53 protein-coding genes, 1 tRNA gene and 1 pseudogene (1 of these 55 cut by a window edge) are annotated in these 56,752 nt (G+C 60.0%); 22 read left to right on the top strand and 33 right to left on the bottom strand.

What is annotated here, in order from left to right:
- The 4 genes in view from ACMV18_RS08945 to ACMV18_RS08930 are tightly spaced (at most 42 nt apart) and all read right to left on the bottom strand, a layout consistent with a single transcriptional unit that may run on beyond the window.
- A protein-coding gene (locus tag ACMV18_RS08945) for a 2-isopropylmalate synthase (RefSeq protein ID WP_420817556.1) crosses the window boundary here: on the bottom strand, positions 1-494 show its 5' end (the start). The gene continues 1,048 nt to the left of window position 1, outside the view; the window shows 494 of its 1,542 coding nt (coding positions 1-494); it begins with the start codon at positions 492-494; the stop codon falls past the left edge of the window.
- 42 nt (positions 495-536) lie between these two features.
- Complete coding sequence (gene pssA, locus ACMV18_RS08940) at positions 537-1,388, bottom strand: CDP-diacylglycerol--serine O-phosphatidyltransferase (RefSeq protein WP_420817555.1); 852 nt, start codon at positions 1,386-1,388, stop codon at positions 537-539.
- A 33-nt stretch (positions 1,389-1,421) separates the two neighbouring features.
- Positions 1,422-2,744, bottom strand: a complete 1,323-nt coding sequence (locus ACMV18_RS08935) for a mechanosensitive ion channel family protein (protein WP_374258025.1) — start codon at positions 2,742-2,744, stop codon at positions 1,422-1,424.
- A complete protein-coding gene (locus ACMV18_RS08930) occupies positions 2,744-3,679 on the bottom strand; it encodes a histone deacetylase family protein (protein ID WP_374258026.1) in 936 nt (311 codons plus the stop codon). The genes ACMV18_RS08935 and ACMV18_RS08930 overlap by 1 nt, the downstream gene beginning before the upstream one ends.
- A gap of 49 nt (positions 3,680-3,728) precedes the next feature.
- Between ACMV18_RS08930 and ACMV18_RS08925 the strand changes: the two genes are divergently transcribed.
- From ACMV18_RS08925 to ACMV18_RS08905, 5 genes are all read left to right on the top strand, one after another.
- Complete coding sequence (locus ACMV18_RS08925) at positions 3,729-4,700, top strand: AAA family ATPase (protein ID WP_420817554.1); 972 nt, start codon at positions 3,729-3,731, stop codon at positions 4,698-4,700.
- Positions 4,697-5,761, top strand: coding sequence for a DUF58 domain-containing protein (locus ACMV18_RS08920; RefSeq protein WP_420817553.1), 1,065 nt, complete (start codon positions 4,697-4,699; stop codon positions 5,759-5,761). The genes ACMV18_RS08925 and ACMV18_RS08920 overlap by 4 nt, the downstream gene beginning before the upstream one ends.
- On the top strand, positions 5,758-7,917 hold the full coding sequence (locus tag ACMV18_RS08915) for a transglutaminaseTgpA domain-containing protein (protein ID WP_420817552.1): 2,160 nt from the start codon (positions 5,758-5,760) through the stop codon (positions 7,915-7,917). Before ACMV18_RS08920 ends, ACMV18_RS08915 begins: the two co-directional genes overlap by 4 nt.
- A gap of 49 nt (positions 7,918-7,966) precedes the next feature.
- Positions 7,967-9,130, top strand: a complete 1,164-nt coding sequence (mltB, locus tag ACMV18_RS08910) for a lytic murein transglycosylase B (RefSeq protein WP_420817551.1) — start codon at positions 7,967-7,969, stop codon at positions 9,128-9,130.
- Positions 9,131-9,333: 203 nt separating this feature from the next.
- A complete protein-coding gene (locus tag ACMV18_RS08905; RefSeq protein ID WP_374259286.1) occupies positions 9,334-9,666 on the top strand; it encodes an H-NS family nucleoid-associated regulatory protein in 333 nt (110 codons plus the stop codon).
- 66 nt (positions 9,667-9,732) lie between these two features.
- Here ACMV18_RS08905 and ACMV18_RS08900 read toward each other — a convergent pair whose 3' ends face one another.
- Positions 9,733-12,504, bottom strand: a complete 2,772-nt coding sequence (locus ACMV18_RS08900; protein WP_420817550.1) for a M16 family metallopeptidase — start codon at positions 12,502-12,504, stop codon at positions 9,733-9,735.
- 182 nt (positions 12,505-12,686) lie between these two features.
- Here ACMV18_RS08900 and ACMV18_RS08895 point away from each other — a divergent pair, with 182 nt between their 5' ends.
- Genes ACMV18_RS08895 through ACMV18_RS08885 form a run of 3 tightly spaced genes read left to right on the top strand, consistent with a single transcriptional unit; the run spans position 12,687 to position 17,694 of the window.
- Entirely contained in the window at positions 12,687-13,799 is a 1,113-nt protein-coding gene (locus ACMV18_RS08895) for an HlyD family secretion protein (protein ID WP_420817549.1), read from the top strand.
- Positions 13,796-16,555 (top strand): ribosome-associated ATPase/putative transporter RbbA, encoded by a 2,760-nt coding sequence (gene rbbA / locus ACMV18_RS08890; protein WP_420817548.1) that lies wholly within the window; start codon positions 13,796-13,798, stop codon positions 16,553-16,555. The genes ACMV18_RS08895 and rbbA overlap by 4 nt, the downstream gene beginning before the upstream one ends.
- A complete protein-coding gene (locus ACMV18_RS08885; RefSeq protein WP_420817547.1) occupies positions 16,552-17,694 on the top strand; it encodes an ABC transporter permease in 1,143 nt (380 codons plus the stop codon). Before rbbA ends, ACMV18_RS08885 begins: the two co-directional genes overlap by 4 nt.
- 5 nt (positions 17,695-17,699) lie before the next feature.
- On the opposite strand, the gene ACMV18_RS08880 is transcribed toward ACMV18_RS08885, so the two are convergent.
- From ACMV18_RS08880 to ACMV18_RS08845, 8 genes are all read right to left on the bottom strand, one after another.
- Entirely contained in the window at positions 17,700-18,188 is a 489-nt protein-coding gene (locus ACMV18_RS08880; protein ID WP_374259264.1) for a hypothetical protein, read from the bottom strand.
- 101 nt (positions 18,189-18,289) lie between these two features.
- Entirely contained in the window at positions 18,290-19,834 is a 1,545-nt protein-coding gene (gene ntrC / locus ACMV18_RS08875) for a nitrogen regulation protein NR(I) (protein ID WP_420817546.1), read from the bottom strand.
- 52 nt (positions 19,835-19,886) lie between these two features.
- On the bottom strand, positions 19,887-20,972 hold the full coding sequence (gene glnL / locus ACMV18_RS08870; RefSeq protein WP_420817564.1) for a nitrogen regulation protein NR(II): 1,086 nt from the start codon (positions 20,970-20,972) through the stop codon (positions 19,887-19,889).
- A gap of 67 nt (positions 20,973-21,039) precedes the next feature.
- The gene (locus tag ACMV18_RS08865; RefSeq protein WP_420817545.1) at positions 21,040-21,558 is read right to left on the bottom strand and encodes a hypothetical protein; all 519 of its coding nucleotides are present in this window, start codon (positions 21,556-21,558) and stop codon (positions 21,040-21,042) included.
- 167 nt (positions 21,559-21,725) lie between these two features.
- A complete protein-coding gene (gene glnA / locus ACMV18_RS08860) occupies positions 21,726-23,144 on the bottom strand; it encodes a type I glutamate--ammonia ligase (protein WP_420817544.1) in 1,419 nt (472 codons plus the stop codon).
- Positions 23,145-23,347: 203 nt separating this feature from the next.
- Positions 23,348-24,133, bottom strand: coding sequence for a competence/damage-inducible protein A (locus ACMV18_RS08855; RefSeq protein ID WP_420817543.1), 786 nt, complete (start codon positions 24,131-24,133; stop codon positions 23,348-23,350).
- The gene (locus tag ACMV18_RS08850; protein ID WP_374256429.1) at positions 24,130-24,993 is read right to left on the bottom strand and encodes an EI24 domain-containing protein; all 864 of its coding nucleotides are present in this window, start codon (positions 24,991-24,993) and stop codon (positions 24,130-24,132) included. Before ACMV18_RS08850 ends, ACMV18_RS08855 begins: the two co-directional genes overlap by 4 nt.
- A gap of 10 nt (positions 24,994-25,003) precedes the next feature.
- Positions 25,004-25,819 carry a TIGR00266 family protein gene (locus tag ACMV18_RS08845; protein WP_420817542.1) on the bottom strand — a complete coding sequence of 272 codons (816 nt, stop codon included), beginning with the start codon at positions 25,817-25,819 and terminating at the stop codon, positions 25,004-25,006.
- A gap of 169 nt (positions 25,820-25,988) precedes the next feature.
- On the opposite strand from ACMV18_RS08845, the gene ACMV18_RS08840 reads away from it, so the two are divergent.
- Entirely contained in the window at positions 25,989-27,278 is a 1,290-nt protein-coding gene (locus ACMV18_RS08840; protein WP_420817541.1) for an NAD(P)/FAD-dependent oxidoreductase, read from the top strand.
- Between the two features lie 19 nt (positions 27,279-27,297).
- The gene (gene ubiE / locus ACMV18_RS08835) at positions 27,298-28,029 is read left to right on the top strand and encodes a bifunctional demethylmenaquinone methyltransferase/2-methoxy-6-polyprenyl-1,4-benzoquinol methylase UbiE (protein ID WP_420817540.1); all 732 of its coding nucleotides are present in this window, start codon (positions 27,298-27,300) and stop codon (positions 28,027-28,029) included.
- Positions 28,030-28,111: 82 nt separating this feature from the next.
- Here ubiE and ACMV18_RS08830 read toward each other — a convergent pair whose 3' ends face one another.
- Positions 28,112-28,693, bottom strand: a complete 582-nt coding sequence (locus ACMV18_RS08830; RefSeq protein ID WP_420817539.1) for a chalcone isomerase family protein — start codon at positions 28,691-28,693, stop codon at positions 28,112-28,114.
- A gap of 14 nt (positions 28,694-28,707) precedes the next feature.
- Positions 28,708-30,393: a long-chain-fatty-acid--CoA ligase gene (locus ACMV18_RS08825; protein WP_420817538.1), complete on the bottom strand. Its 1,686-nt coding sequence runs from the start codon at positions 30,391-30,393 to the stop codon at positions 28,708-28,710.
- Positions 30,394-30,513: 120 nt separating this feature from the next.
- On the opposite strand from ACMV18_RS08825, the gene ACMV18_RS08820 reads away from it, so the two are divergent.
- The gene (locus ACMV18_RS08820) at positions 30,514-31,329 is read left to right on the top strand and encodes a MerR family transcriptional regulator (RefSeq protein WP_374256439.1); all 816 of its coding nucleotides are present in this window, start codon (positions 30,514-30,516) and stop codon (positions 31,327-31,329) included.
- Positions 31,330-31,350: 21 nt separating this feature from the next.
- Here the strand turns inward: ACMV18_RS08820 and ACMV18_RS08815 are convergent, their stop codons facing one another.
- Positions 31,351-31,866, bottom strand: coding sequence for a flavin reductase family protein (locus ACMV18_RS08815; protein WP_420817537.1), 516 nt, complete (start codon positions 31,864-31,866; stop codon positions 31,351-31,353).
- A gap of 151 nt (positions 31,867-32,017) precedes the next feature.
- On the opposite strand from ACMV18_RS08815, the gene istA reads away from it, so the two are divergent.
- Both istA and istB read left to right on the top strand, forming a co-directional pair.
- Entirely contained in the window at positions 32,018-33,550 is a 1,533-nt protein-coding gene (istA, locus tag ACMV18_RS08810; RefSeq protein WP_420817536.1) for an IS21 family transposase, read from the top strand.
- Positions 33,507-34,205: pseudogene (gene istB / locus ACMV18_RS08805) on the top strand (IS21-like element ISAav1 family helper ATPase IstB); the annotation flags it as partial. The gene istA and the pseudogene istB, both read left to right, overlap by 44 nt.
- Here istB and ACMV18_RS08800 read toward each other — a convergent pair.
- Positions 34,191-34,322, bottom strand: coding sequence for a GlyGly-CTERM sorting domain-containing protein (locus ACMV18_RS08800; RefSeq protein ID WP_420817563.1), 132 nt, complete (start codon positions 34,320-34,322; stop codon positions 34,191-34,193). The pseudogene istB and the gene ACMV18_RS08800 overlap by 15 nt on opposite strands.
- Before the next feature lie 76 nt (positions 34,323-34,398).
- The gene (locus ACMV18_RS08795; protein WP_420817535.1) at positions 34,399-35,298 is read right to left on the bottom strand and encodes a helix-turn-helix transcriptional regulator; all 900 of its coding nucleotides are present in this window, start codon (positions 35,296-35,298) and stop codon (positions 34,399-34,401) included.
- Positions 35,299-35,308: 10 nt separating this feature from the next.
- Here ACMV18_RS08795 and ACMV18_RS08790 point away from each other — a divergent pair, with 10 nt between their 5' ends.
- Entirely contained in the window at positions 35,309-35,716 is a 408-nt protein-coding gene (locus ACMV18_RS08790) for a hypothetical protein (protein WP_420817534.1), read from the top strand.
- A 3-nt stretch (positions 35,717-35,719) separates the two neighbouring features.
- On the top strand, positions 35,720-36,112 hold the full coding sequence (locus tag ACMV18_RS08785; protein ID WP_420817533.1) for a hypothetical protein: 393 nt from the start codon (positions 35,720-35,722) through the stop codon (positions 36,110-36,112).
- 129 nt (positions 36,113-36,241) lie between these two features.
- Here ACMV18_RS08785 and ACMV18_RS08780 read toward each other — a convergent pair.
- From ACMV18_RS08780 to thrS, 10 genes are all read right to left on the bottom strand, one after another.
- Positions 36,242-36,318, bottom strand: a tRNA-Pro gene (locus tag ACMV18_RS08780).
- 63 nt (positions 36,319-36,381) lie between these two features.
- Positions 36,382-36,921: a MerR family transcriptional regulator gene (locus ACMV18_RS08775; protein ID WP_420817532.1), complete on the bottom strand. Its 540-nt coding sequence runs from the start codon at positions 36,919-36,921 to the stop codon at positions 36,382-36,384.
- Positions 36,922-37,051: 130 nt separating this feature from the next.
- The gene (locus ACMV18_RS08770) at positions 37,052-37,411 is read right to left on the bottom strand and encodes an integration host factor subunit alpha (RefSeq protein WP_374256456.1); all 360 of its coding nucleotides are present in this window, start codon (positions 37,409-37,411) and stop codon (positions 37,052-37,054) included.
- Positions 37,412-37,434: 23 nt separating this feature from the next.
- Positions 37,435-39,864, bottom strand: coding sequence for a phenylalanine--tRNA ligase subunit beta (pheT, locus tag ACMV18_RS08765; RefSeq protein ID WP_420817531.1), 2,430 nt, complete (start codon positions 39,862-39,864; stop codon positions 37,435-37,437).
- A 45-nt stretch (positions 39,865-39,909) separates the two neighbouring features.
- Positions 39,910-40,941 (bottom strand): NADPH-dependent aldehyde reductase Ahr, encoded by a 1,032-nt coding sequence (gene ahr / locus ACMV18_RS08760; protein ID WP_420817529.1) that lies wholly within the window; start codon positions 40,939-40,941, stop codon positions 39,910-39,912.
- Between the two features lie 32 nt (positions 40,942-40,973).
- Positions 40,974-42,011 carry a phenylalanine--tRNA ligase subunit alpha gene (gene pheS, locus ACMV18_RS08755; protein ID WP_374256461.1) on the bottom strand — a complete coding sequence of 346 codons (1,038 nt, stop codon included), beginning with the start codon at positions 42,009-42,011 and terminating at the stop codon, positions 40,974-40,976.
- A gap of 115 nt (positions 42,012-42,126) precedes the next feature.
- The gene (gene rplT, locus ACMV18_RS08750) at positions 42,127-42,486 is read right to left on the bottom strand and encodes a 50S ribosomal protein L20 (protein ID WP_374256462.1); all 360 of its coding nucleotides are present in this window, start codon (positions 42,484-42,486) and stop codon (positions 42,127-42,129) included.
- Positions 42,487-42,552: 66 nt separating this feature from the next.
- On the bottom strand, positions 42,553-42,756 hold the full coding sequence (rpmI, locus tag ACMV18_RS08745; protein ID WP_420817528.1) for a 50S ribosomal protein L35: 204 nt from the start codon (positions 42,754-42,756) through the stop codon (positions 42,553-42,555).
- 152 nt (positions 42,757-42,908) lie between these two features.
- The gene (infC, locus tag ACMV18_RS08740) at positions 42,909-43,457 is read right to left on the bottom strand and encodes a translation initiation factor IF-3 (protein WP_374256505.1); all 549 of its coding nucleotides are present in this window, start codon (positions 43,455-43,457) and stop codon (positions 42,909-42,911) included.
- Between the two features lie 122 nt (positions 43,458-43,579).
- Complete coding sequence (gene thrS, locus ACMV18_RS08735) at positions 43,580-45,499, bottom strand: threonine--tRNA ligase (protein ID WP_420817527.1); 1,920 nt, start codon at positions 45,497-45,499, stop codon at positions 43,580-43,582.
- Positions 45,500-45,854: 355 nt separating this feature from the next.
- Here thrS and ACMV18_RS08730 point away from each other — a divergent pair, with 355 nt between their 5' ends.
- Complete coding sequence (locus ACMV18_RS08730; protein WP_420817526.1) at positions 45,855-46,805, top strand: hypothetical protein; 951 nt, start codon at positions 45,855-45,857, stop codon at positions 46,803-46,805.
- 93 nt (positions 46,806-46,898) lie between these two features.
- On the opposite strand, the gene aceA is transcribed toward ACMV18_RS08730, so the two are convergent.
- Both aceA and ppa read right to left on the bottom strand, forming a co-directional pair.
- Positions 46,899-48,215 (bottom strand): isocitrate lyase, encoded by a 1,317-nt coding sequence (aceA, locus tag ACMV18_RS08725; RefSeq protein ID WP_374256467.1) that lies wholly within the window; start codon positions 48,213-48,215, stop codon positions 46,899-46,901.
- Between the two features lie 225 nt (positions 48,216-48,440).
- Positions 48,441-48,974 carry an inorganic diphosphatase gene (ppa, locus tag ACMV18_RS08720; protein WP_374256469.1) on the bottom strand — a complete coding sequence of 178 codons (534 nt, stop codon included), beginning with the start codon at positions 48,972-48,974 and terminating at the stop codon, positions 48,441-48,443.
- Positions 48,975-49,223: 249 nt separating this feature from the next.
- Here ppa and phaP point away from each other — a divergent pair, with 249 nt between their 5' ends.
- From phaP to ACMV18_RS08705, 3 genes are all read left to right on the top strand, one after another.
- Positions 49,224-49,778: a TIGR01841 family phasin gene (gene phaP, locus ACMV18_RS08715; protein ID WP_374256471.1), complete on the top strand. Its 555-nt coding sequence runs from the start codon at positions 49,224-49,226 to the stop codon at positions 49,776-49,778.
- Positions 49,779-49,998: 220 nt separating this feature from the next.
- Positions 49,999-50,757, top strand: coding sequence for a leucyl/phenylalanyl-tRNA--protein transferase (aat, locus tag ACMV18_RS08710; RefSeq protein ID WP_420817524.1), 759 nt, complete (start codon positions 49,999-50,001; stop codon positions 50,755-50,757).
- Positions 50,754-51,548, top strand: coding sequence for an arginyltransferase (locus ACMV18_RS08705; RefSeq protein WP_420817523.1), 795 nt, complete (start codon positions 50,754-50,756; stop codon positions 51,546-51,548). Before aat ends, ACMV18_RS08705 begins: the two co-directional genes overlap by 4 nt.
- Here the strand turns inward: ACMV18_RS08705 and ACMV18_RS08700 are convergent.
- Positions 51,520-52,251, bottom strand: coding sequence for an SIMPL domain-containing protein (locus tag ACMV18_RS08700; protein ID WP_420817522.1), 732 nt, complete (start codon positions 52,249-52,251; stop codon positions 51,520-51,522). The genes ACMV18_RS08705 and ACMV18_RS08700 overlap by 29 nt on opposite strands.
- 184 nt (positions 52,252-52,435) lie before the next feature.
- Here ACMV18_RS08700 and ompR point away from each other — a divergent pair, with 184 nt between their 5' ends.
- Both ompR and ACMV18_RS08690 read left to right on the top strand, forming a co-directional pair.
- On the top strand, positions 52,436-53,173 hold the full coding sequence (gene ompR, locus ACMV18_RS08695; RefSeq protein WP_420817521.1) for a two-component system response regulator OmpR: 738 nt from the start codon (positions 52,436-52,438) through the stop codon (positions 53,171-53,173).
- Positions 53,174-53,176: 3 nt separating this feature from the next.
- On the top strand, positions 53,177-54,505 hold the full coding sequence (locus ACMV18_RS08690) for an ATP-binding protein (protein ID WP_420817520.1): 1,329 nt from the start codon (positions 53,177-53,179) through the stop codon (positions 54,503-54,505).
- Here the strand turns inward: ACMV18_RS08690 and ispF are convergent.
- Positions 54,483-54,983 (bottom strand): 2-C-methyl-D-erythritol 2,4-cyclodiphosphate synthase, encoded by a 501-nt coding sequence (ispF, locus tag ACMV18_RS08685; RefSeq protein ID WP_420817519.1) that lies wholly within the window; start codon positions 54,981-54,983, stop codon positions 54,483-54,485. The two genes, ACMV18_RS08690 and ispF, sit on opposite strands and share 23 nt — an antisense overlap.
- A gap of 282 nt (positions 54,984-55,265) precedes the next feature.
- Here ispF and ACMV18_RS08680 point away from each other — a divergent pair, with 282 nt between their 5' ends.
- The gene (locus tag ACMV18_RS08680) at positions 55,266-56,468 is read left to right on the top strand and encodes an ammonium transporter (protein ID WP_420817518.1); all 1,203 of its coding nucleotides are present in this window, start codon (positions 55,266-55,268) and stop codon (positions 56,466-56,468) included.
- A 69-nt stretch (positions 56,469-56,537) separates the two neighbouring features.
- Here the strand turns inward: ACMV18_RS08680 and ACMV18_RS08675 are convergent.
- On the bottom strand, positions 56,538-56,752 hold a 215-nt coding region (locus ACMV18_RS08675), incomplete at its 5' end, for a 2-C-methyl-D-erythritol 4-phosphate cytidylyltransferase (protein ID WP_420817517.1).

The raw sequence follows: 56,752 nt of genomic DNA, 5'->3' as shown, positions 1-56,752 counted from the left end.
GTGGTGGCGCCTTCGGCGATCACGGCTTCGCAGACGCGCGCCAGGAAATCGAGTTCAGAGCGGTAACCGTCTTCAGCAGAAAACTCCACGTCCGAGGTCAGGTTGCGGGCGAAACGCACAGCCGACTTGGCCTGCTCCAGCACCTGCTCGGGCGACATGCGGAGTTTTTTCTCCATGTGCAATGGGCTGGTGGCAATGAAGGTGTGAATCCGCCAGGAATTGGCACCCTTCAGGGCCTCGGCCGCACGACTGATGTCGCGGTCGTTGGCGCGTGCCAGCGAGCACACGGTCGAATCCTTGATGACGTCGGCGATGGCCTTGATGGCCTCAAAGTCGCCATTGGACGACGCGGCAAAACCCGCCTCCATGACGTCCACCTTCATGCGCTCGAGCTGGCGTGCGATGCGCAGCTTCTCTTCGCGGGTCATGGACGCGCCGGGCGACTGCTCGCCGTCACGCAAGGTGGTGTCGAAAATGATCAGCTTGTCGGTCATGGTGTGCCTCCAGGGGCAGAATTTCGTTCAGGCTGCTCGCGCTCAGCGATGCAAGCCGGCTTCGTCAGGCTCGTCGGTCGAGGTGGAAATGACGCTGACGGGCTTGCCCTTCATGCGCTTCCAGATGTAGACGCCGTACCCCGACAGGCCGTACACCACGAACACACCAAACAGCACGATGGGCGGATGGATGGTGATGACCGCGATGCCGAGTGCAATGGCCACCACGGCAATGAACGGTACCGTGCGGCGGAAGTTGACGTCCTTGAAACTGTAGAAAGGCACGTTCGTCACCATGGTCAAGCCGGCGTAAAGGGTGAACGCACAAGCCAGCCAGACCATCCAGGGCAAGGAGGTGGCGTTCTCGCCGACGTCGGTCACCACCCAGATCAGGCCCATGACCAACGCGGCGGCTGCAGGGCTGGGCAGACCTTGGAAGAAGCGCTTGTCGACCACAGCGATATTGGTGTTGAAACGCGCCAGACGCAGGGCCGCGCCCGAACAATAGACAAAAGCAGCGATCCAGCCCAGTTTGCCCATGTCCTTGAGCGCCCATTCGTAGACGATCAGCGCCGGTGCGGCGCCAAACGACACCATGTCAGACAGGCTGTCCATTTGCTCGCCAAACGCGCTTTGCGTGTTCGTCATGCGGGCGACACGGCCATCCAGGCTGTCGAGCACCATGGCACAGAACACGCCAATGGCCGCCTGCTCGAACTGGCCATTCATGGCCATGACGATGGCGTAGAACCCGCCAAACAGAGCGGCCAGGGTGAACAGGTTAGGAAGAATGTAGATGCCCTTGCGACGAGGACGAGGTGCGTCGTCCACGTCATCGGCGACGTCCACGACGAGATCGTCGTCAGCCTTGGGCGATTGGGAAGATTGGGTCATGCGGTGGCCAGCCTGCCGAAGCAGGCAGAAAACTCAGGTTGCGCTGGAGGATACCTCATTGGGGTGAGGGATCTGGTGAACGACGCGCTGGGGAAACGGAATCTCGACCCCCAACTCGTTCAGGGTGCGCAAGATCGCCAGATTGACAGCCGACCGGGCTGCCAATTGGCCGTTTTCCGGATCACGAATCCAGAACGTGACGGTTAACTCCAAGCCATCGGCGGCAAAGTTGGAGAGAAACACCGTTGGCGCAGGATCAGGCAGCACGCGATCCACCCGACGGATAGCTTCGAGGAGTTGCGGCATCAGCCAGTCCATGTCCGTGCCGTATGCCACCTGCACGAGGGTCGTCATGGCCATTTTGGTGTCGGCCAGCGACGCGTTTTCCACGCGCTGGGTGATCAACAACTCGTTGGGCACCACCGACTCGCGTCCGTTCGAGGCACGCAGCACGGTGTACCGGGTGTTGATGTCGGTGATGCGGCCCTCAAAGTTGTCCACCCGCACCAAGTCGCCGATGCGCAGACTGCGCTCGGCCAGGATCACGAAACCACTGACGTAGTTGGCCGCCAACTTTTGCAAGCCGAAACCCAGACCCACGCCCACCGCACCACCGAGCACCGACAGCGCCGTCAGGTCGATGCCAGCGGTCGACATGGCCAGGATGAGGCCCACCACCAGCAGCAAGGCCCGGATGGCATTGGCGGCAATCTTGCGCAGCGACAGGTTGTCGGTCGCCCCCTTGAGCAGGCGTGCCTCGATGGCAGACGACAGCGACAAGGACAGGATCAGCACCAGCACGGCGCTGAGCGAACCTTCGACCAGGCTGCGCAGGGTGACCCGAGCCGCACCGATCTTCCAGTGCACGTCCTCCATCTCGTCGAGGATGATGGGCAACACTCCGGTGATCCACATCACAGTGGCCAACCAGGCCAGCCAAGATACGGTCCGCTCGACCACGCGCACGGCCTGAGAGTCGGGGAACACGGCGCGCAACACTTTGACGGTCAATCGGATGACCGTCAGCGACATCAGCACCGGCAGCGCGACCCGGAAGACAACCATGGGCAGGTCGCCCAGGAACAAGCGGCGCGCGCCCAGCGCCAGCAACAGCGCCAGCACCGGAAACAGCACCCCGTCGATGATGCGGCGGCCAAACCAGATGGACTTGGGATCGACGTGACGGCCGCGCCAGAGGCGAACCAGCGCCCAAGACAAGCCCAGGCACCCCAGCAGCACACCCATTTCAGCCCAAGCAGGTGCCTCACCCAATTGACCGATCAGGTGTTCAAGCTCGGTTGCGGTCAGCGGGTGGGTGGCGGTGACGGAACTGGACGGATTCATGAAAACAGACATCAATACTCAAGCAGCGTGCGAACGTGGGTGGCGGCACTGCGCGCCAGCGAGTCCAGGTTGTAGCCCCCCTCCAGGCAGGACACCACGCGGCCCTGGCAGTAACGTTGTGCCAGGTCAAGAATTTTTTGGGTGATCCAGGCGTAGTCGGCCTCGACCAGACCCAAGCCCCCCATTTCGTCTTCACGGTGCGCATCGAAACCAGCCGAGATGAAAATCATGTCGGGCTTGAAGTCTTCGATGCGGTAGAGCCAGTAACTCTCGACCACATCGCGGATGGTGGAACCGTTGCTGCGTGAGGGCACGGGCACGTTCACCATGTTGCCGGCGCGACTCTCGGCCCCGCAGTACGGATAGGCGGGGTGCATGAAGAAGCCGAGCATCAGCACGCGATCGTCGCCTGCGAGGATGTCTTCGGTACCGTTGCCGTGGTGCAGGTCAAAGTCCACGATGGCCACGCGTTGCAGGCCCCGGACGTCCAGCGCATGGCGCGCAGCCACGGCCACGTTGTTGAAGAAGCAAAAACCCATGGTCTGACCACGCAGAGCATGGTGCCCGGGTGGGCGGATGGCACAAAAGGCGTTGTGGACCGCACCATCGATCACAGCGTCGGTCGCGGCGATGGCCGCGCCTGCCGCACGCCAGGCTGCCGACCGGGTGCCGGGGCAGGCCCAGGTGTCCGGGTCCAGTGCGCGGGTGTCACCCGTGGCTTCCAGTTGCTGCAGGAAATCGTCCAGCGTCAGGACGTAATTCATTTCATGGGCCAGCGCCAGGTCGCTGTTGTCCGCCATGGGAACGTCGCGATGGTCGAGGCGGGCATCCAGACCCTCTTCTTTCAGTCGGGCCTCAATGGCTTCGATCCGTTGCGGACACTCCGGGTGCCCCTCCCCCATGTCATGGAACAGACAGTCGGGATGGGAAAAGTAGCCGGTCGTCATGATTCAGTCCTGCTCAGCACGTCAGACGGGTTTCAGGTAATGTGGCGGCATGCTCCGCAACGACAAAACCCCTCTTCAGGCGCACACGGGGGGCGCCAACTCGGCCAGTCCATCGCAGATCACGCAGCTAATCGATCAGGTTAGCACGATCATCGTGGGCAAGCGAGAGCAGGTCACGCTGAGTGTGATCTGTCTGTTGGCTGGCGGCCATCTGCTGATTGAAGACGTCCCCGGTGTGGGCAAGACCACTTTGTCTCAGTCATTGGCGCACTGTCTGGGGTTGACGCACGCCCGCATCCAGTTCACCGCCGATTTGCTGCCCTCAGACCTGATCGGGGTCAGCGTGTACGAGCGGCAAAAGGAGGCGTTTGTCTTCCATCCCGGGCCGGTGTTTGCGCAAGTGCTCCTGGCTGATGAAATCAACCGCGCAGGACCGCGGACCCAGAGCGCACTGCTGGAAGCCATGGAGGAGCGGCAGGTGTCAGCCGATGGTGAGACCCGCCCCCTGCCCTCGCCTTTTTTTGTGATCGCCACGCAAAATCCATCGGATCAGTTGGGCACCCACCCCTTGCCCGAGTCGCAACTGGACCGGTTTGCCATGCGCTTGTCGCTGGGCTATCCCTCTCAGGACGCGGAGCGAGCCCTGCTGACGGGCGCCGATCGGCGCAGCCTTCTGGCCAGCCTGCCGTCCGTGATGCAGCCCGAACAATGGCTGGCGTTGCAACAGGCCATTGAGTCGGTGCATGTTTCAGACGGGTTGCTGGACTATCTGCAAGCGTTGATCAGCGCCACGCGCGATGGGCGCTGGTTTGCATTGGGTCTGAGTCCTCGAGCTGGCCTCTCGTTGCTGCGACTGGCGCGTGCTCGCGCACTGGTTCTGGGGCGGGGACACGTCTCCCCTGAGGACATTCAGGTGCTGTGGGTGCCGGCCGTTGCCCATCGCCTGCAGGTCTTGCCGCAATCCACCCGCAGCAGTGCTGCACAAGCGCGTGCATTGCTGGAAGCGACCCCCGTTCCATGACGGTGCTGCATCGCTGGCGTGACAGCTGGTCGGCTCGTTGGCAAGCTTGGTGGACAGCGCGACTGCCCCGCAAAGACGATCTTCGACTGACGCAGCGCAATGTCTACATCCTGCCCACCCGAGCAGGTTGGGGTTTCGCTGCCGTCATCCTGATCTTGCTGGCGGCGTCCATCAATGAGCAAATCAATCTGGGTTACGCGCTGACATTTCTGCTGGCGGGCACCGGCTTGGCCGTGATGTACCAAACGCACAGCAACCTGCAGGGGCTGAGGTTGAGTTTGCTGGCGCCTCATGGCGTCCATGCGGGCCAAGCCGTGCGACTGACGGTGCTGGCTCACAATGATCAAGGTCGCAAGCATCGGTTAGGCCTGCGACTGGGCTTCAGTACACGGTTCCTGGCTGACAAACAGACCTCGGTGTTGCAAGACCTGACGCCTTTTGAGGTGACGGCGGGCGGCGACACCACCGTTGAGCTCGAAACGCCCGCAACCCGTCGCGGCTGGATGGACATGCCCACGGTGGTCATTGAAACGGGCTTCCCCATGGGCTTTTTCAGAGTCTGGGCTTATTGGCGCCCCCACAGTCGGGTGCTGATTTGGCCCGCGCTGGAGCTTCACCCTCCCGCACTCCCCGAGAGCACCCCAGATCAGAATCAGGCCGTGATGCCCAGTGCAGCGCAGCGGCATGCAGACATTCCGGATGGGTTGCGCGACTACCGCCGAGGCGATCCCTTGCGTTGGATTGCATGGAAAAAGTCCAGCCACGCATTGGCTTCGGGCACGGGCCTGGTGACGCGCGAGCCGGTTCGCGGACGGTCACCTGACCTGTGGCTGGATTTCGATGCCTCGCCAGGCATGCAGGGCTTGGCGTTGGAGTCACGTCTGTCTCGCCTGGCCTCGTGGTTGGTGAGCGCAGAGCAGGTCGCCAGCGACACGGGCAGCCGCTACGGCCTTCGTTTACCCGGTGTGCAAGTGGACTGCGACAGCGGCCCGCATCACCTGAAGGCTTGCCTGGACGCCTTGGCAACGTGGCCCACACCCTCTGCGGAGGGTCACGCATGACCACGTCTCTCCGCCTGCTGTGGTCGACTGCCAAGCTCAGTCGCGAGGGACGTGACACGCTGTGGCTACTCGCTGCGCTGCTGGTGACCGTGGCCCCGCACCTGCCGCGACTGCCCTGGTGGTGCGCCAGTGGCGTGGTGCTGGCCGTGGCCTGGCGAGCCCAACTTGCCTGGCGAGATGCCCCGTTGCCGCCTCGGTGGGTCAACTGGCTTGCGCTGGCGGCGTGCCTGGCGCTCACCTGGCGCACCCATCACTCGCTGATGGGGCGTGAGGCTGGTATCACTCTGGTCACCGTGCTGGCGGCACTGAAAACACTGGAGCTGCGCGCTCGACGCGATGCGTTGGTCATCACCTGTCTGGGTTTTTTCCTGGTCCTGACGCAGTTTCTGTACTCGCAAAGCATCGTCATTGCGGCACTCATGTTGCTGGCCACACTGGCCTGGCTGAGTTCCCTGATCTTGGCGCAGCGGCCGATTGGGCGCCCCTCCATCTGGTCAGCCTGGCGTACGGCATGCCTCAGCATGCTCCTCGGGTTGCCACTGATGGTGATGCTGTTCCTGTTTTTCCCGCGGTTTGGGCCACTGTGGCGCTTGCCCGGCGACGCCGGGCCGAGAACAGGACTGTCAGACGACATGAGGCTCGGACACGTTGCCGAATTGGCGCTGGACGACTCGATTGCCATGCGTGTGCGCTTTGCGCCCGCAGCACCTCCGCCTCAAAAGCTGTATTTCCGCGGGCCGGTGCTCGAACAGTTTGATGGCCAGACTTGGACACAAGCGCCGCGCGACAACACCCGGATGGATACATTCCCAACCGAGCCTGAGCCCCCCCCAAACCCGTCGCAGTTGCGTGACAGCGTGAGCTATCAAGCCTCCATCGAACCCTCCCGCTTGCGCAGCATGGCCTTGCTGGACGGGACCTTCCAGGCCAGCCCTACACCACCCCTGCGTGAGCCCAAATTGGTCCGAATGGGCCGCAACTGGTTGGCAGCACAGCCGCTGTCCGAACGGGCACAGATCGATGCCAAAGCGAATTGGATGGCGTCTGAGGGGAATGTGAACCTGTCGGATGCAGATCGCCACCGGCTCCTCGCCCTGCCCTTGGGATTCAACCCCCGCACGATGGGTTGGACGCGAGATTTTTCTGCACAGTCCGACTTGGTCTCAGCCAGTGCGGACCAGAAGGTTCTGGCCGTATTGCGCTACATCCGCCAGGAAAACTTTCGCTACACCTTATCCCCTGACGCCGATTTGCCACCGGGGACACCCCCATCTCCGCACCAGATCGATCGATTCTGGTTGGATCAGCGCGCAGGGTTTTGCGAGCACTTCGCCAGTGCCGTGGTGGTGGTCCTGCGCAACATGGGGGTGCCCGCACGCATCGTGACGGGCTACCAAGGGGCAGAGAAAAATCCCTTTGACGACTGGCTGGTGGTCCGCAACAGCGATGCACATGCTTGGGCCGAATACTGGTCTGACGAGCGCGGCTGGGTTCGCGTCGACCCGACTGCCGCCGTGGCCCCTGAACGCATCGAACGCCCCCGACGCTTTGACACACGGGCACGCAATGTCGATGGCGCCCTGCCCGGCCTCGATGCAGCCTACTGGCATACCGCAAGAGCCTATCTGGAGGCAGCCAACCACCGTTGGAACATGTGGGTGCAGAGCTATTCACGTCAACAGCAATTGGCTTTGCTCGAAGGCTGGGGCGTGAGCGAGCCAGACTGGCAAGATCTGTTGCGACTCAGTGCCGCTGGCTTGGTGCTGAGCAGCGTTGTGGGTGGCATGTGGCTGTGGTGGCAACGCCCTGTCAGACGCCAATCGCCATGGCAGAAGCGGATGTGGCAGTTGCACAAGACGCTGCTTCCGCTGACCGGAGATCCGCCCCCACAAATGCCCCTGCCTGCGCCGGCACTCGCTTGGGCTCGATACATCGAAGGCCAAAGAATGGCCCCGAGCACGCTGGGGCTTCAGCGCGAGTTGATCGCACGGCTGCATGAACTGGACCGCCTCCGATACGCCCACGCGCCCCACCTGTCCGAGCACCAATCGCAGAAGGCCGCACAAGCCGAAATCCGATCCATCTACAAACTGGTCAAGTCGTGGCGAGCGCACGCCAATGCTGTCCCGTCACGCCGCGCAGATCAGGCACACTGACGACCAATCCGGGTCCCGCCGGCGTCGCGAGTCTTTCGAGTTCCGTCTCATGTTTCGTTTTGTTCAGCGTGCAACCATGCGCGCCTTCATGTGTTCTGCCCTGGCCGGCCTGGTCTTGCATCAGTTAAGTGGCTGCTCGACCCCACCCGCTCCGCAAGCGTCAGTCGCTCCAGTATCACCAACGCCTGCGGCCCCACAGCAGGCTTCGACCGACACGCTTCAGCAGCCACAGAGCAGCCTGATGCTCAACAGCGCAGCGCCAGCTGACAGTTATGCCCGACGCAGCGATGCGCGTGAGTTGGCGTGGACCCTCGCTGCGGAATATCAGCTTGACCCTCAATGGGTTTGGGCCGCCTTGTCTGAAGCACGCCAGAAAGAAAGCGTGGCCAAGCTGATGATGCCGCCGCCGGCCGCCACCGGCAAAAACTGGGCGCTTTATCGAAGCCGCTTTGTCGAGCCCATCCGAATCAAAGCCGGTGTGAGCTTCTGGCGTCAACACGCGACGACCTTGCAGCGTGCCGAACAGCTCTACGGTGTGCCGGCACACATCATCGCGGGCGTCCTGGGTGTTGAAACCATTTATGGCCGTCAGATGGGTAATTTCCGGGTACTGGATGCCCTGACCACCTTGAGCCTCGATTTTCCGAAGGGGCGCAGTGATCGCAGCGCCTTCTTCCGTTCCGAGTTGGGGCAATTCTTGACCCTCTGCCACGAGCAAAATGTGGCGCCTGCCAGCGTGCTGGGGTCTTACGCGGGCGCCATCGGCCTGCCTCAGTTCATGCCTAGCTCCATCCGGAAGTGGGGCGTCGACTTCGATGGCGATGGCAAGGTCGATTTGCGTAACAGCCCGGTCGATGCCATCGGCAGCGTTGCACATTACCTGGCCGAGCACGGCTGGCGTGCCGAGTGGCCCAGCTATTTCGATATCACCCCACCGGAAGACACCTGGGCGCTGAACAAACTGCTGGCACCAGATATCCGCCCCAGCTTCTCTGCTGAAGATATGCAAGCGCTCGGTGCGACCTTGGCTGAGGCTGCCCTGAATCACCCTGGCAAGCTGGCCTTGGTGAAATTGGAGAACGGCGGCGCAACGGCCACACTGATCGCGGGCACCGCCAATTTCTACGCGATTACTCGATACAACCAGTCCAGCTATTACGCACTCGCCGTCATCAAGCTGGGTGAGGCCGTCAAACGAGACGCGTCGCGCTAAATGCAGGCAAGGCCCGTTCCGCATGCAATATCACCGATGTTAAATTGGCCTAAATCACCTGATTTGCACGGTTAATTATTTCGTGTTTAGAATTCGTTCCCTGACCGAATGACCCATCATTCGGCTGTTATGCCTTAACGCTGCCGACCTGGCAGAAACGTGATAATTATTAAGCCCTCACAACCGGGCCACAAAGGAACGCCATGAGCAATCTGCAAGAACTCCTCGCTCAACAATCTGCCCTTGCCAAGCAAGCCGCTGAACTGGAAAAACAAGTTGCTGAAGCCCGCCGTGCCGAGCGCGCCAACGTGATCGCCCAGATCAAGACTCTGCTGGCTGAAAACGGTCTGACCGTGGCAGACCTAGGCGTGAAGGCTGGTGGCAAGACGGGCGGCAGCAGCGCTGCAGGTCAAAAGGTTGCCCCCAAGTACCGTAACGCCGCCACGGGCGAAACCTGGACCGGTCGCGGCCTGAAGCCAAAGTGGATTCAAGCAGCCATCGCTGCCGGCAAGACCTTGGAAGACTTTGCCATCTGATCGCTTTCGATCCAATGAAAAACCGACGCACGCTGCGTCGGTTTTTTTATGGCCGTTACCCCTCGGTCATTTGCTGGCTTTGAAATCCCCCGCCACGCCCATCACAAACTGATCCGGCTTCAAATAGCGGCGCAAAGCGTCATTGACCTGTTGCAAGGTCAGCTTCTCAAGCGCGGCATCTACTTGCGCCGAGAGTGCATAGGTTCTATCAAGGAACAGATTGTTGACCCAACCGGCAGCCAGCCTTGCATCCTGTGCACGACCGAGCCTGCGGAAATTCAGCAAACCGCGCCGGCCAGCCTCAAACTCCGCCTGCGTAAATCCTTTCTCCAAAGCCCGTTGGACTTCTTCCTTGAATGCTGCCAGCACCCGGTCTTTGTTTTGAGGCGCAAAGATGGCCCCCGCCGACCACACAGAATGTGCCTCGTGCGGATTCCACTGCACTGCGCTGAAGACGTTATAGGACAAGCCTTCCTTCTCACGGATGCGATTCCACAAGCGCGAATCCCCGCCAGAGCCCAACAGGTGATTGGCCAGCATGAGCGCAGGGTAATCAGGATCCTGGTCATTCAACGCCAAAGGCTGCACGACCGACAGGGTCGCATTTTGCTTGTCGGGCGTGATCAACTGAATCTGAGCAGGAGGTACCGACACGAAAGGCGAAGGGACCCGCTCATAGGCCGCTGCGCTGCGCCATGAACCAAACCTTTTCTCCAGTACTTTTTGCGTCGAGGCACGGTCAACGTCACCCACGAGCGCCAACTGCCCGTGCTCACTCCCCAAGAATTGCTGGTGATAGGCCCGAACGCGATCAAGCTGGACGGCCTTCAGGTCTGCCTCAGACTCGTCAAAGGTCTCTGCATAGCGGACATCCCCCTTGGGATACGGATTGCCATGACGCGACATGGCCTCCGCCAGCACGGCCTCAGGCTCCTTGCGTTGCTCGTCCAAACCCGCCAGCGCTTGTCGTCGCACCTCTTCCAGCGCATCAGCGGGAAATGCCGGCTGCTGCAACATGTCTGCCAGCAACTCCAGGACGGCATTCACATGTGCCCGACGCGTGGTGAACTGGGCCGTGAGGGTACCCGCCCCCGATGAGAAGGCGACCTCGGCTTGCAAAGCGTCCAGCTTGTCTTGCACCTGCTGACGAGACAAGGTGGGGGTTCCCTTGTCCAGTAGTGCCGCCATCATGCCGGGGACACTGCCCCAATTGGCCAAACTTTGGACATTGCCAAAGTGCAGGGTCAAAGCGCCCTTCACGGCTTCGCCGCGTGTCGGCTTGCTCAGCAAGGCCACCTGCATGCCCGAGGACAACTTAAACCGCTCAGTCGAGGCATCAATGTTGGCAGGGCTGGCATCAAAAGCCGCAACTTTGCTCTGCGCACGCTGAGGTTGAAAGTCCTTCAAGGCCTCCGACACATTCACGCGCGCCGGCGCATCTGCCCGCACGGGTGCAGCGGTCGGCACGTACTCCCCGGTCGTGCGATTGGAGGCCAGCAACACGTGTTCAGCCACTCTCTGCACATCAGACAAGGCAATGGCCTTGACACGATCGCGGGTCAGGAAAAACAGCCGCCAATCACCCAAGGCCACGGCCTCGGACAAAGCCACCCCGACGTGCTGAGGATCAGAGAAGCCTTGCTCCCAAGCATTGAGCCATTTGGCTTTGGCCCGATCCAGCTCTTCTGCCGTGATGGGTTGACGTGCGATCGACTCCGCTGCATCCAGCATGGCCTTCTTTGCGGCAGCCGCATCCTGCCCGGACCCCAGCTGAGCCCCCATCAGCAAGAAACCCGGATCGGCCAACCCGGGTGCAAATGCAAACACCGAGGCGGCCAACTGCTTTTCCGTCAACTGCTTATGCAAACGCCCTGATGGGGCATCGCCCAAAATGATGGAGAGCAACTCCACCGCTGCGAAATCGCGATGGGCGCCAGGCATCACGTGATAGCCGGCATACAGAAGCGGCACGCCCCCAACGCGACGAAGGGTGACGCTGCGCTCACCGTCCTGCACCGGGTCCAGCGTGTACAACGGTGGCAGCGCGCGTTTGGGCTTGGGCAAGACACCAAAGTAGCGTTGCACCCAGGCAAGCACCTTGGCTTCATCAAACTTGCCTGACACGATCAGGGTCGCGTTATCAGGCTGGTAATAGCGTTTGTAAAAAGCCTGCAGGTGACTGATGTCCACGCCCTCTACATCCGCGCGTGCGCCAATGGTGGATTTGCCATAGTTGTGCCACTGGTACATGGCAGCCAAAGTCTTGTCCATCAAGATGCGATCGGGGCTGTTCTCACCCATCTCCATCTCATTGCGGACCACCGTCATCTCGCTATCAAGGTCCTTGCGCGCAATGAAGCTATTGACCATGGCATCGGCCTGCCACGCCAGATACCAGCGGAGGTTCTCCTCGTTGGCCGCAAAACTCGCAAAGTAGTTGGTGCGGTCATACCAAGTGCTGCCATTGGCACTGAAACCACGCTTGTTGAAGTCAGCCCATACCTGTGGATGACGGGGCGTGCCCTTGAACAGCATGTGCTCCAGCAAGTGCGCCATGCCCGTTTCGCCATAACTTTCGTGGCGCGATCCCACGCGATAGGTCATGTTGACCGTCGTCGTGGGCTTGGCATCGTCTGGAATCAACAGAACCTGCAAACCATTGGGCAACCGGTACTCGTGAATGCCCTCGACGTCGGCGTGCATCGACAGCGCGGTCGTGGCGACCTGCCGGGGGCCTGGTTGACCACCCGAGGGCGTTGCCGCCCAAACAGGCACGCAAAACGCCGAAGCCACCAAAAACGAGACAACGGAGCGAGAGAAACGTTGAGATGAACGCATGAATGACTCAGTAGGTTCCACGGAACACGCCGCCATCATCGGGCAGCAACCGATGCGATTGAGTGTCTGGCGCAACAAAAAAGGTTCCCCATCGCACCAGTGGCTTTACCTTGATCAACGCACAAGTACCCCCATGAGCAACGTGGTACAAACACCAAGACGCTGTTGTGACCAAGGACGCCATGAGCACTCCCACCCCAAACACAGGTTTTCAGACTCGCCGGACTTTGGTGTGGGGGCTCTGCGCCGCGGTGGTCATCGGAGCGGTCGTTGCCTGGAACCAGCTCAAGCCGCAAGGCCTGCCCAGCAGCATCAGCAGTGGCAACGGCCGACTGGAAGCCACGGACATTGACGTGGCGACCAAATCGGGCGGTCGCATCAAGGCCATTCTGGTCAAAGAGGGTGACGACGTACAGCAAGATCAGGTGGTCGCCATCATGGACACCGCCACGCTGGATGCGGATCTGTTTCGGGCTCAGGCTCAGACACGGCAGGCTCAGCAAGCACGCCATACGGTGGACGCCCTGCTGGTACAAAGGCATCAAGCCGTGAGCACCGCCTCCGCCTTGGTCGCTCAACGCCAAGCCGAACTGGCGCTGTCCCAAAAGCAGTATCAGCGCACCGATGAACTGGTCATCAAAGGCTTCCTCCCACCCCAAAAACTGGATGAGGCCCAAGCGCAGCTTCAAAGTGTGAAGGCCGGCCTGAGCGCAGCGCAGTCTCAAGTGGCAGAAGCTCGCGCTGCCATCACAGCCGCAGAATCTCAACGCATCGAGGCGCAATCCGCCATTGAGACCGCAGAAGCGTCCGTCAAACGCATCCAGGCTGACATCAGCGACGCGACGCTGCACGCCCCCCGATCCGGACGGGTGCAATTGCGTGCCGCACAACCTGGCGAAGTGCTGGGTGGCGGCGGCCGGGTGCTGTCCTTGGTGGATCTCAGCGATGTCTACATGACCTTCTTCCTGCCCGAAGCGTCAGCCGGCCGGGTTGCCATCGGCACCGAGGCTCGACTGGTGCTGGACGCGGCCCCTCAGTTCGTGATTCCGGCCAAAGTGTCCTACGTGGCCGATGTTGCGCAATTCACGCCCAAAACGGTTGAAACCACCGCAGAGCGACAAAAGCTGGTCTTCAAAGTTCGCGCTCAAGTTGACCCGGCGCTGCTCGCCAAATACCGCAGCCATGTGAAGACCGGCATGCCTGGCATGGCATACGTCAAAACAGACGCCGCCGCGCCTTGGCCCGACAAGCTGCAAGTGAAACTGCCAGCATCCCCAGCAGCCTCTCAGCCGTGACAGACTCAGTCATCCACATCCGTTCGCTGAGTCACCGCTACAAGCGCGTGACAGCGCTGGATGACGTCTCGCTGGACATACCCCAAGGCGGCATGGTCGGGCTCATTGGCCCCGACGGCGTGGGCAAGTCCACCCTGCTGGCATTGATCTCAGGGGCAAGGCGTCTCCAGACCGGGCAACTGGAAGTCCTGGGCGGAGACATGCGATCGGCAGCGCATCGCAGGCAGGTCTGCCCTCGCATTGCCTACATGCCCCAAGGACTGGGCAAGAACCTCTACGCCACGCTGTCCGTCTGGGAAAACGTCGATTTCTTTGGTCGTTTGTTCGGCCACAGCGAGGCAGAGCGTCAACAGCGCATCGCCGAGTTGTTGCACAGCACCGGGCTGTCCCGCTTTGCCGATCGCCCGGCGGGCAAGCTCTCCGGCGGCATGAAGCAAAAACTGGGGTTGTGCTGTGCACTCATCCACGACCCTGACTTATTGATCCTGGATGAGCCCACCACCGGCGTGGATCCGTTGTCACGCCGCCAGTTCTGGGAGCTGATCGACCACATCCGCACCCGACGCCCGGGCATGAGCGTGCTGGTCGCGACCGCTTACATGGAAGAAGCCGAGCGGTTCGAACACCTGGTGGCCATGGATGATGGACGTGTACTGGCCACCGGGAGCCCGCAGATGCTCCGCCAGCAAACGGGCTGCAACACATTGGAAGCCGCTTTCATCGCGCTCTTGCCCGAACAACGCCGCGTCGGACACCAGGCACTGGTCGTTCCTCCCCGCACCACCGGGGATGACGTCGTTGCCATCGAGGCCCAAGATCTGACCTGCCGGTTTGGTGAGTTCACTGCGGTGGATCACGTCAACCTGTCCATTCGGCGTGGCGAAATCTTTGGTTTCCTGGGCTCCAACGGTTGCGGCAAAACCACCACCATGAAGATGTTGACCGGCTTGCTGCCGCCCACCGAAGGGCAAGCCTCGCTGTTCGGCAGCCCGGTCGATGCGCAAGACCTGAGCGTACGCAAACGCGTGGGCTACATGTCGCAAGGCTTCTCGCTGTATGGCGAACTCACCGTGCGACAAAACCTGGAGTTGCACGCCAAGATCTTCCACGTCGCAGCCGAGCGCATTCCGGCGCGTGTGCACGACATGCTGCAGCGCTTCGACCTGCTCGGCGTCGAGCACGAACTGCCCGACAAACTCCCCTTGGGTGTGCGACAACGCCTGTCGCTGGCCGTGGCCGTCGTGCATGGGCCCGACATGCTGATCCTCGACGAACCCACCTCGGGCGTGGATCCGATTGCACGCGACCGGTTCTGGGAATTGATGATCGAGCTGTCACGCAAAGACGGTGTGACCCTGTTCATCTCGACCCACTTCATGAACGAGGCACAACGTTGTGATCGCATCTCGCTGATGCACGCAGGCCGCGTGCTGGACAGCGACACCCCGGATCGCCTGATGCAACGCCATGGCCACACCAGCCTGGAAGACACATTCATTGCCCTGCTGGAAGCGGCGCAGCAAGACAGCGACGCACCCTCCTCTGTGCCCACCGCCACACCAGAGGTTGCAACAGAAACGCGCTCCCACGCCACACCCCGCGCCCCCCAGCCCTCGCCTCGCCAGGTCCATTCGCGCTTCAGCTGGTCGCGCCTGCTCAGCTACGCACACCGCGAATCGCTGGAATTGCGGCGCGACCCCATCCGCCTGACGCTGGCCCTCATCGGGACGGCCCTGCTCATGATCATCATGGGCTATGGCATCAGCATGGACGTACAAGACCTGCGCTTTGCCGTGCTCGACCGCGACCAAAGCAGTGTCAGCCGCGACTACGTACTCAACATCTCAGGCTCACCGTATTTCCTCGAACAAGCGCCCATCCAGAGCGAAGCCGAGATGGACCGCCGACTGCGCAATGGCGATGTCAGCGTGGCCCTGGAAATCCCCCCGAACTTTGCAGCCGACCTGCGCCGAGGCCGCCCCACCACCATTGGCGTGTGGGTCGACGGCGCCATGCCACAGCGGGCCGAGACCATCTCCGGCTACATCCAGGGCTTGCACGCCACGTACCTGCAAGAACAATTCGCACGGCTTGGCATGGCCCCCCCATCCCCTGCCACGGTGGAAATCCGTTACCGCTACAACCCGGACGTCAAAAGCCTGAACGCCATGGTGCCCGCAGTGATCCCCATCCTGCTGATCTTCATCCCCGCCATGCTCACGGCCCTGGGCGTGGTGCGTGAAAAGGAGTTGGGCTCCATCATCAACCTGTACGTCACGCCCGTCACCAAGCTGGAGTTTCTGCTCGGCAAGCAGTTGCCCTACATCGGCACGGCCATGATCAACTATGCCTTGATGACCGTGATGGCCATCTGGCTGTTTGGCGTCCCCCTCAAGGGCAGTTTCCTGACGCTCACGCTGGGCGCCCTGGCCTACTCGGCCGCATCGACGGCACTGGGACTGCTGATGTCCACCTTCGTGTCCAGCCAGATTGCAGCCATCTTCGGCACCTCGCTGGCCACCATGCTGCCAGCCATTCAGTTCTCCGGGATCATCAACCCGGTCTCCTCGCTCGAAGGGCCTGCAGCACTGATTGGCCGCATCTACCCCACCGGCCCTTTCCTGCTCATCAGCCGAGGCACCTACTCCAAAGCCTTGGGGATGGCCGACCTGTGGCCTTACTTCATTCCGCTGCTGCTCATCATTCCGGTGCTGACCCTGCTGTGTGTGGCCCTTCTGAAAAAGCAAGACACATGAAGCGCCACAGCCTTCCCTCCATCAGCCAAGTCTGGACGCTGGGCATCAAAGAGTTGCGCAGCCTGTGGCGTGACCGCTTGCTGCTGCTTTTCGTCATCTGGGCGTTTTCGGGGGCGCTCTACACCGCCGCCAAAGGGGCTCCCGACCGCCTGCACCGTGCACCCATTGCCGTGGTGGACGAAGACCAGTCCATGCTGTCGCAGCGGATCGTCAGCGCCTTCTACCCCCCTACGTTCAAACTGCCAGACGCCATCAGTCTGACCGATGTCGACCCGGCCATGGATGCCGGGCGCTACACCTTCGTGATGAACATCCCGCCGGACTTCCAGCGCGATGTCCTGGCCGGCAAATCCCCCGCCATCCAGCTGAACGTCGATGCCACACAACTCAGCCAGGCCTTTCTGGGATCGGGCTACGTGCAAAGCATGGCACTGGGCGAAGTCAACGAATTTCTGCAGCGAGAACGCATCAACACCACGATGCCCATCGAATTGGCGATGCGCATGCGCTTCAACCCATCGCTGGACAACACCTGGTTCATGGGCGTGATGGAGTTGATCAACAACGTCACCATGCTCTCCATCGTGTTGACGGGGGCAGCGCTGATCCGCGAACGTGAGCACGGCACCATCGAACATTTGCTGGTGCTGCCCCTCAAACCCTCGGAGATCATGCTAGCCAAGATTTGGTCCATGGGGGCCGTGGTGATGCTGGCCACCGCACTGGCCTTGCAATTTGTGTTGCGAGACGCCCTGGCCATGCCGGTGACAGGCTCGGTCGGCCTGTTCTTGGTGGGGTGCGCACTGCACCTGTTTGCCACCACATCGATGGGCATCTACATGGGCACGGCGGCGCGCTCCATGCCGCAACTGGGCTTGCTGATGATTCTGGTGCTGCTGCCCCTGAACATCCTGTCAGGCGGCATGACCCCACGCGAAAGCATGCCCGACATCGTGCGCTTTGTGATGAACGCAGCACCCACCACACACTTTGTGAGCTTTGCTCAGGCCATCCTCTACCGAGGCGCCGACCTGAGCATCGTGTGGCCACAGTTTGCAGCCATTGCCGTCATTGGCGTGGCGTTTTACGCCGGCGCCCTTCGACACTTCCGGGCCGCCGTCAACACCATGCAAGCCTGATCACATCAGGGCTTGGTCACCTTCGGGGCCAACATCACGCGGGTCTTGCCGCCAGTGGTCACCAAAATCACAGCGTCACCGGGGTTGAGGGTTTCATTGCCCTTGGCCTGAACGATGGCTCGCCGCTCACCGTTCGGCAGTTGCAGCAGGATTTCAACGGCGTCTTCACGCGTGCCGAAACGCTCCACGGCATTCCCCACCACCGCACCGACCACGGCACCGGCCACACCGGCCATGGCTGAGCCGCGGCTGTTACCCGTTGAACCGGCCCCGGCGATGCCTCCGATGACCGCACCCGTGGCACCACCCGCACCGCTCTGGCTACCTTCGACCACCACAGGCCGCACATTCAGCACCACCGCATCCTGAACTTGGGACATGCGCTGTGCATCACCCGGCTTGATGACGTCAGGACTGGTGGTTGAGCACGCGGCCAACACACACAAAGACAGGACGGTCAGCCCCTTGGCTGCCATTTGCATCGCTTGCTTCATTCTCAAAAACCTCTTGCTGAAGGCTCACCACCACCTCACCCATGAAGTGGTGGCTGTCATCTTTGACACTTTAGCCCAGAGCCAAGTTCCCTGAAGCGCTTTTACTCATCTATACCGAGTTCCTGGATCTTGCGGGTAATCGTGTTGCGGCCAATGCCCAGCTTCTGAGCCGCTTCGATACGACGACCACGCGTCAAATCCAGTGCTGTGTGAATCAGGCTGGCTTCGAACTGTCGAGTCAGCGCGTCCCACACATCCGTCTGTCCGGCTTCCAGTCGGCTGCGAGCCTCACGCTCCAGGTCCTGCAACCAGGACGCCGCCGCCCCATCCGCAACGACGGATGCTGTCGACGCATCATGCTGCGCACCATTCAAACCTGCAAAAACAGGTTGTGAAACGGGTGCGGAGACGTCAGGGGCATGCGCTGGCTCGGGCTCAGCATGGGCCACCACAGGCGCCGCCTCAGGTGCACCGTAGGAAGTCACCGCCACCTTGCCTTCCAGCAACTCAGGCGGCAAGTCCTTGCTCTCGATCACCTGCGCAGGCGCCATCACGGTCAGCCAGTGGCAGATGTTTTCAAGCTGGCGAACGTTGCCCGGGAAGTCAAACAGGGTCAACTTGGCCAACGCCGGATCCGAAATCCGCTTGGCCTCCACCCCCAACTCCTTGGCACTCTTCTGCAAGAAGAACTTGGCCAGGGTCGGAATGTCTTCACGGCGCTCGCGCAACGGTGGCAAGCGCAGACGGATCACGTTCAAGCGGTGGAACAAGTCCTCACGGAAGCCACCCAAACGCACCCGCTCTTCCAGATTCTGGTGCGTCGCGGCAATCACGCGCACATTGCTCTTGATGGGGTGATGACCGCCGACCCGATAGAACTGTCCATCGCTGAGCACACGCAGCAAGCGCGTCTGCAAATCGAACGGCATGTCGCCAATTTCATCAAGGAACAAGGTGCCGCCATCGGCCTGCTCGAAGCGCCCCCGGCGCATGGTCTGCGCACCCGTGAACGCCCCGCGCTCGTGACCAAACAACTCCGATTCCAGCAAATCCTTGGGGATCGCCGCCGTGTTGATCGCCACAAACGGACCATTGCCTCGTGGACTGTGCTTGTGCAGCGCGCGCGCCACCAACTCCTTGCCCGCCCCCGACTCACCGGTGATCAACACCGTGACGTTGCTCTGGCTCAGTCGCCCAATGGCGCGGAACACGTCCTGCATGGCAGGCGCCTGCCCCAACATCTCGGGCATCTGCGTCACGCGCTCGTCGTTGACCTCCTCGCGCACGCTCTCTTCGACCGCGCGGCGGATCAACTCGACCGCCTTGGGCAAATCGAATGGCTTGGGCAGGTATTCGAACGCGCCGCCCTGGAAGGCCGACACGGCGCTGTCCAAGTCAGAGTACGCCGTCATGATGATGACGGGCAAACCAGGCAGGCGCGCCTTGACCTTGCTGAGCAAGTCAATGCCGGAGCCACCGGGCATGCGAATGTCGGAAACAAGCACCTGAGGTTCGTCCTCATCCAACGCCGCCAGCACATCGCGGGGATTGGTGAAGCTGCGAACCGGCAGGTTCTCGCGTGCCAGTGCCTTTTCAAGCACAAAGCGGATGGATTGGTCGTCGTCAACGATCCAGATGGGTTTCATGCTGGCCTACTGTGTGTGGCACCCCATCCGTCTGCGCCGCGCGACCTCGCCTTCACAGCAGGGGCAGCAGGATCCTGAAGACCGTCCGCCCCGGTTCGCTTTCGCATTCGATGGTGCCTTGGTGCTGTTGAACGAAAGTTTGCGCCAAAGTCAGACCCAGACCAGAGCCACCGTCCCGCCCCGACACCAGCGGGTAAAAAATGCGATCACGGATGGACTCCGGGATCCCCGGGCCGTTGTCCTCAATATGCAAGACCAGTGCCAACCTGTGCAACTGGCGGTTGATCGTGACGCGTCGGGCCACCCGTGTTCGGAAAATCAACAAAGCATCACCCGACGCCATGCGATCCACCAACGCCTGCGCCGCGTTGTGCGCGATATTCAACACCGTCTGAATCAGTTGCTCACGATCACCCCGGAAGTCAGGCAGCGACGTGTCGTAGTCACGCTGAACACGAATACCCTTGGGAAACTCCGCCAGAATCAGCGAGCGCACACGCTCACACACCTCGTGGATGTTCACATCACTGACCACATGCGGCCGTCGATGCGGCGCCAGCAGACGATCCACCAGCAACTGCAACCGATCCGCCTCATGGATGATGACCTGGGTATATTCCGTCAGGCTGGGCGACTCCAAGTCCATTTCCAGCAACTGTGCCGCACCACGAATCCCCCCCAGAGGATTCTTGATTTCATGGGCCAAGTTGCGAATCAACTCCTTGTTGGCCTGCGCCTGATCCAGCACACGCTCTTCCCGCTCTTGACGCGTCTGTTGCTCGACTTCGACCAACTCCACCAAGATCAGGTCACCGTGATTCAAATGGGTCACGATGACCTGAACCGGCAAGGGGTCGCCCGCCGTCACATGGGGATGCCGCTTCAACTCAGCATGCACACGGCTTGTGGCGTAAGCCTTTTGCATCACACCCGCCACGACATCTCGCATGGTGGGCCGATCCACAAACCAGTCATACAAGGACACCCCCTGCACTGACCGACGAGAGGCGCCAACAACCTCTTCAAATGCGGCATTGGCGAAGCGGCAACGACCCACTTCGTCCACCACCAGCACCATGGTGCCCAAGTAATCGAACGCGTCGATGCCCGGCGGCAAGCCATCGCGGCCATCACTCATCTCGATTTCAGCGTTCGAAGCTTTCACAGCGCTCATATTGGGTACTACCTGTGTCGCGAGTGTGAAATCAAGGGGCCACACCAAACTTCGCCAACTCTCGCTTCAAGGCGGCCACATCGGCCTCCTTGCGCGTCACGGACGCCTTCATGGCCTCCACTCGCTCTTGGTATTTTTGGTAGTTGCGCTCATCGCCCTTGCGCTCAGGCTGTCCGTTGTTGTATTCCTTCTTGAGGGCCGCCAAGGCTTCTTCTTCCTTGCGCAACTCCGCTTCCAGAATGCGACGAGCATCGGCGTCACGCGCTTTCTGATCTTCCGACTGCACCTTGGATTCGCTGCCAGCCCCGGAGGCCTTTGCAGGCGCCGTCCCGCGCGGAACCACAGACTGAATCACCGTGATGGGCGCACCATCCAATGTCTTGCAGCCTTTCGCCGAGGCCTCTTTGGGAGACAGTGCATCGGTATACAGGTTGCCAGGACACCGGTACACCTGCTTGTCTTGCTGCGCATGGACAGGCACAACAACCAGACAAGCCAGTGCGCACGCGGCTTGAATACCCCAACGAAGAGACTTCTTCGACGACTTCATTTTGATGCGTTCCTGTACTGCACGAATGCAGCGTCTACTGACGGTTTTGGCAGTATGCCCCACCCCTTGCGGGCACATGAGGCGAGAAACAAACGACAACAAAAAAAGGGCGACTCGCGTCGCCCTTTTGTGAGTTCGAATGAACCCGATCTGAAACCCAAGAAGGATTACAGAGCGTAGTACATGTCGAATTCGACGGGGTGAGTCGCCATACGGAAGCGAGTCACTTCTTGCATCTTCAGATCGATGTAAGCGTCGATGTATTCGTTGGTGAACACGCCACCCTTGGTCAGGAACGCACGGTCCTTGTCCAGGTATTCCAGAGCCTGATCCAGGCTGTGGCAGACGGTTGGCACCAGTGCATCTTCCTCGGGAGGCAGATGGTACAGGTCCTTCGTAGCAGCTTCGCCCGGATGGATCTTGTTTTCCACGCCGTCCAGACCAGCCATCATCAGTGCAGCGAAGGCCAGGTAGGGGTTAGCGGAAGGATCGGGGAAGCGCGCTTCGATACGACGGCCCTTGGGGTTAGCCACGTAAGGAATACGGATCGAGGCCGAGCGGTTCTTGGCCGAGTAAGCCAGCTTCACAGGCGCTTCGAAGCCAGGCACCAGACGCTTGTACGAGTTCGTACCAGGGTTGGTGATGGCGTTCAGAGCACGAGCGTGCTTGATGATACCGCCGATGTAGTACAGAGCGAATTCGCTCAGACCAGCGTAGCCGTCGCCAGCGAACAGGTTCTTGCCGTCTTTCCAGATGGACTGGTGAACGTGCATACCGGAACCGTTGTCGCCCACGATAGGCTTAGGCATGAAGGTCGCAGTCTTGCCGTAAGCGTGAGCCACGTTGGTGATCACGTACTTTTGCAGCTGCAGCCAGTCAGCGCGCTCGGTCAGCGTGCTGAACTTGGTGCCGATTTCCATTTGGCCAGCGTTGGCCACTTCGTGGTGGTGCACTTCAACTGGGATGCCCAGGCTTTCCAGGATCAGGCACATTTCCGAGCGCATGTCTTGGCCGGAATCAACGGGAGGAACGGGGAAGTAGCCACCCTTGACGGTAGGACGGTAACCGGAGTTGCCGTGCTCGTACTTGGTGCCAGTGTTCCAAGCGCCTTCTTCAGAGTCGATCTTGAAGAAGCTGCCCGACATTTCGTTGCCCCAACGGACGGAGTCGAACACGAAGAATTCGGGTTCTGGACCGAAGTAAGCGGTGTCGCCCAGACCGGAAGCCTTCAGGTAGGCTTCAGCGCGCTTGGCCAGCGAGCGAGGATCGCGCTCGTAAGGCTTGCCATCATGGGGATCGATGACGTCGCAAGTCAGGATCAGGGTCGGCTCTTCGAAGAAGGGGTCGATGTTGGCGGTATTGGGATCCGGCATCAGCAGCATGTCGGATGCTTCGATACCCTTCCAGCCTGCGATGGACGAACCGTCGAAGGCGTGGCCCGAAGTGAACTTGTCTTCGTCGAAGTGGGAAACGGGCACGGAAACGTGCTGCTCTTTGCCACGGGTGTCGGTGAAGCGGAAATCAACGAACTTGACTTCGTTGTCCTTCACCAGCTTCATCACGTCGGCGACGGTCTTGTTGGCCATCAGTTGCTCCTAGCCAGAGGCTTAATGGTGTAAGTGCAAAAAAATGTCTGTTTCCAGATCAGAAACAGCCGACAGTTTACTAGCAGAAAGCGTGCCGCCCACCGATGTCAGGTCAATGTCGCTGCAGGAAACCGAAATAAAGACATTCAAACAGTTGTGCGCACAAGCATGGTGCACGAAACGCTTGAGAAAACATTGCGCACTCACTTGGTGCGGATACGTGCACCGATTTTGTTCAAGCCTTCGATCAGTGCCGCAAAGGCGTGCTCCACCTCATTCGCCGCACCTTTGACCCCCAGATCGATGTGTCGCCCAAGCTCCGGGTGATCCACGCTGGGCAGGCTGAAGACCTTCACTGGTGCGTAGCGAGCCTCAATCTCGAGCATCAACGGCGTAAGGTGCGACTCCATGGCCCCCTGAACGATCACAGAACGCTCTTCCAATCGACCTTGGCCATGCAACGCGGCATGCCAGTGATCCAACACCCAGGCCATCATGGGCCAGGCCATCACAGGGAAACCGGGCAGAAAGTGAACGCGCCCAGCCAAGCTGAAGCCAGGAATCTGGTTGTAGGGGTTGGGGATGATGTCGGCGCCAACCGGAATCACCCCCATCTCCAGACGACGCAACGTGTCTGCGGCGGCCGGATCAAATTCGACACCCTCTTCTCGGGCGATGGCCTGACAACGCCCAAGAATGAGTTCCTTGGCTTGCGGATGCAACGCCAGCTCAACACCCGCTGCACGTCCGGCGCATGCGCGCGTATGGTCGTCTGGCGTCGCGCCAATGCCCCCGAACGAAAACACCACATCACCACTCGCGAGTGCCGCACTCAACTCCGCCGTGATGCGATCCGGGTCGTCCCCCACATACCTCGCCCAACTCAAGGCCATTCCCCGCTCGGACAACAACTCAATGGCCTTCACGAGATGCTTGTCCTGACGACGTCCACTGAGGATTTCATCGCCAATGATGATGAGTCCAATCATGTTTCTACCTTTGAGTAATCAAGATCCGCGCGCGCAGCCGATACCGCGACACCATCGCGGCGAACCACATCCAGCGCCGACAACAAATAGTGGGCAAACCAAGCTGCACCCAACGCAAAAACCAAGGTGTAAAGCCAAATGGAGACCAGCATCAAAAAAGGCGCAAACACCACAGCCAACGCGCCAATGGCCCACAACGCCCCCGGCACCGCCCCCAGCGCACCACATGCCACCCCCATGATCAACAGCACCCGACCGTGCTCCGAGAGAATTTGCTGACGCTCGCCGTCTGCAGCCCAATCTGCCAGAACATCAAACGCCATCACCCGATATGTCAGCCATCCCCATATCAACGGAGGCAACAGCAAGGCGAGCATTGGCACCAACCAAAGCGGCAGCGTGAGGACCAGCGCGAGACAGGCGATCAGCGTGGCCTTGGCAGACCAGAGCACACTTTGCCAGACCGTCACCTCGTGCTGCGCTTGCAGGTGAGGAAACCGTCGATCCCGGACCAAGGCTGTGATCGCGGGGACCATGAAGGCCGATACCAGCAGCATGCACACCATGACCACCACCGGGACCGCCACCAGCACCAACACCATCGGCGCCACGACGGACCTCAAGTGGGTCCACCCCATGGTGTCCAACCACGACAAAAGGTGCGCAGACAGGGACCAGTGATCCAGCAAGGCACGCACACCCGCCACGGCGTCCGTCCACCCCCACCAGACCAAGCCGCCCAATGCGCCCCCTGCCAGCAACAGCGGCATCAGGGAGAGCAGCACGACCCTCGGCAACAGACAGTAGGCCAGCGCACGCCAGAAGGACGACACCGCCAAAGCCATTCGGCTAGCGCTCATCTAACGGCACTCACTCGTCATCACCACCGAGGAGTCCCCCCAACAGCGATCCACCTGCCACGCCCGCCATGAGAGATCCCTCATCACGCGAGCGCCCACCAGCCTGAGGCGCCGCCGCAAAAATGCGAGACGCCATTCTGGAGAACGGCAGACTTTGCAGCCACACATGTCCCGGCCCGCTCAGACGCGCCAGGAACAAGCCCTCGCCGCCAAACAGCGCCGTTTTGATCTTGCCTACGTACTGGATATCGAAATCGACCCCTGCGGTGTAGGCCACCACGCACCCGGTGTCCACCAACAAGGTTTCACCTGCCTGCAACTCGCGACGCACCACCGTGCCGCCTGCATGCACGAAGGCCAGCCCATCGCCTTCCAACTTCTGCATGATGAAGCCTTCACCGCCGAAGAAGCCCGTCCCCAGCTTGCGCTGAAACGCGATCCCGAGCGACACCCCGCGCGCCGCGCACAAAAAAGAGTCCTTCTGACAAATCAGCGTCCCACCCAGCTTGCTGAGTTCCATCGGGAGAATCTTGCCCGGATACGGGGCGGCAAACGCCACACGCTTCTTGCCCGACCCTTGGTTGGTGTAAATGGTGGTGAACAGACTCTCGCCAGTGATCAGCCGCTTGCCTGCGCCCAACAGCTTGCCAAACAAGCCCCCCTCCTGGCGAGCACCATCGCCAAACACCGTGTCCATCTCGATGCCCGACTCCATGAACATCATCGAACCCGCTTCTCCGATGGCCGCCTCGCCGGGATCCAGCTCGACCTCCACAAACTGCATCTCGGAGCCTTTGATTTCGTAGTCCACCACGTCCATGGCCATGATCTGTTTCCTTCTGAAGAATGATTCCGGCGCTCGCTCAACCAGTCGCCACACAAGGCCTGTCGATTGAGCGCACCGCGAGCTTCGATCAAAGGCATTGTGGACGAGTTCCCCAGCGCATGACCCACCGCACGCCAGAAACCCAAGCGCGTCAGCGACAATTCAGCCCATGTCTTCCATCTTCGACGTTGTGGTGATTGGCGCGGGCGCCGCGGGTCTGTTTTGTGCGGGTGCCGCCGGCCAGCGAGGCTTGCGCGTGCTCGTGCTGGATCATTCCGCCAAAGTGGCAGAAAAAATCCGCATCTCTGGCGGCGGACGGTGCAACTTCACGAACAGAGAAGTCACACCAGCCAATTTCATCAGCGAGAACCCCCACTTCTGTCGCTCGGCTCTGGCCAGCTTCACCCCTCAGGACTTTCTGGCACTGATTGAAAAGCACCACATCGCCTGGCACGAAAAGCACAAAGGCCAGCTGTTTTGTGACCGCAGCGCCAACGACATCGTGCAAATGCTGTTGAGCGAGTGTGAGGCAGGCGGTGTCACACGCTGGCAACCTTGTGCCGTGCACGATGTGCGCCCCCATGTGGACGCGATCGAAGGCCAGGCTCGGTTTTGTGTGGACACCGATCGCGGCCCGATTGAGGCGCACCAGGTTGTGATCGCGACAGGCGGGCTGTCCATCCCGAAAATCGGCGCCACAGACTTTGGGCAGCGCCTCGCGACGCGCCTGGGCCACACACTGGTTCCCCTGCGCCCTGCCCTGGTGCCACTCACTTTCAGCCCGGAGTCGTGGGCAGCATTTGTGCCGATGGCCGGCATCTCGCTGGAGGTGGACGTCTCCACCAACCACGAGGCCCCTGGCAAGCGCAAAAAGACCACCACCACGCACTTTCTGGAAGATCTGTTGTTCACCCACCGTGGGTTGAGCGGCCCCGCCGTTCTTCAGATCTCCAGTTACTGGCAGCCGGGCACGCCCATCACATTGAACATTGCGCCTGGCCGCGATTTGGCCGCCGCACTGAAATCTGCCAAGGTCGGTTCGCGCAAACAGCTCTCGACAGAGTGGGGGCACGCTTTGGGCAGTGACGTCCCCCAACGCTTGGCTCAAACATGGCTAGACCACATTCAGCTGGCCACACCAAGCCTGCGCACCGATGCGGCGATCGCCGAGCTGAAAGACAAGGATCTGGAGTCACTGGGGCAATCCGCCAATGCCTGGCACATCACCCCGAGCGGCACAGAAGGCTATGCCAAAGCAGAAGTCACCGCTGGCGGCGTGAACACGGCCGAACTCAGCTCGCAAACGATGGAAAGCAAAAAGGTCCCCGGCCTGTATTTCATCGGTGAGGTCGTCGACGTCACCGGCTGGTTGGGTGGATACAACTTCCAATGGGCATGGTCCAGCGCCATGGCCTGCGCGCGTGCGCTGACACCCGTGTCAGACGGCAGCGCACTTTGAGCAAGGGTAAGATGACGCCATGAGCACCACGCATTTCGGTTTCAAGCAAGTTGACGAGACAAAAAAGGCACAACACGTCCGTGGTGTGTTTGACTCGGTTGCCAACAAATACGACATCATGAATGACCTGATGTCGATGGGTCTTCATCGCATCTGGAAGGCCTACACCATCGCCGCCAGTGGCGTGCGTGAAGGCCATAAAGTGCTGGACATTGCAGGTGGCACAGGGGATCTGTCCGAAGCATTCTCCAAGCGCGTGGGCACGTCAGGCATGGTGGTTCACACTGACATCAACGAGGCAATGTTGAGCACGGGCCGAGACCGCCTGCTCAATAGCGGCATTGCCTTGCCCACCACGCTGTGCGACGCCGAAAAGCTCCCCTTCCCGACCGACACGTTCGACATCGTCACGGTCGCATTTGGCCTGCGCAACATGACCCACAAGGACATCGCACTCAAAGAGATGTGTCGTGTCCTGAAGCCGGGCGGACGCCTTCTGGTGCTGGAGTTTTCCAAAGTGGCCAAGCCACTGGAAAAGGCCTACGACTGGTACTCGTTCAAGATCCTGCCCAAACTGGGTCAACTGGTTGCAGGCGATGCCGAGAGTTATCAGTACCTGGCTGAATCGATCCGCATGCACCCCGATCAAGCCACCCTCAAGGCCATGATGAACGAAGCAGGTTTCGGCCATGTGGACGTCCACAACATGACCGGTGGGGTTGTGGCCCTGCATCTGGGCATCAAGTGCTGAGCTGTCTGCCCGCATGAAAAAGGCCGGTCACTGACCGGCCTTTTTCATTGGCGCACGCCTTGGCAGGCGTGGCTGCAAGCGATCACGACGTGCCCAACAGGCCGCGCTTCAGATCCTTGTCACTGGGACGATCGCCCAACCAGATGCGCAACAGCGCGCGATAGAAGTCATCGCCGGCGATATTGCGCCCCATGGGCTTGCCCGACACGGTGATGCGAGTCCCTTGCATCGGCACGTAGTCCAGTTGAATCACGGAACCGCGACGCACCTCGCCAACTTGCATCATGGCTGCTTCCAACTCGTCCACACGAGCGCGCAACGTGGTCATTTCTGCCGTGGACGTGTTATCGGTGATGCCTGTGATCAATCCCTCGACCAACTGGTTGGCCGACACATCACGCAACATGACGATGCGGATGGACTTAGGGCCCACCTGATTCATCAAGTTGACCGGAGAAGTATCGCGGCGGGGCGTATACAGGCCCATCGCATACACCTTGATGATCATCTTGACGCGCAGGCCCACACCGTTGAGCTGCAACGGCTGATCCGCGATGGTCACTTGGTCCTCAAACTGGACGCCAGCCACCTCACGGGCGGCATGCGCTGCCATCGATGCTGTCAACACAGCCACCGACAGCGCTGCCGTCGCCCACTTTTTCATACCGTGAATCATTCTTAAGCCGCCTTTTTCTGGTCTGCATCGCGCAGTTCGCGTCGCAGAATCTTACCTACATTCGACTTCGGCAGCTCATCGCGGAACTCGATGTACTTCGGACGCTTGTAACCTGTCAATTGCTGCTTGCAGAATTCAGCCACGTCTTCCACGGTCAAATCTGGGTCACGCTTGACGATGAACAGCTTGACCGCTTCACCAGAGTGCTTGTCTGGCACGCCAATCACAGCGGCCTCCAGCACACCGGGATGCTGCACGGCCACATCTTCGACTTCGTTGGGATAAACGTTGAAGCCCGACACCAGAACCATGTCCTTCTTGCGGTCCACGATCTTCACGAAGCCGCGCTCGTCCATGACACCCACGTCACCGGTCTTGAAGAAGCCGTCGTCGGTCATGACCTTCGCGGTTTCCTCTGGGCGGCGCCAGTAGCCAGCCATCACCTGTGGACCGCGAATGCAGATCTCACCAGACTGCCCCAGTTCCACGTCGTTGCCGTCGTCGTCGCGGATGGCCACTTCGGTAGAAGGCAGCGGCATCCCGATCGAGCCGGTGTAGCAGTCGATGTTGTTGGGGTTGCAGGTGGCCACCGGCGAGGTTTCGGACAGGCCATAACCTTCGATGATGGGGGTACCCGTGACAGCCTTCCAGCGTTCGGCAACCGCCTTTTGAACTGCCATACCGCCACCGATCGTGACCAGCAGGCTGGAGAAATCCAGCTTGGCAAAGTCGGGGTTGTTCATCAGACCGCTGTACAGCGTGTTGACGGCCGGGAACATGTGGAAGCGGAAGCTCGACAATTCCTTGATGAACCCAGCGATATCGCGCGGGTTAGGAATCAGTAGCATGCAAGCACCGTTACGGATGCCCATCAGGCAGCAAACCGTCAACGCGAAGATGTGATACAGCGGCAAGGCGCACACCACATTCAACTGCTCGATCTTGCTGGTGTCCAGGCCATTGGTCAGCCAGGCTTCGCACTGCAACACGTTCGACAGCAGATTGCGCTGCAACAGCGTCGCCCCCTTGGACACACCCGTGGTACCGCCGGTGTACTGCAGGAAGGCCACATCATCCAGACCAATTTGCTGGGGGGTGTAGGGCTTGGCTGCGCCCTTGCTCAGCACGCTGTTGAACGACACGTGACCAGGCAAGGACCAGGCAGGCACCATCTTGCGCACGCGGCGCACGACGAAGTTGGTCAACGCACCCTTCAGGGTACCCATCAGGTCCCCCATGGACGCCACCACAACGTGCTTCAGGTGACCACGAGCCTGCACCGCCTGCAGCGTGCTGGCAAAGTTTTCCAGAATGATGATGGCTTCTGCGCCACTGTCGTGGAGTTGATGCTCCAGCTCACGAGGGGTGTACATCGGGTTGACGTTGACGACCACACACCCCGCACGCAGGATACCGGCCACAGCGACCGGGTATTGCAGGATGTTGGGCATCATCACGGCAACACGAGCGCCCTTGGTCAAGCCTTGCGCCTGCAACCAGGAAGCCAGATTGGCCGACTGACGATCCATCTCGCCATAAGTCAGGCTTGCCCCCATGCAACGGAAAGCCACGCGGTCAGCGTACTGACGCATGGCCTCATCCAGCAACTGCACCAGCGACGAATACTGAGTCGCATCGATCTCCTGCGGCATGTTGGCAGGGTAATTCTTCAACCAGATCTTTTCCATGGGGTCCTTCAGGCGGCCACGCACCTGCAGTGCAGAGCCGCATCAACACAACAGCGGGATGTTACATTAACTCTGCAAGATGCCCGCCGGTATCATGCGAGGCATTCAGTGTCAGTCACGATGATGTCCAGCTCATCCGCCAAAAAATCCCGCCCCAAAGTCAGCACCAGCCACACGGAGGTTGAACTGACGGTTGAGGATTTATCCAAGCAAGCCGGCGTCAGCGTACGCAACATCCGTGCGTACCAGACGGCTGGACTCATGCCCCCTCCCCGACTCAAAGGACGACTGGGCATTTACGACCAGGAGCACCTTGGCAAGCTGGAGTTGATCCGAGACCTGCGCCAACAAGGGTTCAGGCTGGAGGCCATCAAAGACATGCTGGACAAAACTCCGGAGGGAGCCTGGTCCGAGTATTCTTTGATCAGCGACCTTTTCTCCACCACGTTTTTCACGGTGGAGGCCCCCAAGCGCAAAGCGCTGTCGGAAATGGCGGCGCATTGGCAAACGTCAGCCACCCCGGAACAGAAAGAGCGACTGTCACGCAATGGCCTTTACCGTCGGATTGGCCCAGACGAAGTCGAAATGCTCAGCCCCGCACTGGAGCGCATCGGCATACAACTGGCCGAACTCAATGTCCCCCTGGACACGGTACTGGACCTGCAAGACGAGCTCATCAAGCACACCCGCATCATTGCGCGGGCCTATGTTGAACAATTGTTCCTGACGCTGGCAGAAGGCATTGCGGCAGCCGAAGCCGAAGCCAAGGCCAAGGGCGTCCCCGTGGATCCGGCGGCCATCGCACCGCTAACCGCCATGTTCGAGCGCTTGCGCCCACTGGCAATCGGCTCGATCAGTGCGGCTTTTCCCGTTGTGCTGCAGCAAGAATTCGATCAAGCCATTCAGCAGCAACTCAAACGCAGCCACACAAGCTGATCGCACAAAGAGCAGGCACGCTCACCCTTGCAAAGGCTTGCCAGTCGCAAAAAATGCACCGCCAGCCACGTGATGCAGACTGCGGAGATTGGGGCCGGCACCAGGCTCGTCCGTGGCGTCAAACAACCATCTCCCGTCCTTGAACGCGCGTGGATCAGCCCAAGCCGCAATCACCTCGGCAAGAAACAAGTCGTACCGCTGTGCCATCGCCTCTTCCGGCAGCACCTTGCAAACCAACCAGGCTGCACAACCGGCAATCAAAGGCGCTTGCGCTTGCGGCACAGACAGCGCCTGCAAGCCACAGTGATCGAACTTGTCGATCTCTCGGCCAGACTGCGTCCCCACAGCCATCACGGTCGACAGCATGTCTACCGTCGGCACCTGAAGAACAAATTCACCAGAAGCCTCGACCAAACCACGCGTAAACGTTGCCTTGTCGATCACCACGGCCACCTTGGGAGGATGGAAGTCGAGAGGCATGTTCCAAGCGACAGCCATGACATTGCGCTGCCCAGCATGAGCGGCACTGATCAACACGGTCGGACCATGGTTGATCAGCCGATACGCCTTGGTGTTGAATCACGAGCAAAACTGAGCCACTAAAGGGCGTCCGTCACGTCCAATTTTGAGCCACGTTATCCACCTACCCTGCTGCTTTTTGCAGCAGCGGGGTACAGGAGTGATCAACGTGAGCACATTGAGCAAATTGCGCCGCATGGTCCACCGGGACCACCTGAGCGTGCGCGAAGCCAGCCGCAGGCTGGGCATCTCTCGTAACACAGCCGCCAAGTGGCTCGAGGCCGATGAGATGGTTGAGCCCCGTTACCCCAAGCGGGCGGCCATTCCCAGCGTTCTTGATCCCTACAAGGAACAGCTGGCCACCTGGCTGAAGACCGACAGCCATCGCAACAAGCGCGAGCGTCGTGGCATCAAGGCCATGTTCCGGGCACTGCAAGCCATGGGCTACCCAGGCAGCCGAGGCCCGGTCTACGAGTTCGCCAAGCGCTGGCAGCAGGCGCAGTCCGATACCCCTACGCGCATGGCCTTCGTGCCCATGAGTTTCGAGATGGGCGAGGCCTTCCAGTTCGACTGGAGTTGCGAGTACCTGTTCGTGGGCGGCCTGCGCAAGCGCCTGGAGGCTGCGCACACGAAGCTGGCGGCCAGTCGGGCCTTCATGCTCACCGCCTACTTCAGCCAGGCGCACGAGATGTTGTTCGACGCCCATGCCCGGGCCTTTGCTGCCTTCGGCGGTGTGCCACGCCGGGGCATCTACGACAACATGAAGACCGCCGTCGACAAGGTCGGCCAGGGCAAGAGCCGCACGGTCAATGCCCGCTTCGAGGCGATGACCGGCCACTACCTGTTCGAGCCTGAGTTCTGTAACAGGGCCGCAGGCTGGGAGAAGGGCATCGTCGAGAAGAACGTGCAGGATCGCCGTCGTGGCATCTGGATGGAGGCGGCCGAACGCCGCTGGCCCGACCTGGAGAGCCTCAATGCGTGGCTGCACCAGGCCTGCCTGGACGCCTGGCATGAGCTGCCTCACCCCGAGTGGCCAGAGCTGACCATCGCCGACGTCTGGCAGCAAGAGCAAACACACCTGATGCCCAACCCAGCCGCCTTCGACGGCTATGTCGAGCAGATGGCTCGCGTGACGGCCACCTCGCTGATCCACTACCAGCGCAATCGCTACAGCGTGCCGTGCGAGTGGGCTCACACCAGTGTCAGTGTGCGGGCCTATCCTGACCGCTTGGTGGTGGTCGGCCCCAGCGCCGACGAGGCGGAACAGCCCGTCATCCTGCCTCGCAGCTTCGAGCGTGGTCAGACCTTGTACGACTGGCGCCACTACGTCAGCTTGCTGCAACGCAAGCCCGGCGCCTTGCGCAATGGCGCTCCGTTCAAAACCATGCCCGAGCCCCTGCAGCATCTTCAGGCTCATCTGCTGCGTCACCCAGGTGGTGATCGCGTGATGGCCCAGGTGCTCATGGCCATCACCCTGCACGGGCTCGATGACGTACTGGTGGCCGTGGAGTTGGCGCTGCAATCCGGCCGCGTGAGCGCCGACCATGTGCTCAACGTACTGGCCAGGCTCAAGGAACCCGAAGCTGTGCACAGCTTGCCCGAAGCCGCCTTGCCTTCACTGACGTTGCAGGAGCCGCCTCAGGCCGACGTGTCGCGCTATGACCGCCTGCGCCAGATCCAGGAGGGTGACCATGTCCAATGACATCACTGCAGCCCTCAAGGGTTTGAGTCTGCACGGCATGGCCAGTGCTTGGCCGGAACTGCTGGGCATCGCCCGGCTCAAATCGCTCGACCACGAAGCCCTGGTGCATCAGCTCATCAAGGCCGAGGGAGCGCATCGGGAAGTGCGCTCCATGGCCTATCAGATGCGCGCTGCCCGATTCCCTCACCACCGAGACCTGGCGGGCTTCGCCTTCGATCAGGCCCAAGTGGACGAAGCGCTGGTGCGTCAGCTGCACGAGCTCAAGTTCATCGACTCAGCCCACAACGTGGTGTTCGTGGGTGGACCGGGTACCGGCAAGACTCACCTGGCCACCAGCCTTGGCATTCACGCCATCCGTGCACATGGCAAGCGGGTGCGCTTCTTCTCCACAGTGGAGCTGGTCAACATGCTGGAGTCCGAGAAAGCACTGGGCAAGGCCGGGCAACTGGCGCATCGGCTCATGTACGTCGATCTCGTCATCCTCGACGAGATGGGCTATCTACCCTTCAGTCAGGCCGGTGGCGCCTTGCTGTTCCACCTGCTGTCCAAGCTCTATGAGCGCACCAGCGTGGTCGTCACCACCAACCTGTCGTTCTCGGAGTGGGCCAGCGTGTTTGGCGACGCCAAGATGACCACGGCGCTACTGGACCGACTCACCCATCACTGCCACATCGTCGAGACCGGCAATCAAAGCTGGCGCTTCAGGCACTCGACGGCGCAGCCCGCCACCAGCAAGACCAACCGTAGCAAACCACCCAAAGGAGCCGCCCAGACAGTAGACTTATCCACATCCGAGCAGTCCATTTCTTCGTCAACCTAGTGGCTCAGTTTTGGACGTGACGCCTGGCTCAGTTTTGCTCGTGATTCAACAGACTGAAGTCTCTCGGGCGCTCGAACGTCAAACCTGTTGATTTGGCCGAGCCAATGCGGTGCAGCGCCAAAGATCGATCATCCGAATAGCCCTCAAACCGGCAAATCAAGTAAAGACGAGGACCTTGTTGAGCCAAGCCCAAAGGCATCACCCGGGCATCGGTTTGCTTTCCGTGCACGTTCTGATAATTGACGTCAAGCCAACAGTCGGCATACAGCGCCTCACTGACTTCTTCAAATACGCGTGGGCGTATCTGTGGTGGCAACATCGGCTGGGTCACGCTCACAACCCGCACCTTGGCAAGCCATTCGCGCTCTCGTTTTGCGGAAGCATGAGGTGCCAGCATCGATTTAGCCTCGGCAAAAAAGCCATCCATCGAGTCCATCAACTTTGCGGGCAGCAAAGGGCGAAGCTGTTGCTCAGCAAGCGACAACAGCAAAGCCTCTTGTGACGACAGCATGGGCAGAGCCAGGCCGACGGCCTTTTCCTTCCATCGGTAGCCATATGGCTTGCTGCGATCATCACGCTCAATATCAAAGTGTTCGCTGAGCGACTCAAGCTGGCGCTGTACGGTACGCAAATCTCGCTCAAACCCGGCCTGACTGAGCTGCTCTTGCAACTCAGAAGCCGTGATCAGCCGGCGGCGCGGAATGCGTCGGAGCAGCTCTAGTGAGAATGCGACGGTTTCGAGGGCCTTTGATCGCTTGCGAGGCTTACTGACCATGAATTCGGACGGTGACAGCACCAGGTCTGTTGACCCCGATATATCGGTTGTTTTGTCAGCAAACTGAGTCTTGGGATGAGGCACACACCTCGGGTACAGCCTGCACGGTGCGACACAGATCGTCGCTGCAATGAGGAAGATGAAGACTTTCATGGAGGTACCAATGAAAGTCAGTCCCTGCTATCTATTTTCCCGGTCAGTCGAATTTTGTGAGATCGAACAACTGGACATGATGCTCCCCTACATGAAAGGCATCTATGTCCTCTACCAATGCTACGACGACGGCCACATGGAGGTGGTCTACATCGGCGTGGGCTTAGGCAAAGCCAATGGCATCAAAGGGCAGTTGATGATTCACCGAGATCAACAACCGAACGTTTGGTCTCATTTCTCGGTTTTTGAGGTTTGGGACAACATCACCAAGAAGCAGATCAAGGAGTTGGCTGGATTTTTCAGGCACGTGTATCGGCAAGACCCCTACGCAATGCGGGGGGCAGCGGAGACGAAAGAATACGAACCGCTTGTTCGCATTCGAAGGCTTGATCTCGAGGACATGTCTTGGAGGTTTTGATCCATGGAGCTCGATCCGAACATTGCTTCGCGGATGAGCGCCTTTCCTTCAATTTTCAAAGAAGAACCGCCACTGATCTGGAGCGAACTCCCCGCCGGCTGGGTGCCCCTCGTAAGCCAGTTGTTCGAGCAATTGACAACCATGCTCGAGCCGCAAGAGTTACAGGCAGTCCAAGTCGCTCAGATCAAGGAAAAACTAGGGACCCTGCGCATACGCCTGGACATTTCAAGATTTGAACCTGAACGAGCAGCACTTGTTCGAGAACGGATCAACCGGGCAACCATGCGATCTTCAACGACTTGCCAGTTATGCGGCGATGTCGGTCGTCTTGTCCGGCCGTTAGGTGGACGCATGGCAACACTTTGTGCAGCACATGGGCCAGCGTCTGATACGTGATGCGTGAACGGCATGCCAGATGAACTGTAGCGTCCGACTTACAGGCACCGTACAGGCACCAGAAGCCTTTGCAGGCACCAGAAACACGAAAGGGTTAGTAGGCGCTAACCTACTAACCCTTGTGTTCTTTGGTCGGGGCGGCGGGATTCGAACTCGCGACCCCTTGCACCCCATGCAAGTGCGCTACCAGGCTGCGCTACGCCCCGACAAGAATTAAATTATGGCACACATTTGAGTGCTTTTGCAAGCCTACTCACTTTTTGGCAACATCAAACCAGCAAGTCGCGGATAGACAACAATGCCTCCCGCAACGAAGCCGCGGCCTCGCCATCCAGAGACTGCAACGTACGAACATCAGGCCCCACCCACGCCGCGTCCAGCACCGCAGCAGGAGAACTGGACTGCAGCGCTCGCGCTACCGATGCGGTGGTCAAGGCCACTTGCGAAACCAGTACAGCCGGATGCACTGCGCCCCCCACGCCGTTGGCGGCAGCCATGCCATCCAGCGCGTCATCGTCATCAAAGTCCGCTTGTGATGACTGTGCCCCCATTTCGCTGAGGCGATTGCGCGCACCACTGATCGTGAAGCCCTGTTCATAGAGCAACTCACGAATGCGACGGATCAACAGCACCTCATGGTGCTGGTAATAGCGGCGGTTACCGCGGCGCTTCATGGGCTTGAGTTGAACGAACTCTTGCTCCCAGTAGCGCAACACATATGGCTTGACCAGGCACAGTTCACTGACCTCACCGATGGTGAAGTAGCGTTTGGCGGGAATGGGCGGCAAAGCGCTATCAACGCGTTCCATGTTGTCCTGACGTCTTTTTCAACGATGCGGTGACCGGACGGCCCGATCGTCTCCCCTTCTGCGTGGCAGCCGCACGAAACTGGCTGCATGCCCTCCCCCACCAAGTGACAGCGGGCAAGGGCTTGAGACTTTACTCCAAGTCCTCTTCGGTGGGAATGTCGCCTTGCACCATGCCTTTGAGTTTCTGGCTGGCGTGAAACGTCACCACCTGGCGCGCCTTGATGGGAATCACCTCACCGGTGCGGGGATTCCGGCCGGGACGTGACGCCTTCTGCCGAATCTGGAAGTTGCCGAAACCAGACAATTTCACATCATTGCCAGAAATCAGGCTGTCGTGCACCAGCTCGAAAAACGCTTCCACCATGTCCTTGGACTCACGCTTGTTGAGCCCGAGTCGCTCAAACAGCATCTCGGACAACTCTGCTTTGGTCAGCGTGGGTGTCTCGATGGTTGGCAGCAAGACCGTCAGGTCTCGGATCTTGTCGTTCATGTTGCTGGCCCTCCCGAAGGGTCTTATCCGCGCACCCGCGCGCCGACACGCTCAGCCAAAGCGGCCAGCACGGCCTGCATGGCTGACTCGATGCGCTCATCGGTCAAAGTCTGCTCGTCGTCACGCAACTCCACGCGCACAGCCAGGCTGCGTTCGTTGTCCGCAATGCCGGCCACTGCAGCCTTGGGCTTGTAGATGTCGAACAGGCGAGCACCGCGCACCAGCCCATCTGTCGCGGCTTGGGTGATGGCGGCGATCAATGCATCATGCGGCGTTGCATCGGTGACCACCAGGGCCAGATCGCGGTACACCGACTGCATCTTGGGCACCGAGGTGAACGCAGGCACCACGCGTTGCGTCAGTGCATCGGCATCCAGTTCAAAGAGCACCGGAGCCTGCGGCAGATCGTAAGACTGGCGCCACTTGGGATGAAGTTCACCCACAAAGCCCACAGCCTTGCCGTCGATCACCACCTGAGCACAACGGCCGGGGTGGAACGCAGGATGCTCGGCAGCCACGAAGGCGGGTTGACGAGGCGCCAGCAGCGCTTCGACATCACCCTTGACGTCAAAGAAGTCAACGTTGCGCGAGGCCGAGCCCCACTGCAGCGCGTCGGCAGGCCCGTACGCCAGACCGGCCACACGAACCGGCTGATGGAAGCCGCCCACGGTCTGGTCGCTGTCGACCACCGACGCGTCGCGCAGGAACACGCGCCCCACTTCAAACAGGCGCACGCGCTCGGCCTTGCGCGCCAGATTGTTCTTGAGGATGTCGACCAGGCTACCCACCAGTGACGAGCGCATCACCGCCAGGGGGCTGGCGATGGGATTGAGCACGCGGATGGGTTGGGTGTTGCCCGCCAACTCAGCTTCCCAGCGCTCTTCCACGAAGCTGAAAGTGATGACTTCCTGGTAGCCGCGTGCAGCCACACCGCGACGAACCGCGTAGAGGCTCTTGCGACCTTCCGGACGCACCAAGGGAGTGACCGGCGCTTTGGGGGCGCGCTTGGGCAGCTTGTCAAAACCGACCACACGCACGATTTCTTCGATCAGGTCTTCTTCGATCTGCAGATCAAAACGCCAGCTTGGAGGCGTCACCACGAAATGCACGTCACCCTGGACGGACAGCGCCTCAAACGGCAAAGCCAGACGTTGGAACACCGTTTCGCATTCAGCTTGCGTCACCGGCATGCCGATCACACGCTGCGCGCGCGACAGTCGCAGGGTCACGGGCTCACGCGCAGGCTGCTTCACAGTCTGATCATCGACCGGACCGGCTTCGCCGCCGCAAATCTCCAGGATCAGCTGGGTGATGCGCTCCAGGTACAGCGCGGTGGGGGCTGCATCGACCCCGCGCTCGAAACGGTGCGAAGCATCGGTCGAGAAGTTGTAGCGACGTGCTCGGCCCGCAATCGCCTTGGGCCACCAGAACGCGGCCTCCAGATACACATTGCGGGTGTCGTCACCCACAGCGGTCGCGTCACCACCCATGATGCCAGCCAGAGACTCCACCTGCTGGCCATCCGCAATCACGCCCACCTGCTCATCCAGCGTCACCGTGTTGCCGTTGAGCAGCTTCAAGGTTTCGCCCGCCTTCGCCCAACGCACTTGCAGATCGCCTTGGATCTTGTCAAGGTCGAAGACGTGAGAAGGCTGACCCAGTTCGAACATCACGTAGTTCGAGATGTCCACCAGCGGCGACACGGCGCGCTGACCACAACGGGCCAGACGCTCCACCATCCAGTCGGGCGTCTTGGCTTGCGGATTCACACCACGGATGACGCGGCCTGCAAAACGACCACACAGGTCCGGGGCCTGCACCGACACCTTCAAGGTGGCATCGACCGTTGGCTTGACCGGCTCAATGGCGGGCAAGGTGAACGGTGAACCGGTCAGGGCTGACACTTCACGCGCGATGCCCGCCACGCTCAGGCAGTGCGCCAGATTGGGCGTGAGCTTGAGCGTGAACAGCGTGTCGTCGAGGCGCAAGTGCTCACGGATATTTTGGCCAATCGGAGCGTCATCCGCCAGGATGTGCAAGCCGTTGGACTCTTCCGAGACACCCAACTCCTTGGCCGAGCACAACATGCCATGGCTCTCGACACCGCGCAGCTTGCCCTTCTTGATGACAAACACCTTTCCGTCTGGACCGGGAGGCAGTTCAGCGCCAATCGTGGCACAAGGCACCTTGATGCCTGGGCGCACGTTCGGCGCACCGCACACGATCTGCAGCACCTCGCCCGTGCCAGCATCCACTTTGCAGACGTTCAAACGATCGGCATCCGGGTGCTTGGCCACTTCCAGCACATGCGCCACGACCACACCGGTAAACGGTGGGGCCACCGGATCCAACTCCTCCACTTCCAGACCGGCCATGGTCAACAGGTCAGCCAGTTGCTGAGTGGTGAGATCAGGGTTGCAGAAACGACGCAGCCAGGACTCGGGGAATTGCATGTCTTAGATCCTTGGAATCAGATATTCAGTGTGACGTAGTGGGTCTCAGGCCTGATCGAAATCGGCGTCCAGCACCACGCGGTAACGAGCCTTGCCAGCGCGGACATGGTCCAGCGCTTCATTGATGCGGCTCATTGGGAAATGTTCGGTTTGCGGCTCAATGCCGTGGCGCGCGGCAAACTCCAGCATCGTGTCGATGTCTTGTCGAGAACCCGTGGGCGAACCCGACACGCTGCGCAAGCCGCTGATCAGCGGCAAGGCATCGACCTCCATGGGTTGCGGCAGCACACCCACGAGGTGCAGATGCCCCTTCGGTGCCAGCGTGCTCATCAGTGCCTTCCAGTTCAGCATGACGTTCACCGTCACCAGAACCAGATCCAGGCGGCCGCGAATGGCCTTCATGGCGTCCGGATCCACGCTGGAGACCACGCGGTGTGCGCCCATTTGCAAGGCTTCGTCCCGCTTGGCATCGCTCGATGTGAACGCCGTCACCTCGCAGCCCCAAGCCCGGGCGAACTTGAGGGCCAGATGCCCTAACCCGCCAATGCCCACCACCCCCACACGGTGCGTGGGCTTGATGTCCAGATTGAGGAAGGGCGAGAACACCGTCACGCCGCCGCAAAGCAGCGGGCCCGCCTTGGCTGCGCTCAACCCATCGGGGATCGGGCACGCCCACAACCAATGAGCACGCACGCGCTCGGCAAAGCCGCCGTGGTGCCCCATGATGGTCGGCTGCGCCACCCGGCAAAGTTGGGGCTGACCGCCCAGACAGCTCGGGCAGCTCATGCAACTGCTGCAGTTCCAGCCCAAGCCCACACGCTGCCCCAGGCGCAAACCACGCGCTTGGGCCCCAATGGCCACCACCGTGCCAATGACCTCATGGCCACCCACGGTCGGATACGCTGCAGGGCCCCACTCGCTGTCGATGACCGACAGGTCAGAGTGACACACCCCACAGTGCTCAACGCGGATTTCCACCTCTTCAGCACCCAAAGGGCCAGGTTCATACGAAAACGGCACCAGAGGCTGGTGGGCCGCTTGCGCCGCCCAGGCACGAATGGTTGAGGCAGTGGTCATGTCGATCCTCCCGCAGGATGATTCAGAGCCCGTTATTGAAATTGCTGCAGAAAACGCAGATCGCCTTCAAAGAACAAGCGCAGGTCATTGACGCCATAGCGCAGCATGGTCAGGCGATCTGGGCCCAAACCAAATGCAAAGCCGATGTACTGCTCGGGGTCGAGTCCGAAATTGCGCACCACGTTCGGGTGCACCTGACCGGCGCCACCCACTTCCAGCCAGCGCCCCTTCAACGGACCCGACGAGAAGGCGATGTCCACTTCGGCCGAAGGTTCAGTGAAGGGGAAGAACGACGGACGGAAACGAATGTCCAGGTCGTCGGTTTCGAAGAAGGTGCTGAAGAAGTCACCCAGCACGGCCTTCAGATCGGTGAAGCTGACGCTCTCGCCAATCCACAGGCCTTCGCACTGGTGGAACATGGGCGAGTGCGTGGCATCGCTGTCCACACGGTAGGTGCGGCCCGGGGCAATCACGCGGATTTCCGGCATGCGCTCGCCCTTGGCCAGCAAATCGGCGTGGCGCTTGACATGCTGGACGGCGTAACGCACCTGCATCGGGCTGGTGTGCGTGCGCAGCAAATGACCACCTTCCACATAGAAGGTGTCATGCATGGAACGGGCGGGATGGTCTTCCGGCGTATTCAGGGCCGTGAAGTTGAACCAGTCGGCTTCAATTTCAGGGCCATCGGCCACATCGAAACCCATTGAGCCAAAGATGCCTTCGATGCGCTCGATGCTCAGGGATACCGGATGCAAGCCCCCCTCACCGCGGCGACGGCCGGGCAAGGTCACATCCAGACTCTCAGCGCGCAGTTGTTGCGCCAGTTCGGCGTCGGCCAAAGCCTGGCGACGCTCGTTCAAAGCAGCCTCGACGCGCTGCTTGGCCTGGTTGATGGCCGCACCACGAGTTTTCTTCTCTTCGGGGCTCAGGGCACCCATGCCCTTGAGCAACTCGGTCACGCTGCCGGACTTACCCAAAAATCGGGCCTTGGCATTTTCCAGGTCTGCGGGAGTGGCGGCGACTGCAAAGGCCTCTTGGGCCGACAGCACCAGTGCGTCGAGATCGTTCATGGTCTTATGTCGAAAAAAAAGGCCAACAAACTGTTGGCCTTTAGATCACCAGCCTGCCGCCACGGACAAACCGTTGCAGCATGGCTGGCGCAGCATCTTGCTGCCCGCTTAAATATTAAGCAGCCAGTTGAGCCTTGGCCTTTTCAACGATGCCAGCAAAAGCGGCGGGGTCGTTGACGGCGAGGTCAGCCAGCACCTTGCGGTCGATTTCGATCGATGCCTTCTTGATGCCAGCCATGAACTTGCTGTAGGTCAGACCCAGAGCACGGCTAGCGGCATTGATACGAGCGATCCACAGACGGCGGAATTCGCGCTTCTTGGCACGGCGGTCACGGTAGGCGTATTGGCCTGCCTTCATGACTGCCTGTTTGGCGATGCGGTATACGTTCTTGCGGCGACCACGGAAACCCTTGGCCAGGGCGAGAACTTTCTTATGACGAGCGCGGGCTGTTACACCACGTTTGACGCGAGGCATGTGTGACTCCTTCGGCGTTGACTATCTAAACCAGATTCGAGACTTGCTGTTCTTTTGCTTAGCCGATTACAGGCCAGCGAAAGGCAGCATCTGAGCCATGTGGCCCATGTTGGTCTCATGCACGTTCACAGCGCCGCGGAGCTGACGCTTGTTCTTCGTGGTCTTCTTGGTCAGGATGTGACGCTTGAAGGCTTGACCGCGCGTGACGGTGCCACCTGGACGCACGCGAAAACGCTTCTTCGCACTGCTCTTGGTCTTCATTTTGGGCATGTTCTGCTCCTTTTACGTTGTTCCTGCCAGGCGCCACGGATACCACTTCCGTGTCTTGATAGCCTGCAGGCACTTGGTCCGTGAGTGGCGGCGACCAAACCACCACCCCGGTTGTCGCTTCGTTTGACCGAAGCGGCATTCTCTCAGAAGAATTACTTCTTCTTCTTCGGGCCGAGCACCATGATCATCTGGCGCCCTTCCAGTTTGGGCATGTTCTCGACGACCGAGCAATCAGCCAAGTCATCACGCACACGCTCCAGCAATTTCATACCCAGCTCCTGGTGCGTGATTTCACGGCCACGGAAGCGGAGGGTCACTTTACCCTTGTCGCCTTCTTCCAGGAAGCGACGCAGGTTGCGCACCTTGATGTTGTAGTCGCCATCGTCAGTACCGGGACGGAACTTGATTTCCTTGACTTCGATGACCTTCTGCTTGAGCTTGGCGTCGTGAGCCTTCTTCTGTTCCTGATACTTGAACTTGCCGTAGTCCATCAGGCGACACACAGGCGGATCTGCCTGAGCAGCGACTTCCACCAGATCCACGTCATATTCGGCGGACAGGCGGAGGGCTTCCTGGATGCTGACGATACCAAGGGGCTCGTTCTCGGGTCCGTTCAGACGGACTTCGGGAGCAGTGATTTCACGATTCAGCCGATGCTTGCGCTCATCATTGCGCGTACGGCGGTCAAAAAAGTTAGCGATGTCAAATTCCTTCAGGCCACGGCGCCCACTGGGCCACCGCACCGGTTAACCATGAATCCGCGCTCAAACAACCCAGCACAAAAGCGCCCTGACTGCTTACGCAGTACAAAGCGCTTCATGCGTCAGGCCTTGCTGGCGATGTCCTGTGCGATCTTCGCGGAGAAGTCTGCCAGCGACATCACGCCGAGGTTTTGGTTGCCCCGAGCGCGCACGGCGACGGTGCCATCGGCCTTCTCCTTGTCACCGACAACGATGAAGTACGGCACCTTCTGCAACGAGTGCTCGCGGATTTTATACGTGATTTTTTCGTTGCGCAAATCCAGCTGGACTCTAAGTCCTTGTTTCTGGAGCGTTTTGGCAATTTCTTGCGCGTAATCAGCTTGCGCGTCGGTGATATTGAGCACCACAGCCTGCACAGGCGACAGCCAAACGGGCAGCGAACCCGCGTGCTGCTCGATCAAAATCCCGATGAAACGCTCCAGCGAACCCAGGATGGCGCGGTGCAGCATGACGGGATGCTTGCGCTCGCTGGTGTCCGCCACGTACTCGGCATTCAGGCGTTGAGGCATGGAGAAGTCCACCTGGATGGTGCCGCATTGCCAGTGACGACCCAGGGCGTCCTTCAAGGTGTACTCAATCTTCGGACCATAGAACGCACCATCACCTGGCGCAATGGTGAACTCACTACCCGTGGCGCGCAGCGACTCCATCAGGGCGCTCTCAGCCTTGTCCCAGATCTCGTCCGAGCCAATGCGGGCCTCGGGACGGGTCGCGACCTTGTAGATGATGTCAGTGAAGCCGAAGTCCTTGTAGACCTTCTGCAGCAAGGCGGTGAAATCCACGCACTCTTGCAGAATCTGGTCTTCGGTACAGAAGATGTGACCATCATCCTGCGTGAAGCCGCGCACGCGCATGATGCCGTGCAAGCCACCGGTGGGCTCATTGCGATGGCACTGACCAAACTCACCGTAACGCAATGGCAGATCACGGTAGCTCTTGATGCCCTGATTGAAAATCAGGATATGACCCGGACAGTTCATCGGCTTGAGCGCGTAGTCACGCTTTTCCGACTCTGTGGTGAACATGTTGTCACGGTACTTGTCCCAGTGACCGGTCTTTTCCCACAGCGTCTTGTCGATGATCTGGGGACCCTTGACCTCGTCGTAACCGTTGTCACGGTAAACCTGACGCATGTACTGCTCGACCGCCTGCCACACGGTCCAACCTTTGGGGTGCCAGAACACCACGCCAGGGGCATGGTCGTCAATGTGGAACAGATCCAGCTCGCGCCCCAGCTTGCGGTGGTCGCGCTTTTCAGCCTCTTCCAAGCGGTGCAGGTATTGCGCCAGGTCGTCCTTCGACGTCCAGGCCGTGCCGTACACGCGCTGCAACTGCTCGTTGCGATGGTCACCGCGCCAGTAAGCCCCGGCCACCTTCATCAACTTGAAGTGCTTGAGCTTGCCGGTGCTGGGCACGTGGGGGCCACGACACAAGTCGGTGAACGCGCCTTCGCTGTAGAGCGACACATCCTGATCTGCCGGAATGCTTTCGATGATTTCGGCCTTGTAGTGCTCGCCCAGCCCCTTGAAGTACGCCACCGCCTCATCGCGCGGCAAGACCTTGCGCTCAACCTTTTCGTCCTTCTTGGCCAACTCTGCCATCTTCTTTTCGATGGCCTCCAAGTCTTCCGGCGTGAAGGGGCGTTTGTAGGCGAAGTCGCAATAGAAACCGTCTTCGATGGTAGGACCAATGGTCACCTGCGCATCGGGGAACAACTCCTTGACGGCATACGCCAGCAAGTGGGCGGTCGAGTGACGGATCACGTCCAGACCATCGGCATCCTTTTCCGTGATGATGGCCAAAGGCGTGTCTGCTTCGATCAGGTAGCTGGTGTCCACCAGACGAGCGGCATCACCCTGCCCCACACGGCCGGCCAGCGCCGCCTTGGCCAGGCCCGCACCGATGGAGCCGGCCACTTCGGCCACCGTCACCGGGCCAGGAAATTCGCGTTTGGAGCCGTCAGGCAATTGGATAGAAATCATTGTTTCGACCTTGGAATCTGGGGGACGCCCACCACACTGGCGCGACAGGCAACAAAAAAGCGCGGTGTTGGCCGCGCTTTCTGGTTGGAGCAAAAATGCGAAAGCAGCGACCCGCCGACTAAACCTCGACAAACAGAGAGGTGACTTTCGTCGTTCGCGGTGTCATAACCGTTCGCGCCTTTCTACTTTTCTTACCAGAGAGTGAAGGTAAGCACCCATCAAAGTGCTGGTTGGCTATTGTAGCGTCGCCCACACCACCTCGCTCACCACTGGACACAAGAGGTATGCTGACATGCACGGCCACCAACCATCTCAATCAGGCATGCCACCCCATTCGCACCATCGGAAACACCGCATGAGCGCCATGTACGCAGCGCTGCTCGCGACGTTTTGCCAAGCGGTTGCCGCTCAAGGCAGTGAACATGCTGAGCCCACCACCCCGGACAGCACCACGGACACCGTGCTCGCCAACACCCAGCAGCAAGTGCGTGCATCCGTCGTCTGGCTGGCAAGCGGCGTGGACAGCTGGTTTGGTGACACACCGTTCTCTCAGGGCGGCAAGGTCACCAACGGCGAATTGGGCTGGAATGTTTACAAACGGGAAGACCAACCCGCCACAACAGGCATCCGATTCAAGGCCCGTTTCAAGCTACCCAATCTCGAATCGCACTCATACATCTTCGTCGGCAACGACGACAGACGCGAGATCGTCACCGACCAGCCCGATACGTTTTCACGCCAACAGCAACTCCTGAGAGGCGACAACCGCGACAACACGTTTTTTGCCGGGGTTGGCGCGACCATCAAAGAATCAGTTGACCTGCGACTCGGCTTTCGCGGAGGACTGAAACCTTACGCTCAAGCACGGTACAGGCACCCCTGGCAAATCTCGGCTGATGACCGCATTGAATTTCGCGAAACAGTGTTCTACAGCGTTGCAGACCGGTTGGGCTCCACAACCGCCCTGTCGTATGAGCACGCCCTGAGCAACACCCTGAGCTTCCGTTGGCTGAATGCCGTCACCGTGACACAGAGCAGCGAGGACACAGCGTGGTCAAGCAGCATCGGCACCTACAAGTCATTCGGCGATCAACGCGTGCTGTCACTGGAAGCCTTGCTGGGCGGCGTGATTGGCGATGACGTCCGAGTTTCGGACTACGGCCTGCAAGCCAAGTGGTCTCAACCCGTCCACAAAGACTTCGTGATCGGGGAAGTGCTTGTGGGGCACTTCTGGCCGCGCCCCTCCCCACTGGAAAGCCGCCGCCAGGCCTGGGCGGTGGGCACCGGCATCAAACTCAAGTTCTGAGCGACGCTTTTCAACGCACAAAGAAAAAGGCCACCCGAGGGTGGCCTTGCTGATTGGACGGGAGATCCGCCAGAGCGGACCTCACATCGCAGATCAGTGGAATTGTTCTTCTTCGGTCGAGCCGGTCAGGGCCTTCACGGAAGAGGAACCACCTTGGATCACGGTGGTCACGTCGTCGAAGTAGCCGGCGCCCACTTCTTGTTGGTGCGACACGAAGGTGTAACCCTTGTCGCGAGCCGCGAATTCGGGCTCTTGCACCATGTTGACGTAGTGCTTCATGCCTTCGCCGCGAGCGTAAGCGTGGGCGAATTGGAAGGTGTTGTACCAGTTGACGTGGATACCAGCCAGGGTGATGAACTGGTACTTGTAACCCAGAGCCGACAGCTCTTCCTGGAACGAAGCGATTTGAGCGTCGTTCAGGTTCTTCTTCCAGTTGAAGGAAGGCGAGCAGTTGTACGACAGCAGCTTGCCAGGGCAAGCAGCGTGAACGGCTTGAGCGAATTCACGAGCGAAGCCAATGTCAGGCACGCCAGTTTCACACCACACCAGGTCAGCGTAAGGAGCGTAAGCAACGCCACGGCTGATAGCTTGTTCCAGACCGTTCTTGACGCGGTAGAAACCTTCTTGAGTGCGCTCGCCAGTGACGAAAGGCTTGTCGTTGTCGTCGCAGTCGGAAGTCAGCAGGTTAGCGGCTTCAGCGTCGGTACGAGCCAGAACGATGGTGGGCACGCCCATCACGTCAGCAGCGAAACGAGCAGCGATCAGCTTTTCAACGGCTTCACGGGTAGGAACCAGAACCTTGCCGCCCATGTGGCCGCACTTCTTCACAGCAGCCAGCTGGTCTTCGAAGTGAACGCCAGCTGCACCAGCGGCGATCATGTTCTTCATCAGTTCGAAAGCGTTCAGAACGCCACCGAAACCGGCTTCAGCGTCAGCAACGATAGGCAGGAAGTAGTCGATGAAGTTTTCATCGCCAGGGTTCACGCCACGCGACCATTGGATTTCGTCAGCACGCTTGAACGTGTTGTTGATACGACGAACCATGGTGGGCACGGAGTCGTAAGCGTACAGCGACTGGTCGGGGTACATGGTTTCGGAAGTGTTGCCGTCGGCAGCAACTTGCCAGCCAGACAGGTACACAGCTTCCAGACCAGCCTTGGCCTGTTGCATAGCTTGACCAGCGGTGATCGCGCCGAAAGCGTTCACGTAGCCCTTCTTGGCACCGCCGTTGACCTTTTCCCACAGCTTTTCAGCGCCGCGCTGGGCCAGGGTGTACTCGGGCTGCAGGCTGCCGCGCAGGCGCACAACGTCAGCAGCGGAATAGCCGCGCTTGACAAGCTTCCAGCGGGGGTTTTCGGCCCAGTCTTTTTCCAGGGCAGCGATTTGCTGTTCACGGGTGAGGTTCGTCATGACGAGATCTCCGGGTTGGTGGGAAGTACTTGAAAACCCGAAGTCTACCTTGTTTTCACCTCAGACGTAAAGACTTATGTCTTATATAAGACTTGGCAAACCACCCGATGCACGGATAAGTCCCTCTGGGAGTGACGTTAATTGACAACACGAACAAGAAGCAGCCGGCACAAAAAAGCCGCCTGACCTTTTCAGGTCGGCGGCTTGATCGGCACAGATCAGAGATCAGTGCTGCTTCTTGAAGGTTTCCAGACCGGTCACCACTTCAGCCTTGGCGGCGTCAATGCCTTCCCAGCCCACAACCTTCACCCACTTGCCGGGCTCCAGATCCTTGTAGTGCTCGAAGAAGTGCTTGATTTGCTGAACCAGCAACTCAGGCAGGTCTTCCAGCTTCTGGATGCCCTTGTACATGGCGCAGATCTTTTCGGTCGGCACGGCCACGAGCTTGGAGTCGCCACCAGCCTCGTCTTCCATCTTCAGGATACCCAGAGGACGGCAAGGGATCACCACGCCAGGCTGCAGCGGGAACGGGGTCACGACCAGCACGTCAACAGGGTCGCCGTCGGCCGCGATGGTTTGAGGCACGTAACCGTAGTTGCAGGGGTAGTGCATGGACGTACCCATGAAACGGTCGACGAACACGGCGCCGGTTTCGTGGTCGATCTCGTACTTGATCGGATCAGCGTTGGCGGGGATCTCGATGATGACGTTGAAGACGTCCGGCGCCTTGGCACCTGCGGGAACGTTGAGCAGACTCATGATGGATTGATCACAAGGTTGGAAAACTGAGGATGCGCAAGTGTAGGCGAAGCGATTGAACGGCACACATGAATCGCTCACGAAGACCGACAACATCCGTTAACAACTTGGCGCCAACTTTTTTGCTGCAGCGCACAAAAAACACTTGCAATCATTCGGAAGATCCCTATACTTCGAATCATGTTGCAACGCAGCAAAAACCGAAAGGCGCTGCAGGCAATCCACCCAATCAAATGACGGAGAAACGACATGCTGACCGCTGAACAACTGCTGGCCGCTCAAAAAGCCAACCTGACCACCCTGTTCGACCTGGGCCAAAAGGCTTTCGAAGGCGTCGAAAAGATGGTTGAACTGAATCTGCAAGTCGCCAAGACTTCGATGGACGAAGTGGCCGAGCACGCCAAGGCTGTCATGGCTGTCAAGGATGCTCAAGAACTGCTGGCTCTGCAAACCGCTCTGCTGCAACCCTCCGCCGAGAAGGCTGCCGCTTACGGCCGTCATCTGTACGACATCGCCTCGTCCACCGGCTCCGAAGTGAGCAAACTGGCTGAAGCACAACTGGCCGAAGCCCAGAAGAAGTTTGTGTCGGTGGTCGATAACGCCGTGAAGAACGCACCCGCCGGCACCGAAAACGCTGTTGTGCTGGTGAAGTCGGCTGTTGCTGCCGCCAACAACGCTTTTGACACCGTTCAAAAGGCTGCCAAGCAAGCTGCTGACGTCGCTGAAGCCAACTTTCAAGCCATCACCAGCACCGCTGTGAAGGCTACTCAAGCAGCTTCCAAGACGCCTCGCAAGGCTGCTTAAGCGGCAGGCGCAGTAAGGCAAATGTCCCGCCTTACAAAACTTTGCATGGAGCAAGCGCACAAAAATTGAACTTTTGCGCGCTTGTTCGACTCGGAGAATCACCGCCCTGGACAAGCGGTACTCCCTGAAAGGTTGTCTCCTCGGTACCTCGTGAACTGTTTTCCTGGTACCTTTCAAGCCCGGTGGTGTTTGCCATCGGGCTTTTTTTATCATTGGGCCCATGATTCAATGGATTGAACCGGACGCCCCGCTCCCCCCGACCAGTCAAGCGCTGGGCCCCGAGTCCGAGGCGCCTGGCCTGCTGGCGGCTGGCCGCGACCTGAGCCCCGACAGACTCATCGAAGCTTACCGTCAGGGCATCTTTCCCTGGTTCAGCCCCGGCCAGCCCGTTCTGTGGTGGTCGACCGACCCGCGCATGGTGCTGCCTGTCGATGCGTTCAAGCTCTCCCGTTCGTTGCGAAAGACCATTCAGCGGTTCCGAAGGACACCAGGTTGCGAAATCCGAATTGACTCGGCATGCCCGGACGTGATGCGAGCCTGCGCTCAGACGCCCAGAGCAGGCCAGCAAGGCACCTGGATCGTGCCCGAGATGCAAGAGGTCTACGCAATGTGGCACCAACTCGGCTTCGTCCACTCCGTGGAAACCTGGATGGATGGCAAGCTGGTCGGCGGCCTGTACGGCGTCAACATTGGCCGAATGTTTTATGGCGAATCCATGTTTGCGCATCGGACCGATGCATCCAAGATCGCCCTGTCAGCCTTGATCTGCTTTTGCCGCGAGGCCCGCATCGAGGTGATCGACTGTCAACAAGAAACACGTCACCTTGCTTCGCTGGGTGCACGCCCCTGGCCACGTGAACAGTTTGAGCGGCATCTCGCCAAGGTACGAGATCTGCTTGCACCACCACAGTGGTCCTATGATGACAAGCTCTGGGAACAACTTGGCCTCGACAACCCTGACGCAGACATTGGCGCGTGACGCACCTGAAAGAACTCCCTCTCGCAGCGTTGCAGTTTTACGCAACCGCGCCCTACCCGTGCAGCTATCTGGATGGCCGCACAGCGCGGTCGCAGGTTGCCACGCCGAGCCATTTGATCAACTCTGATGTGTACTCAGATCTGGTCGCTACGGGGTTTCGTCGCAGCGGGCTGTTCACGTATCGCCCCCATTGCGACGGGTGTCGTGATTGCATCCCAATTCGCGTACCGGTCCATACGTTCCGACCTACGCGCAGCCAGCGCCGAGCCTGGTCTCAGCACGAGCATCTGGAAGCCAGAGTCAGCAGCTTGTCATTCAGCGCAGAGCATTACGATCTCTACCTGAGATATCAGTCGTTGCGCCATCACGGCGGCGGCATGGATCAGGATTCCATCGAGCAATATGCGCAGTTTCTGCTGCAAAGCAGAGTGAACTCACGCTTGATTGAGTTCCGCGAATCACCCTCAATGGGGCAGCTGATCGGCACGCTGCGCATGGTGTCGATTGTCGACATCCTGAACGATGGCTTGTCTGCGGTGTACACGTTCTACGATCCAGACCCCAAGGCCAGTTACGGCACGTTTGGCGTCCTGTGGCAGATCCAGCAGACACAGAAGTTGGGGCTGACGCACCTGTACCTGGGTTACTGGATCGAACAATCCCGCAAGATGGCGTACAAGGCCAAATTCACGCCCAACGAGATTTACGTGGATGGCACTTGGCGCAGCATGCTGCCATCGCCAGACGCCACCCCGATGGATGTCAAGGCGTCAGAACCACCTGACCGCTGACGGTCACCGACAGCAGACCTTTGCCGGGCTCGACAGGCAAGGCCGCGTCAGCCGCCTCCATGGCTTTGGCACGCATGGCCATGAACACAGGCGGACGTGATTCAAAGCCCGGTTCGGTCGATGACACACTGATTTCCCCCAAGGAATAGCCTTTCAGCCCAAACGCTGCAGCCATCTGCGAAGCCCGTGCACGAAAGCGTGCGATCGCCTGCTCGGTCAATGCAGATTCATGCTGTTCGCGCAAGGCACGCGACAGGCCGTACTGAACGTTCACGATGTTCAGTTGAGATAGCTTTCCGGCCGTTTGGGAGATGCGCGTGGTGTCTGTTCCCTCCAAGACCAACTGAGCACTCCCCTGCCAGCCATTGATTCGCCCACCGTTGGTATAGCGTGGCTGGATGGAAAACTGCCCCGTGCGAACCGACATGCCGCCCTGCGAGGACGAGGCCGCATGCTTGGCATCGCTCAACGCCGCATCCAGCACTTGTTTGACGGCCGACTGCACCTCGGTGGCTTGCGCCCCCTCTTTGGTGAACTGAAGGGTCACGGTCATCAAGTCTTGGATGAGCTCCTGCGTCGCGCTGGTGCTGAACTGAACGACATTGCGCGGAGAGGTGTCAGCCATGCTCGGCGCCGCAGCGGCCGCCAGCAGCATCCATGCAGCGGTACGCACCGCCATCCGTTGTGGGTATCGAAATGCCATGCAACCATCCTTTTGTTGGGCAAGAGCTTACTTGAACGCAGCAGACACGCCCCCGGAGGACCTGATCAGGCACTTGACGTGAATTTCATCCAGCCGCAAGATTTGTAACAGGTGGTCAGCGGTTCGGATTTGCAGTCCCGAAACTACGCACAATCCTGTTTGTTACAAATTCCGAGGAATGCAGATGACGCCCACTCAACCCAACCAGCGACCCGACCGTGTGCTCGTGGTGGACGACGATGCTCGCATCCGGGATTTGTTGCGTCGCTATCTGAGCCAGGAAGGCTTTGAGGTGCTGTTGGCCGAAGACGCCAAGGCCCTGAACCGTTTGCTGACGCGTGAAACCGTCGACCTGATTGTTCTGGACTTGATGTTGCCCGGTGAGGATGGCCTGTCCATTTGTCGCCGCCTTCGCGCTGCCAATGACCAGACTCCGATCCTCATGCTGACCGCCAAGGTGGAAGATGTGGATCGCATCGTCGGTCTGGAGGTGGGTGCAGATGACTACCTGCCCAAGCCGTTCAATCCCCGCGAATTGCTGGCCCGCATCCATGCCGTGCTGCGCCGCCGCCCCGCTCAAGAGGCACCAGGCGCCCCCGCCAAGGACGCCCAAACTGTGCACTTCGGTCCGTTCGAGTTTGATCTGGCGCTTCGCCGCCTGAGCAAGGAAGGCGAACCCATCGCACTGACCACGGGCGAGTTCTCGATGTTGAAGGCGCTGGTGCGCCACCCACGCCAACCGTTGTCTCGCGACAAGCTGGCGCAATTGGCGCGCGGCCGGGAATTCGAGCCGTTTGATCGCAGCCTGGACGTGCAAATCTCTCGCTTGCGCAAGATGATTGAACCTGATCCCGCTCAGCCACGCTATATCCAGACGGTGTGGGGAGTGGGCTACGTGTTCGTGCCGGACGGCGGGAACTGATCCATGCCCCGCAAATTGTTCGGGCTGAGTCTTTTTTGGCGCACGTTCATCCTGCTGGGTCTGCTGTTGATTGCAGGCATCGCGGCCTGGGTGCAGACCTTTCGTGCGCTGGAATTCGAGCCCCGCGCCGTGCAAGCCGCACAGCAGATCGCCAGTCTGGTCAATCTGTCTCGTGCGGGCCTGCGGTATGCCGACAGCATCAACCGCGTCACCCTGATCAAGACCCTGTCGGATCAGGAGGCCATCACGCTCAAGCCGCGCGAGCCATCTGACAAGTTCGAGCCTTATGAAGTCAGCCGTTTCACCCAGGCCATTGGCAACGAACTGAAGTCACGCTTGGGCCCTACCACGGTGGTCGCCAGCAGTGTCAATGGCACCCCAGGCTTGTGGGTCGGCTTCCAGATCGAGAAGGACAACTACTGGCTTCAGGCAGACAGCAGTCGCATTGAACCGATGACCGGTCGCACATGGTTCGTGTGGGTCGGGATTGCCTTGATCGCCACGATGCTGGGCTCGGTCATCATCGCCCGACTGATCAACCAGCCGCTGAAAGAGTTGTCGTTTGCCGCCAGCCGGATTCGCGAGGGCGAATACGACTCGGTGCTGGACGAATCGATGATCACGCGCGAAATCCGCGAGGTGAACCAAGGCTTCAACCGCATGGCCCGAGAATTGGCCAAGGTGGAAGAAGACCGTGCTGTGATGCTCGCCGGTATTTCACATGATCTGCGCACCCCGCTGGCACGTTTGCGCCTGGAAGCGGAAATGAGCGTGGTCGATGAGGAGGCCAAGCGCAACATTGCTTCGGACATTGATCAGCTCGACGCCATCATTGACAAGTTCATGGACTACGCCCGCCCCGGTGAGGTGGAGTTGGTGCCGGTGAACGTGTCGTCGGTGGTGGACAAGGCGATCAGCCAGTTCCGTGACACGAAGCGCATCCGCATCGCGGCCAAGCTCCCGATTGACACCCGTGTGATGGCGGATGAAACCGAACTGAGCCGCGTGCTGACCAATCTGTTTGAGAACGCTCGCCGATATGGTCGCAATACCTACACCGGCGTGACCAATGTGGAAGTCAGCTACACCCGCTCAGGGTCTTGGGTGATTTTGAGTGTGCGCGACCATGGGCCCGGCGTGGCCCCGGAAAAGCTGCCGCAACTGACCACCCCCTTCTTCCGCGGGGATGCGGCGCGCACAGCCGCGACCGGTGCGGGCTTGGGGCTGGCCATTGTGGACAAGGCCCTGACCCGCATGGGCGGCGAGCTGGAACTCGGCAACGCCCAAGGCGGCGGCCTGGTTGCTCACATCAAGCTGAAGCGGGCACCTTGAACAGCAGGCAGACGGCGCGTGTCTCGATGGCACGCCCCTCGCCGACGGGCCCCATTTTTTCTGCGGTCTTGGCTTTGACGTTGACCGCATCGACCGACACATTGAGGGTCTGAGCGATGCGCTCACGCATGGCCCCAATGTGCGGCGCCATCTTCGGGGCCTGGGCCACGATTGTGCTGTCGACATTCACGATGCCCCAGCCCGCCTCACGTACCCGCCGACACGCTTCTTTGAGCAACACCACGGAGTCAGCCCCCTTGAACTGCGGATCGGTGTCTGGGAAGTGACGCCCGATGTCGCCCAACCCGGCTGCCCCAAAGAGCGCATCGGTGATGGCATGCAGCAAGGCATCGGCATCTGAGTGACCGAGCAAGCCATGGGTGTGAGGAATGACCACGCCACCCAAAACCAGAGGGCGACCGGTGACCAACGCATGGGTATCCCAACCCTCGCCCACGCGCATCTGTGGCATTTGCATGAGATGAATTTCCGATTCAAGTGACCAAACGACATTGTCGCTTGACTCGTTGTGCTGGTCAGTGACGCGTCCCGCGCCAGGATCGCACCACACCGGTGCGCAAATTCAATGTTTCGCCCCATGCCGCACCAAATCGACGCGGCAATAGGTTTATTTTTTGCACAAAACAAAAACATTGCGCACCCATAGCGGGCACGGGAATTGCTTTCTATTGGTGCGTGCGGACCCATGAAGGCGCAAACGACTCAGATCGGTGCGTCTTTGTTCTTTTGGATGACAACAATGGATCAACTCAAACAAGGCGCTGACACGCTTTTCATTCTTCTTGGCGCCGTCATGGTGCTGGCCATGCACGCAGGCTTTGCTTTTCTGGAGCTTGGCACGGTGCGCGGCAAAAACCAGGTGAATGCACTGGTGAAAATTCTGGTGGACTTTTGTGTGTCCACCATCGTGTATTTCTTTGCGGGCTACACGATTGCCTACGGCGTGGACTTCTACGCAGGCGCTGGCACGCTGGCACAAAACAATGGCTATGCGCTGGTGAAGTTCTTCTTCCTGCTGACCTTTGCGGCGGCCATTCCGGCCATCATCTCGGGTGGCATTGCAGAGCGAGCCAAGTTTGGCCCCCAGTTGGCCGCCACGGCCGTGATCGTGGGCGTGGCCTATCCGCTGTGCGAAGGTGCGATCTGGAACAACAAGTTTGGATTTGAAGACTGGCTGCAGGCCTTGACCGGCGCACAGTTGCATGACTTTGCCGGCTCGGTTGTGGTGCATGCCTTCGGGGGCTGGATTGCCTTGCCCGCCGTGCTGATTCTGGGCGCACGCCGCAACCGCTATCGCAAGGATGGCGCCATGTCGGCTCACCCTCCCTCCAGCATCCCCTTCCTGGCGCTGGGCTCGTGGATCCTGGCTGTGGGCTGGTTCGGCTTCAATGTGATGAGCGCCCAGACCATCGACAAGATTTCTGGCCTGGTGGCGGTGAACTCGCTGATGGCACTGGTGGGCGGCACCTTGGTCGCCGTCCTGATGGGCAAGAATGACCCCGGTTTCGCCTACAACGGCCCGCTGGCTGGTTTGGTGGCTGTGTGTGCGGGCTCCGATATCATGCACCCCGCTGGTGCACTGGTGGTCGGCGCCATCGCAGGTGCCATCTTTGTGGTGATGTTCACCCTGGTTCAAAACAAGTGGAAGATCGATGACGTGTTGGGCGTCTGGCCGCTGCATGGCATGTGTGGCGCCTGGGGCGGCATTGCAGCCGGTATCTTCGGCCAGACGGCGCTGGGTGGCGCGGGTGGCATCAACTTGCTGACCCAAGTCGTGGGCACGGGGTGCGTGGTGGCCTTTGCGCTGGTCACAGGCGGCCTGGTGTACGGCATCCTCAACAAGGTGGCGGGCCTGCGCCTGACGCACGAGGAAGAGTTTGAAGGTGCTGACTTGTCTCTGCACCGCATCAAGGCCTCGCCCGAGCAGGAAGTGTCCTGGTAAGGCGAACATCGGCCCCAAACAAAAGCCCGCCATCGGCGGGCTTTTTTCATGTGCGAGCGCGGCGCGCGATCAGGGGCGCGTGGCCAGCAAACGCTCGGCCAGCGCAAAGTCGCCAGGCCAGGTGACTTTGAAGTTGTCATAGGCGCCGGGCACCAGGCGAGGCTGATGCCCCAGCATCTCGATCGCACTGGCTTCATCGGTGACGGCGGCTGCGGTGGCCGGGTCAGACAGGGCGCTGACCAGCGCGGGGCGCAGCAGGCCGAGGCGGAACATCTGCGGGGTCT

This window comes from Aquabacterium sp. (assembly GCF_048860245.1).
Classification (GTDB): domain Bacteria; phylum Pseudomonadota; class Gammaproteobacteria; order Burkholderiales; family Burkholderiaceae_C; genus Aquabacterium.
Note: the sequence above shows the minus strand (reverse complement) of the source record. Positions and strands in the feature narration are given on the sequence as shown.

Bases quoted from the DNA above. Each gene is read 5' to 3' on its own strand.
- pssA (WP_420817555.1), bottom strand. From the start codon at position 1,388: ATGACCCAATCTTCCCAATCGCCCAAGGCTGACGACGATCTCGTCGTG.
- ACMV18_RS08935 (WP_374258025.1), bottom strand. From the start codon at position 2,744: ATGTCTGTTTTCATGAATCCGTCCAGTTCCGTCACCGCCACCCACCCG.
- ACMV18_RS08930 (WP_374258026.1), bottom strand. From the start codon at position 3,679: ATGACGACCGGCTACTTTTCCCATCCCGACTGTCTGTTCCATGACATG.
- ACMV18_RS08925 (WP_420817554.1), top strand. From the start codon at position 3,729: ATGCTCCGCAACGACAAAACCCCTCTTCAGGCGCACACGGGGGGCGCC.
- ACMV18_RS08920 (WP_420817553.1), top strand. From the start codon at position 4,697: ATGACGGTGCTGCATCGCTGGCGTGACAGCTGGTCGGCTCGTTGGCAA.
- ACMV18_RS08915 (WP_420817552.1), top strand. From the start codon at position 5,758: ATGACCACGTCTCTCCGCCTGCTGTGGTCGACTGCCAAGCTCAGTCGC.
- mltB (WP_420817551.1), top strand. From the start codon at position 7,967: ATGTTTCGTTTTGTTCAGCGTGCAACCATGCGCGCCTTCATGTGTTCT.
- ACMV18_RS08905 (WP_374259286.1), top strand. From the start codon at position 9,334: ATGAGCAATCTGCAAGAACTCCTCGCTCAACAATCTGCCCTTGCCAAG.
- ACMV18_RS08900 (WP_420817550.1), bottom strand. From the start codon at position 12,504: ATGCGTTCATCTCAACGTTTCTCTCGCTCCGTTGTCTCGTTTTTGGTG.
- ACMV18_RS08895 (WP_420817549.1), top strand. From the start codon at position 12,687: ATGAGCACTCCCACCCCAAACACAGGTTTTCAGACTCGCCGGACTTTG.
- ACMV18_RS08885 (WP_420817547.1), top strand. From the start codon at position 16,552: ATGAAGCGCCACAGCCTTCCCTCCATCAGCCAAGTCTGGACGCTGGGC.
- ACMV18_RS08880 (WP_374259264.1), bottom strand. From the start codon at position 18,188: ATGAAGCAAGCGATGCAAATGGCAGCCAAGGGGCTGACCGTCCTGTCT.
- ntrC (WP_420817546.1), bottom strand. From the start codon at position 19,834: ATGAAACCCATCTGGATCGTTGACGACGACCAATCCATCCGCTTTGTG.
- glnL (WP_420817564.1), bottom strand. From the start codon at position 20,972: ATGAGTGATGGCCGCGATGGCTTGCCGCCGGGCATCGACGCGTTCGAT.
- ACMV18_RS08865 (WP_420817545.1), bottom strand. From the start codon at position 21,558: ATGAAGTCGTCGAAGAAGTCTCTTCGTTGGGGTATTCAAGCCGCGTGC.
- glnA (WP_420817544.1), bottom strand. From the start codon at position 23,144: ATGGCCAACAAGACCGTCGCCGACGTGATGAAGCTGGTGAAGGACAAC.
- ACMV18_RS08855 (WP_420817543.1), bottom strand. From the start codon at position 24,133: ATGATTGGACTCATCATCATTGGCGATGAAATCCTCAGTGGACGTCGT.
- ACMV18_RS08850 (WP_374256429.1), bottom strand. From the start codon at position 24,993: ATGAGCGCTAGCCGAATGGCTTTGGCGGTGTCGTCCTTCTGGCGTGCG.
- ACMV18_RS08845 (WP_420817542.1), bottom strand. From the start codon at position 25,819: ATGGCCATGGACGTGGTGGACTACGAAATCAAAGGCTCCGAGATGCAG.
- ACMV18_RS08840 (WP_420817541.1), top strand. From the start codon at position 25,989: ATGTCTTCCATCTTCGACGTTGTGGTGATTGGCGCGGGCGCCGCGGGT.
- ubiE (WP_420817540.1), top strand. From the start codon at position 27,298: ATGAGCACCACGCATTTCGGTTTCAAGCAAGTTGACGAGACAAAAAAG.
- ACMV18_RS08830 (WP_420817539.1), bottom strand. From the start codon at position 28,693: ATGAAAAAGTGGGCGACGGCAGCGCTGTCGGTGGCTGTGTTGACAGCA.
- ACMV18_RS08825 (WP_420817538.1), bottom strand. From the start codon at position 30,393: ATGGAAAAGATCTGGTTGAAGAATTACCCTGCCAACATGCCGCAGGAG.
- ACMV18_RS08820 (WP_374256439.1), top strand. From the start codon at position 30,514: ATGATGTCCAGCTCATCCGCCAAAAAATCCCGCCCCAAAGTCAGCACC.
- ACMV18_RS08795 (WP_420817535.1), bottom strand. From the start codon at position 35,298: ATGAAAGTCTTCATCTTCCTCATTGCAGCGACGATCTGTGTCGCACCG.
- ACMV18_RS08790 (WP_420817534.1), top strand. From the start codon at position 35,309: ATGAAAGTCAGTCCCTGCTATCTATTTTCCCGGTCAGTCGAATTTTGT.
- ACMV18_RS08785 (WP_420817533.1), top strand. From the start codon at position 35,720: ATGGAGCTCGATCCGAACATTGCTTCGCGGATGAGCGCCTTTCCTTCA.
- ACMV18_RS08775 (WP_420817532.1), bottom strand. From the start codon at position 36,921: ATGGAACGCGTTGATAGCGCTTTGCCGCCCATTCCCGCCAAACGCTAC.
- ACMV18_RS08770 (WP_374256456.1), bottom strand. From the start codon at position 37,411: ATGAACGACAAGATCCGAGACCTGACGGTCTTGCTGCCAACCATCGAG.
- pheT (WP_420817531.1), bottom strand. From the start codon at position 39,864: ATGCAATTCCCCGAGTCCTGGCTGCGTCGTTTCTGCAACCCTGATCTC.
- ahr (WP_420817529.1), bottom strand. From the start codon at position 40,941: ATGACCACTGCCTCAACCATTCGTGCCTGGGCGGCGCAAGCGGCCCAC.
- pheS (WP_374256461.1), bottom strand. From the start codon at position 42,011: ATGAACGATCTCGACGCACTGGTGCTGTCGGCCCAAGAGGCCTTTGCA.
- rplT (WP_374256462.1), bottom strand. From the start codon at position 42,486: ATGCCTCGCGTCAAACGTGGTGTAACAGCCCGCGCTCGTCATAAGAAA.
- rpmI (WP_420817528.1), bottom strand. From the start codon at position 42,756: ATGCCCAAAATGAAGACCAAGAGCAGTGCGAAGAAGCGTTTTCGCGTG.
- thrS (WP_420817527.1), bottom strand. From the start codon at position 45,499: ATGATTTCTATCCAATTGCCTGACGGCTCCAAACGCGAATTTCCTGGC.
- ACMV18_RS08730 (WP_420817526.1), top strand. From the start codon at position 45,855: ATGAGCGCCATGTACGCAGCGCTGCTCGCGACGTTTTGCCAAGCGGTT.
- aceA (WP_374256467.1), bottom strand. From the start codon at position 48,215: ATGACGAACCTCACCCGTGAACAGCAAATCGCTGCCCTGGAAAAAGAC.
- ppa (WP_374256469.1), bottom strand. From the start codon at position 48,974: ATGAGTCTGCTCAACGTTCCCGCAGGTGCCAAGGCGCCGGACGTCTTC.
- phaP (WP_374256471.1), top strand. From the start codon at position 49,224: ATGCTGACCGCTGAACAACTGCTGGCCGCTCAAAAAGCCAACCTGACC.
- aat (WP_420817524.1), top strand. From the start codon at position 49,999: ATGATTCAATGGATTGAACCGGACGCCCCGCTCCCCCCGACCAGTCAA.
- ACMV18_RS08700 (WP_420817522.1), bottom strand. From the start codon at position 52,251: ATGGCATTTCGATACCCACAACGGATGGCGGTGCGTACCGCTGCATGG.
- ompR (WP_420817521.1), top strand. From the start codon at position 52,436: ATGACGCCCACTCAACCCAACCAGCGACCCGACCGTGTGCTCGTGGTG.
- ACMV18_RS08690 (WP_420817520.1), top strand. From the start codon at position 53,177: ATGCCCCGCAAATTGTTCGGGCTGAGTCTTTTTTGGCGCACGTTCATC.
- ispF (WP_420817519.1), bottom strand. From the start codon at position 54,983: ATGCAAATGCCACAGATGCGCGTGGGCGAGGGTTGGGATACCCATGCG.
- ACMV18_RS08680 (WP_420817518.1), top strand. From the start codon at position 55,266: ATGGATCAACTCAAACAAGGCGCTGACACGCTTTTCATTCTTCTTGGC.